We start from the raw sequence: 56,292 nt of genomic DNA on the forward strand, positions 1-56,292 counted from the left end.
ATTAAAACTAGATTATTGAATAACCGTGTTGAGCAGTATAATACTAAGCGCAGCTATTGGGGTGAGGATGAAAGGCAGCCTAGAACAGATGGAATCAACACTGGCCTTGATCTTGTTGATGCACTTCCTCCAGTAATCAATAAGACAATAGCTAATGCCCGTTATGCTGTGAAACTTGACGGTTATACATCAGGTGTTTTGAAAAACAGAATTGATAAAGCTAATGTTAATATTGTATTGGTGGATAAGGAAAATAAATTATCTGCTGAACAGAAACTTACTTTAATTTTATGGGCAAGAAAAATTGACATCTCACAGGTTGCCAAAAATATTCTTCAGGCAGGAATGGTTGATGGTGAAGGGTTAATTAAACCTGTTGAGAGATGGGACAAATCCATAGGAAAGTATATTAAACCTGTCTTTTTAGAAATTGGTGCTCATGGTTATGGATTAAAGAAAGAATTTAATGATGATAATGAAGTGCAGCTATTCCTTCATGAGATGCCAAAAGATATTGTTAACGGATCTCCTGAGGAGTTTGATAATTATGTTAGTGTTGAAGAGGGAACATTAACGGTTAAGTATGAACCTGAAGAGGTCATTAACTTCATGTATAATGAGATTTACTGTGAAGCTCAAAGCATTATCCTTAATTGTCTTGATGATATACAAGTGCAACTTGGAGAGAAATCAAGTGGAAAGGATTAATAAGGACAATATCATTGAAGTAAAGCCATCACTTGACAGTAACGGCCAACCTATTGTCACTGAACTTTGTTTTAAATAATTCATAAGATAATATTCGTTTTAAACATATAAAGATACTGAAAATAGTTAGTTTTCAGTAAAATAAAAAAAGTAATTAGGATTAAAAAATCCTAATTAAAAAGTGTTTAATTGTTTTCTAATGCTCAATATATATTTAATCTTAATAATAAACAATTACACCAATTCTTTCCAGTACAATACCCAATTAACTAATCATTAGTAACTATCTAATTTTTTCCAGTACAATACCCAAATTAAGCTAATCTACCATTAGTAAATTATTTAGCTTTTTCTTCTAGGTATAAATACACAAGAGAGTAATGTAATGATTAAGACAAGTACAGGAATACCAGTAACAGGACTATTTTCAACAAAAATAGCTGCATTATTGTTATTTAAGCCATTTTCATTATAACTATCACCAATATTACTGTTATTGTTTGCCTTATTATTATCTGCTTTATTGTTGTTATTAGTATTATTGGTACTATTGGTATTGTTTGTTCTATTGGTGTCATTTGATATGACTTGGACTTCTGTACTATTAATTGTAATATTGTCAATTTCATGGGTATTAACAACTATTGCATTAGTAAAATTACCTTCTTTTACTGCTTTAAAGTATAATGTAATGTTGGCGGTTTGATTAGGTTCTAAAGTATTAAGATAATAAAATGCATTATTTTTATCGTTCACAGTCCAGTTATCACCACTAAATTTAATATATCTTAAATTTTCTGGAATATTCTCATTAAAGTAGACTTTAGTAAGATTATAATCACCGATATTTTTAACCACAACAATATATGAAAGTTCATCACCTAATTTAACAGCAGTAAGGTTTGGGGTTTTATTTATAAAAATTTTTGCTTCAAATATAGGTAGCTCTAAAGTCTGATAATCAATAGTAGCATATAATGTGTTATTTGTAGTGCTTTTAGAATATAATGTATTTAATTTATTATTTACCAAAGCCCCGGTTTCAGGATCATACACACCGGTTTTTGCAGTGAAACTTACATTACGTATTGGTAAATACTGGTTAAAACCATTAATATTTTTACCATCAGTATATTGGGTTAAACCGGCAGTCAAATTATATGTATTACCAACAAACATAACTGTTTCATTACTTACAAAGGTCATTAAAACCCAATTATGATTAACAATACCATTTTCACTATTATTGGTATATCTGTCAATTGGATTTTTATTAGAACCCCACCAGTTATAGGTCAAATTAACACTATTTTCCCAATAACCATTGCTAACAACATCATGGTTATTATTATCAGGATTATCTATAATAACACAGTTACTAATATTACCACCACATATACTTATAGCACCTGCTTCAGGAGCGGTGTTGTTAATGAATATATTGCCTTCTATGATATCAATACCATAGTTATATTCTCCTTGTTTATTACAAGAGATTGCACCAGCTTCTGAACGTGCAGAGTTATTAACAAATGTGGAATTATATATTCTACCAAGATCCTCATCAGAGATATATATTGCTCCAGCTTCTTCTGCGGTGTTATTATAAAATGTAGAATTAATTACAGTAAAATAATGATAACCATATGGTCTGTGGGAAATAGCACCACCTTGTTTAGATGCAGTACAATTAATGAATCTTGAAGATCTGACTGTAACATTAACATTAATACCATCATTAAGTATTGCACCACCATCATATATTAATGCAGTACAATTAATAAAGGTACAGTTATTAACATTAGATGCAGTACCATCATCATACCATATTGCACCACCTCCAGAAGCGCTAGCGTTAATAAAACTGCAGTTATTAAAGTCTAGGATATTAGTTTCAGAATTTATGTATAATGCTCCACCATCATCACCACTACTTGTATTAATAAAGCTGCAATTATTAAATATTATACTTCCATCTTCAGAACCACTATATGAGTATATTGAACCACCATCAGATTCGGAATGTGAATTAATAAATTTAGAATTTGATATTGTAGTATTGTAAACATCGCTTTCTAAATAGATATCTGATCCTTCATTAGCATAATTATTATTAAACAAACAATTATTAATAATTAGGTTCTCACTTGCATCGTCGATTGTCCCATAGGAACAGTTATTATTAGTAAAGTTTGAATCAACTATTGTTGTATTGATATTATCATCAGTACAGATAGCAGATCCTGAAAACACTACGTGAGTATAATTACTGATTAAATGATTATCATTAAAGAGACAATTTGATATGTTAAGATTAGAATCTTTAGAAAAAATTCCACCACCATTAACTGTAGCCTTTTCTTTATAATTATCATCAGCACTGAAGTTAACATTAGAATTAGTGAAATTAGAATTATTAATATTTGCTGTAGAATCTAGAAGATGAATAGTTCCTCCATTAACAGATAAGAATTTAGTATAGTTAACTAAATTTATATTAACTGTATTGTTATTAAAACTACACCCATTAATATTTAATTTACTATTGTTAGCAAATATCGCTGTTCCAGATTCATTGTTCATACCATTTATTAGTTTTAAATCATTTAATTCCAAATTTGAATCACTTATATTAAATATCCTAGCAAGATTTGATCCATCCAATGTATGTCCATTACCATTAATAACTAAAGTTTTACCATTAATTGTAATGCCATTAGGTAGATTGTCATTTTCAGCATATTTATAATCCCTATCTAAATCGATTGTTCCATTTGTATTAGAATCAATTAATTTTTGTAAGTCACTGAAACTACCGCCATTGCCATTATCATTTAATATAATTTGAGAGCCATCTCCAGAATTGAGTTTAGTATTATAATCACCTGCAATGTTTGAATTATTATTTAAATCCAAATTAGAACTTTGAATACTATCACTATATGAATCGGTACCATTGATTAAACTACTGTCTGTAGCGGATACACCAACCAAACAAAGAGAGAATAATAGAATAATACTTACTATGAGGATTAATTTCTTTTTTAACATATTTTCACCTCCTTGTAAACTGTATAGACAATTAAAACAATATTATATTTTTACAATTGAAATAAATTTTAAATTATTAAATAAAATACTATTTTTATTAAATAATATTGAATAAACATTCATCATTAAGCAAAAAACTTAATGAGTATACTATGTATTATTTAATATTTAAAAGTTTTTACTATTTAAAATCAAATAAACCATAAGTTTAATAAAATAAAATTTAAAAAATCAACTAAATTATGATTGAATACCTAAATAAATTGTTTAATAACATTTAAAAACTTTTTTAATCAATTAAGTAAAGATAAAATTAGAAATTAATAAAATGATAAAAATTAGATTCTAGCTAAATAAAAAATCATTAAATAAAAATACATAATTAAACTTAAAATATAAAAATATTAAACAAAAAAATCAATTTGAAAGGAAAAATAGATTAAATAAAGAAAAAATAAAGAATAAATAGAAAAATAAAGAAAAATAAAACCTAAAAACAAAGACAAAAACAAAAAACCATTAAATAGGAATAAGCAATTAAATTAAGAATAAATTTTAATTAAAACTATAAAAACAGCAAAAATCCATAAAATAATAAAAAAATAAAAAAAGTAAAATTGAATTAAAATAGTTTAAATCAATATATTAACTTAATATTAAATAATAATGAAAATCCACATCCAATTATAATTCCACAAAAGATTACTGGGAAGAAATGACCTCCTTTCCATCCAGTTTTAATACAAATATTAGTAAGGAGCAACTTTGCAAGTCCAATAGTAATTAAAATAATTGGACTGTATACTGCATAAGTTTCAAGAATTAATTCCATATTTGTTTCACCAGAAAACAGAGTCAATGGTGATATTATACCGAAAATGCCTAATATTAATCCCCCAATTAAACATGTAATTAGAATATTATCTTTGAATTTCATTTTTCCAAGTATTTTTTCAGTATACTTATCAAAGAGTAAATATATTATTCCAAATAATGAACCGATAATTGCTAATGGTACTCCAAGTATTCTCTCAAAGTTACTTATATCATATCCGCCAACATGAGGAAAACCTAGGGGTGCACCGAAAAATTCTCCAATAATATAAAAGACAAGTAGAGCTCCTAAAATACAGAAAATATTACTATATGTCTTTTTTTCACTGTTTTCCTGATTTTCTATTAGAGCCACCAGACCGTATAATGGTGCTACAAATATCAAAGAGAATACTGAGTTGATACATACATCACAGATATCATAAATATTTTTCTTAAAAAAAGTCATGAATTTTGATAGCCACATGCAGAGAGCTATTATGATGTCGCATAATCCGGCTTCAGGTCAGATACTCCCTCCAAATATTATGGGAATCAGTGCACTGACAAATATTAAAAGTATATTTTCATTTCGCAATTTTTTTCCTTTTTTCTGTCTGAGAGCATTACATTCATTTCGTAAACGGATTCACAGTATTTACTCTTAATCAGACCTAAAATTAATCCTCCTACCAGATATATTATAATTGGATAAACTTTTAAGTCAAATTGTCCTGGAAGATAATCCCATAAAAATGCAGTTCCAATTTTCATTAATTTCAAAAATAACCAAACAATAACTGCAAAAATCATCCCCATTAAAAAGCATCCGGCATAATAGGTTAAATTTTTTCTTGATATTATCATAGTCATACTATTTAGTTTATAGTTATTAAATAGGTGGAATATTCTTTTTTGTGATTGTAAAATAAAAATGATGCATGGAGTAAAATTAGGATTTGTTTTCAATTTCGCTTTGATAATATTTATTAATAATATTTGATAGAATAACAGTTATCTCTACAAATAGTAAAAAACACCATGAAGCTAAACCTTTTCTTAAATGGGTTGGGGGAAAAACAATTAATTTCTACAATTGAAGAGCGATTGCCTCAAGAGATTAAAGAATCTAAAAATATTGATTAATATGTAGAACCATTTATTGGTGGAGGAGCTTTATTTTTCTATTTAATGAATAATTATAAAATTAAAGAATCTTATATTTTTGATATTAATAAAGAACTTATTTTGACATATAATGTTATTAAAAATAATCATAGAGAATTAATTGAAAAATTATCAATTTTACAAGAAGAATATGTGCCTAGAAATCAAGATGATAGAAAAGAATATTATCTTATTAGGAGTACTTTTAATAATGATATCGTTGATTTTGAAAATTATTCAGAAGAACATATCACCAGGGCATCTTATACTATTTTCATGAATAAAACTTGTTTTAATGGTTTATTTAGTTAATCAAAAAGGAAAATTTAATGTTCCTCATGGAAGATATAAAAATCCTTTGATTTGTGATAAAGAAAATTTACTTGCTGTATCTAAATTATTAAAAAATACAAACATTATTAATGCTAGTTTTCTAAAATCTGAAAAAAAATCATTGATGATAGTTCTTTAGTGTATTTAGATTCTCCATATAGGCCATTGAATAAAAAATCTAATTTTAATAATTATGCAGGATTTCAATTCACTGATGAAGATCAAATAAAAGTAGGGGATTATTATTATAGAAATTCAAATTTTAAACAGTTTAAACAAAATCGGTGGAGAAGATATTGAAACTAAATTTGGAGAGATTTTGGAAAGATATCCTGAAGTTGTGGTTATTTTACCAAATATTCTAGCTGTTCGTGATAAAAAATTAGATGTTTTAGATCTAGACAGTGGTGAATTTAAAAATATTGAATTTAAAAGTAAAAAATTTAATAAAGATGAGATAATTAATTTTTGTAAGGAATTTGGATTATTAGATATGTTTTCTCATATAGATGATTTGTATTCTTATCTTGTTGGTACTCAAGTAGGATTGGATACTCATGCGAGGAAAAATCGTAGTGGTAAGGTTTTTGAAGATATTGTAGGAAAATTACTTGCTGAAAAAATTAAAGATAAATCTGAATTAAGGTTAGGTAAAGAAGATACCATTCCTTTTGAGAGAACTAAACGATGGGATCATGTTATTTATAAACATGATGATCCGGTAATATTTTTTGAATGTAATTTTTATAATGCTAGTGGAAGTAAACCTATTGAAGTAGCACATACTTATGCAGATTTATAAAAACAATTAAATGATTCTCAATATACATTTATTTGGGTCACTGATGGTAAAGGATGGAATAAGATGTCTAAATCATTGAAAGAAGTTGCTCCAGATATAAATTATATTTTAAATTATAGAATGCTTACAAAATGTATTAATAATTTTATTTAAATTAATGGTAGTTTTGTGATGAATAAATCCCTAACTGTATCCATTGAATCTAATTTTATATATTTGATAGCTAGTTATTACTAATTAATGGTGAATTGATGGAGAAAATTAAATGTTCTAATTAAAAATGAAAACTTAAATGAATTAAAAGTGATATGTAAGTCACGTTTAAAAGGGATATTATTTTATATAATATTCAAAACAATTTAATACGTTAATTTCTAAATTATTAACTTAAAGAAATGAATTGAGAAGAAGCATGGGGTGTTTCATGAAATAAAAAAAGATTATTCTTTTATGGGATATTAGTTGTTTATCTTATATAAACTTGTATTCATTATATGCGCTTAAACAAAAGCTTGAATATAATCATTTTTTATTTTATTTTTTTAGAAACATTTTTATTATACTAATTAATTAAGTTATTCCATAGGTTTTATTCTATATCTCAATATAGCTGTCTACAAGTTTTAATGTATTCGTACTATTTTTATATTTTCATAAAAATGTAAATAAACCTTTTTTTAATTTATTCGGAGGTTTTAATTATGAATTTTATATTGAGGGATTGTTATTAGTGCAACTGATTTAATTAACAATCCTCGTAAAAGTATCATAGGATTAAGTATTCCTATGATTGTATCTTTACTTTTAACAATGATTAATAATGTTGCAGATGCAATGTGGGTTAGTGGTTTAGGTTCAGATGCACTTGCGGCAATAGGTATTGTAACACCAATTTTTATTATAATAATTGGTTTGGGAATTGGAATTTCAGCAGGAGTAAACTCATCTGTGGCTCGTTTTATAGGAAAAGGAGATTTAAAACAAGCTGGAAATAGTGGAGTTCATGGATTAATTATTAGTATTATTATAAGTATTATTATCCCGGTCATTCTTTTGGTCTTTTTAAAACAGATTTTAATAGCTATTGGTGGTGCAAGTGTTTTAGATCTTGCATATGATTATGGTTTTTGGATTATTATAGGAGCATTTTCGGTTATTGTTCAGTATGTTTTCAGTGGTGTTTACAGATCTGAAAATAAAGGAATTAAATCAAATTTTCCATTAGCTCTTGCAGCTATTTTAAACATCTGTCTAGATCCAATTTTTATTTATACCTTTAATATGGGAGTTGCTGGAGCTGCAATAGCTACAGTTTTATCAAATATTATATCTTTAATGCTTTTCATTTATTGGAGATATATAAAAGGAGGAGAATTATTAGATTTAAATACTTATAATAAAAACATGTCCATTTATAAAGATATTATCTCAGTGGGTGTTCCTGCAAGTATGGAACAGATTTTAATGTCTTTGTTTTCAATGATTATTAATGTAATTCTGGTTATGGTTGCAACTACAGAAGCAGTAGCTGTTTATACAACTGTGTGGAGATTAATTAGTATTGGTGTTATGATTCCTGTTGGATTTGGAACAGGTTCAATTAGTATTTTTGGAGCATTATTTGGTGCCCGTAAAAGTGAAACAATTCTAGAATCATTTAAATTCACTCAAATTATTGGATTTGTAGGTTCTGTATTAATGGCTATTATTTTAGCTATTTTCTCTCCACTATTGGCATTGCTCTTTGGTGGTGCTGGACTAAATGACCAAATTATATCTATAACAGTTTTACTTTCATTATATGTTGTATTTTCAAGTTGGAGTATTGTTTCAGGCTGTATCTTGCAGAGTTTTGGTCGTGGAGATTACAGTCTCTATTTTACATTCTTTAAACAGATTATTCTAACATTAATTTTTATATTTTTATTTATAGGTTTAAAAGAAACTGGTGTTTATTATGGAATTATTGCAGCTAATTTTGTTGGTGGTGTAATTGAAATAATCTTCACTTATATCTATGTAAAAAGGATTCAAAAGTATTATAAATGATGCTATTTAATTCTTTTTTATATTATTTTTTGCATTTTTTTATAACTCAGAATAGTATAAATATAATTCCATTAGAATCTATATAATTTCTAGAACTTTTTTTACCTTTTCTAAAATTTCAGTTCATAATATCCGATTATGTAATGTTTTTATAGGGCATTATTTTTCAGATTGCTATTTTTATCCATTAAATTTATTAAATCTAAAAATTTTATATATTTATATATTATTAAAGGTGGAATTGATGGAAAGAAAATTAAATGTTCCAATTAAAGATGAAAATTTAAATGAATTGAAAGCTGGAGATGTAGTTTACCTGACAGGTAATATTTTAACTGCAAGAGATCAGGCTCACAAAAGAATTCTTGAAAATGGCGCACCATTGGATATTTCAGGTGCTGCTTTGTTTCATGCAGGTCCTATAGTTACAGAGGAAGATGGAAATTATAAGATGGTTGCTGTTGGCCCCACAACTTCAATGAGAATGAATCCTTATCAAAGTGATGTTTTAGATTTAGGTGCTAAAATTGTCATTGGTAAAGGTGGAATGGATGATACTGTAAGGGAAGCATTAGTTAGAAATAATGCGATTTATGTGGTGGCAACAGGAGGCTGTGCTGCATTATATGTGGATGCAGTTGAGGAAATTGAAAGTGTTGACTGGTTGGATTTAGGAATGCCTGAAGCTATCTGGAATTTGAAAGTTAAAGATTTTGGACCTCTTATAGTGGCTATGGATAGTGAAGGTAATAGCTTGTATGATTAAAAATAAATATTTATATATAGTTTAATTTCATATTATATTTTAATAAAATTAGTGATTGTAAATTATGGTTGTGTTATTATGGCTGATATTAATGAATTAGCAGAAAAGAAATTAAAATCCAGAATGACAAAAATTAGAAAGTGTAACAGAGAAAGTGAAGAAAAAGTAAAATTCTCAGAAAAATTAGGTGTTTCCTTTGATGTGGAATTCCATAATAAGAACCCTGATAAGCTTGCTGATGGTATAACTTTCATTACTACTCCTGAAGGTAGGGTTTTATTAGCTGAATATTACTATGAAATTCCTGAAACTCAAGAGTATACTTCTATACCTATTGATGAGAAAAAATTAAAATCAATATTAGAATTCTTTGATGATTATAAATTAGAATTGGATGACTCTGATTAGATGATAGTTAATAATTCTTTAGAGGAAGTTAAGAAAAGAGAAAATGCTCTTTGCATAATCAAAAATTTTGTTGAAACAAAAGGACGTTCTTTTTTATTTGATTTAACTGGCTTAGCAGGTGGATTTATCGCATCATCTTCTGATTTAAGTCTTTTAGAAACTTATGTTGGTCCTGCAATATTTGAAGATGCTATTCAAGAGGTTGGAAAAGAACATATGGGTGGGGAAAAAATCCTTGCTGTAAATAGGACTTCTTCAGGTATACTTGCCACAATATTATCTTTAGTTAGTAAAGATTCAAATGTAGTGCATTATCTTGCTGAGCTTCCAGCACATCCATCTATTCCAAGAAGTTGTAATTTAGTCGGTGCTAATTATTTTGAAACTGATGTTTTTGAAGAGTTTTCAATACCTGATAATACTTCATTAGTTGTGGTTACTGGTTCTACTATGGATCATAAAGTAATTGATGAAGATGAATTTAAAAAGGTAATTGAAATGGCACATGCAAAGAGTATTCCTGTTATGGTGGATGATGCTTCGGGTGCAAGACTTAGGACAGTTGTATTTGACCAGGAAAAAGCATGTGATTTAGGTGCTGATATTGCAATTACAAGTACAGATAAATTAATGCCAGGTCCAAGAGGAGGATTAATGGCAGGTCGTGAAGATTTAATTGATGAAATTAAGATTAAAGTTAATCAATTTGGTCTAGAAGCTCAACCACCAGCAGTTCTTGCAATGGTAAATGGTATTAAAAATTTTAAAGAAGAAAATTTAATTAAAAGTTTCACAAAAAAAGATGAATTATATGATTTATTATCTGAAAGGTTTAGTAATTTTAATAAATCACCTACTGGAGTTATGATTTATCCGGAAGGTCTAAGAGATGAAATCACTGTTTCACATAATTTATCAGATGATGATTTAGCATATGTATTTTCATTTATTTTATTAAAAGATTATGGGATAATAACAATTCCACCAGTTTCAATGCCTGGTGCATCTGCTACAATAAGATTTGAATTATCATCAAGTGATGCAATTAATTTAGATTTAAATGATTTAAATAAAAAAATAGTATCTTCATTTGAAAAATTACAAGAAGTAATTACAAATGAAGAAAAATGTAGGGAGATTGTATTTAATTTTTGATTATACATTCTCCAGAAATTACTTTTTCTAAGGTTCCATCAATTTTTTCAACAATTAGAGCTCCTTCTCTATTAATGCCTATTACGTATCCATCGTAATATTTATTGAATGGTTCTCTAACTTCTACAATTTTTCCAATAGAGTAAGAACGTTTTCTCCATTCTTTTAGGATTGCTTCAAAGCCCTCATTATCGAATAAATCACTAATGTTTTCAAATTCTTCTAAAAAGGTTTTAATTAAATAACTTTCACTTATTCGCTCACCAAGTTCTTTTTCAATTGTGGTACTTCCTTCTTTTAAAGTTTCTGGGAAATTATCAATATCAACATTTACATCAATACCAACACCGACAATAACATTTTCAATGGTGTTGAATTTTGCAATAGCTTCAGTTAAGATACCACAAGTTTTTTTACCATTAATGAATATGTCATTTGGCCATTTGATTTCTGGATTTTCAATTCCGATTTTTTCAAGAGTTTTTGCAACTGCAACTCCGGTAGCTAATGTTATTAATGGAAGTTTTGAATGGTCAACATGAGGATTTAGAACTATTGATAACCATACACCACCTAGTGGGGATTCCCATGATTTTCCAGATCTTCCTTTTGCTGCTGTTTGTCTTTCAGAAATTATAACACTACCATCCGGAGCACCGTTTGCTGATAAGAATTTAGCTATAGTATTGGTTGATTGGACTTCTTTGAATACATATAGGTTTTTCCCGATGTATTTAGTATTCAAATCTTTTGAAATTTCATCAGCTTTAATGTATTCTGTTTTTTCTTTTCCAATTTCTTCAACTATATTTATGAAATCATTGACATCTACTTGTTTTATTTCGTCAATGGTCTCATTAGAAAGTTTACCTTCCTTTTTTAATAAGTTTATTATTTCTTCTTTCATAAAAAATCCCTAGTTTATTTTTGCATATTATTTTTTGCCATGTTTTGATATGACCCTACTGCTGCAGATATTGCAGCTATTTTTTTAGCTGGCATAAATGTTGATTTTAATTTATTAACATACTCAAGGTCTTCTGCAATAACATTTTCCATTTCGGCTTCAATACCTTTTTTATAAGTATCAATAAAGTGAGTGTTCAAATCACCTGAAATAAAGTTAGGGTTTCTTAAGATAGCTTTATGGAATGGTATTGTTGTTTTAATACCTAAGATAATATATTCGCTTAATGCCCTTTTCATTCTGTTAATTGCATCGTTTCTGTCACGACCGTAAGTAATTAATTTAGAAATCATTGAATCATAAAATGTTGGAATTGTATAATTCATGTATACTCCACTATCTAAACGTACACCTGGACCTCCGGGGGATCTGTAACCTGTAATTTTACCAGGATTTGGTGCAAAATCATTAAGTGGATCTTCAGCATTAATACGGCATTCGATAGCATGTCCTGTTACTTTAATGTCTTTTTGATTATAACTTAATTCATCACCGTTAGCTATTAAAATTTGTTGTTTTATTAAGTCAGTATTAGTAACAAGCTCGGTAATTGGGTGTTCTACCTGAATACGTGTATTCATTTCAAGGAAGTAGTATTGTCCATTATCGTATAAGAATTCAACAGTACCTGCACTTGTATATCCGATATATTCAGCAGCTTTAACTGCACTTCTTCCCATTTCTTCCCTTAACTCTTCAGTCATAATTGGGGATGGTGCTTCTTCTAAAAGTTTTTGATGTCTTCTCTGGATTGAACATTCACGATCGCCAACGTGGATTACATTTCCATGTTCATCTGCTAGAAGTTGGAATTCAATGTGACGTGGTTTTTCAAGGTATTTTTCGATAAATACTGTTGAATCTCCAAAGTTTGTTGATGCAACGGATTGGGTAGATTCAATTGCACGTACAAGTTCATCTTCTTCATAAACTGCACGCATACCAATACCTCCACCACCTGCGGAAGCTTTAACAATTACGGGGTATCCAATTTGACGAGCAATGTCTTTTGCTTCTTCAATATCACTAATACCTTCAGGTGTACCTTCAATTACAGGAACGCCTGCTTTTTTCATAAGTGCTTTGGAAGTAATTTTATCTCCCATTTTATTAATAACATCTCCGCTTGGTCCGATTAGCTTAATTCCATTCTTTGCACATTCTTCACCAAATTTAGAATTTTCAGCTAAAAATCCATATCCTGGGTGAATAGCATCAGCACCAGATTCAAGTGCGATATTTATAATTTTTTCAATATTTAAGTAAGATTTTGCAGGGGAAGGGTTTCCTAGAGGATAACTTTCATCTGCATAATTTGTATAAAGAGAAGTTTTATCAGCATCAGAGTATATGGATACAGTGTTAATATCAAGTTCGCGACATGCACGCATAACTCTTATTGCAATTTCTCCTCTATTTGCAATTAATACTTTTTCAAACATTTGAAACCTCAAAGTAATTTTTCATTAATAATATAATTATATATTAAATTATATATTAAATATTTGATTTTATAACATTTCTAGAAAAACTAATTTTGAATTTATTCATGTTTTTTAGATTAATTTAAAGGATTTATGTTAAGTTTTAAATTATATGGTTGTTATAGTATTATTGGTATAATAAAAAAGGAAGTTTATTCATGGCGAGAAAAGACGGGAAGAAAATTTATCCAAAAGATCCAGAACATATATTAATGCCATATTTGATGCGTACAAAACATGAATCCGAAGTTTATTTAAATCAAGAAATAGACATTACCGGTATTATCAATTGGGTTGATGAAAAAAATAAAACTTCAGAATATAGATTAACTTTTTTTAATGTATTAATAGGTGTTGTTGCTAAAACTATTTACTCAAGACCTAAATTAAATCATTTTATTAAAAATGGTAGTTTCTATGAAAGACATGATGTAAGTATGGCGTTTGTTGCCAAAGATAAACTTTCAGATGATGCGGCAGAAAAATTAATTGTGTATAAGGCAAAAGAAAATGATACTCCTTTGGAAATTGCTGAAAATATAGTTAAAGATGTTCATAGAGCAAGAAGTAGTGGAAATGAGTCTGAGGAGTTATATTCTAAAATAGCTTCATTACCTAAGCCTATTTTAAAACTTGTTGGTTGGGGAGCACATCTTCTTGACAAAAGGGGATTTTTGCCTAATGAAATGATGGAAAATGATTTTAACTTTGCTACTGTTCTACTTTCTAATTTGGGAAGTATTAAATGTAGATCAGCATACCATCATTTAAATGAATATGGAACTAATTCCATTGTGATTACTATTGGAACAATCTATGAGGAAGATGGTCGTTACAAAGTAGATATTGGTGCTACTTTAGATGAAAGAATCGCTGATGGATTTTACTTTGCTAAATCATTAAAACTTGTTGAATATATCTCTTCCCATCCAGAATTGCTTGATGAAGAAGTAGGTAAAAAAGTGGAAATAGTTCATTAGAGGAAAAAACATGGCATTTTTAGAATTAGATACATCAAAAGTGAAGACACCATGGTATGGTTCATATGAGGATATACCTGAACATTTAGATTATCCTGATTACTCAATTTATGAAACAATACGTAGAACTTGTGAAAAATATCCTAATGAGATTGCTTATGATTATTTTAACAGAAAAGTAACATACGGTGATTTTTTAAAAGAGATAGATATGATTGCAAAATCATTTGTTGCAATTGGAGTTAAAAAAGGGGATAAAGTTACTCTTGTCATGCCAAACACTCCTGAGGCAATCATTAGTTTCTATGCTTTAAATAAAATTGGTGCAATTTCAAATATGGTTCATCCATTATCATCACAAAATGAGATTAGACATTACATTGAATTATCTAAAAGTGTTGCTGTCTTGACAATTGATGCAACATTTGCTACTGTTTACAATATTGTTCCTGGAACCACTGTTCAAAATATCATTGTAGCAAGTCCTAGTAACTCAATGATTTACATGAAACCTATTTATAAAACTACACAACTTACTTCAAACAGGATTCCTAGGGAAAAAGGAATTATTAAATGGTGGAGATTTAGAAGACTTGGTAGAAAGGTTGATTATGGTGTTGATGAATACACTGATGGATCATACCCTGCAACTATTCTATATAGTGGAGGAACAACTGGAAAACCTAAAGGGATTGTTTTATCAAATTTAAATTTCAATGCATTGGCATTATCCAGTCTTACATTTGTTAAAATAGGTGTGGGGGATAAGATACTTGCAATTATGCCTATTTTCCATGGTTTTGGTCTCGGAGTCTGTGTACATACCTGTATGTCAGTAGGTGCTCAAAGTATTTTAATTCCAAGATTTGATAATAAAAAGTTCCATAAACTTCTCAAGAAACATAAACCTACAGTTTTAGCTGGAGTTCCTACATTATGGGAAGCAATGATTAATAATCCTAAAATGAAAAATATGGATTTATCATTTTTGAAAATAATGATTTCTGGAGGAGATTCATTATCTGTTTCACTTAAACATAAAATGGATGCATTTCTAAAAGAACACAATGCAGACATTCAAGTAATGGAAGGTTATGGTCTTACAGAATGTGTGACTGGAAGTTGTCTAAACCCACAATATAGATGTAAGGATGGCAGTGTTGGAATTCCATATCCTGATATATTCTATAAAATTGTAAAACCTAATACTTGTAAAGAAATTCCATATGGTGAAGAAGGTGAAATATGTCTTTCAGGACCTACTGTCATGTTGGAATATCTAGATGAACCTGAAGAGACTGCAAATACATTGAAAGTCCATGAAGATGGATTAACTTGGTTGCATACAGGTGATTTGGGCCATATGGATGAAGAAGGATGGGTTTACTTCAAGTTAAGAATTAAAAGAATGATTGTTTCTAATGGATATAATATTTATCCGAGTCAATTGGAAAATATTATTGATGCACATCCTAATGTTAGTGTTTCAACTGTTATTGGAATACCTCATCCATATAAAAGGGAAGTTGCAAAGGCATTCATTGTATTGAAAGATGGTATTGAACCTACCGATGAAGTGAAACAAAACATTTACAATTATTGTAAGCAGAACATTGCTAAATATGCACTTCCAAAAGAGTTTGAATATCGTGATGAATTACCTAAAACTCTTGTCAATAAAGTTGACGTGATTCGTTTAATGGAAGAAAGTATAAATGGAGCTAATTGATCTTCATTTATCTTATTATCTTCGTAAAAAAATTAATATTTTGAATTCATTGGTTTTTGTTCTTAAACAAACAATATTTTGGCTAATAATTTTATTTTAAGGCCATTTTTTTCTATTTTTACTGTAAAAAACAATACATTTATATAGTGGGTATTACATACTTTATATTAATATATTCTCTGAGTATAAAAAAGTTGGTAGCATAAGAAGCTACGGATATTATAACTGATATAATATCTATGTAAATGTGTAAATTTAATTAGTGATATATAAATGTAGGGAAATCTTTATATACTTTATATTACATATTTTAATATAATGTATAAAGATGAGCTATCTATATTTATTCCAAATTCATTTCTTTCTGAGTCTAAAGATCTCAAAATTCGTACTTATAAAGTAGGCATTTTAGGCAGAGCTTTAGCTATTTTTCAAGCAGACAATGTTGTTATTTATAATGATGACAATGTTAAAAATGAAGAAGGAGAAATGGATGGAGAGTTTATTGCAGAAATTTTGAGTTATATGAATACTCCTCAATACTTGAGGAAACAAGCATTTCCTATAAGATCAGAATTAAAGCATGTTGGAATTCTTCCACCTCTTAGGACTCCTTATCATCCTGTTAATAGTCAACCAGACGTGGGCGATTATAGACAAGGGTTTACTGTTAAGAGAAATAAGAAGGGAACTTACGTGGATATAGGTATGGACAAACTTGCATTCTGTAAAGAGCAACTTTCTGTTAAAAGAATTTTTGACTTTAAGATTACTAAAATTGCTAAGAAAGAAGTAATAGTCACACCTGATAAACCAGATGACGTTTACTGGGGATATAATGTTATATCTTCTACTAAGAGTCTTAAAAATAGCTTAAAATTAATTAAACCTGATCTTGTTGTAGAAACTACAAGATATGGAGATTATATTAATTCTATTTTTGATGAATTAAAACCAAAATTGGATGAATCTAAAAGTATTGCTATTTTATTTGGTGGCCCATATTCTTCAATTCAAGAAGATGTTTCTAATCCAAACTGGGATTTAATTAAATTAAATACCATTCCTGGACAAGGAACTGAAACTGTTAGAAGCGAAGAGGCTGTTGTCGCTACACTTTCTTTATTCAATTGTATGAGATTTTAATTCTCGTGATTTATTAGTTTTACACTCTAATAGATAACTTGCTCAACTTTTTATACATGGATATTTTTAGGACTTTCTAAAAATAATCTTAGCACAGAATTATTTATACATTGAATATATTTTTTATTGTGCTCCAATTGGATTTAACTCAATAGAGTATATTAAAATTTAATATTTATCTAGTTGTAGGCTTGCTTACAGCTATTTATTAACTCGATGGGATTATAACTATTATGATCTTGTTAAAACTTATTAATAGTCATTAAATTGATTATTAAGCTATAAAAAATTAAAATAATTTAAAAATAAGGAAAAATATTAATAAGGAGGTTAAATTAAATGGTAAGACATCACCAGCCAAGAAAAGGGTCTGTTGCTTTTAGTCCAAGGAAAAGAGCAGCTAAAGAAACCCCTAGAGTAAAATCTTGGCCTCAAATTGATGAACCAAAATTACTCGGCCTCGCAGGTTATAAAGTCGGTATGACTCATGTTATCATGACTGATTCCGATAAAAACTCCCCTACCCAAGGTATGGAAGTTTTCACTCCAGTAACTGTATTGGAAGTACCTCCAGTCGTAGTAATGGGAATTAGAGCTTATGAAAAAACTTCTCGTGGATTGAAAGTAATCACCGAAGTTCTTGCAGACAATTTAGATGAAGAACTTTCAAGGAAAATTTCTCTTCCTAAAGAATACAATAAATCTGAAGCTATTGCAAAAATACAAGGTGCATTAGAAAACACAGAAGAAATTAGGGTATTAGTACACACAAATCCAAAAGTAACTAGCGTACCTAAGAAAAAACCAGATATATTCGAATGTGGTATTGGTGGATCCAATGTCGAAGAAAAATTAAATACTGCATTAGAATTATTAGGTAATGAAGTTAAAGCTAGTGAAATCTTCAACGAAGGTGAATTTGTTGATGCTATCGCAACTACCAAAGGAAAAGGATTCCAAGGTGTAGTTAAAAGATGGGGAATTAGAATTCAATATGGTAAAGCTGTAAGAGCAGGTAAAGGTAGACACGTAGGTTCTATCGGACCTTGGACTCCTAGAAGAACCATGTGGACTGTAGCTCAAGCAGGTCAAATGGGATACCATAAAAGAACTGAATTCAATAAAAGAATTTTAAAAATCGCATCAGCAGATGAAGTTGACCAAATCAACCCTGATGGTGGATTTGTAAAATACGGACTTGTCAAAAACGATTATGTTTTAGTTAAAGGATCCCTCGCTGGACCTTCTAAAAGGTTAGTAATCTTAAGACAACCTATCAGACCTAATAATAAAGCTGAGGATATCCCTCAAATTAATTACATAAGTACAAAATCTAAACAAGGGGTATAATCATGAAAGTTAACGTTTATTCTATTAATGGGGAAGTTAAAGAAGAAATCGAACTTCCAGCTATTTTTGATGAAGTATACAGACCAGATTTGATCAAAAGAGCTGTACTCTCCGCACAATCCGCTAGAGTACAACCTTGGGGTAACGATCCTATGGCGGGTAAAAGAACATCTGCTAAAGGATGGGGTTCCGGTAGAGGAACTGCTAGAGTACCTAGGATTAAAAACGGTTCTAAAGCAGCATTCGTACCAATGGCAATTGGTGGTAGACAAGCACATCCTACTAGAGCTGAGAAAAATCATCATGAAAAAATCAACATAAAAGAAAGAAGACTTGCAATCAGATCTGCTGTTGCAGCAACTACTAATAAAGATATTGTTGAAAACAGAGGTCACAAAGTTGCAGATTTAGAACAAGTTCCTATTATTGTTGAAGATGAAATCGAAGCTGTAAAAACTGCTAAACAAACTCGTGAAATTTTCCAAAACTTAGGTGTTTACGATGATGTCGTACGTGCTAAAGAAGGAAAAAGAATCAGAGCTGGTAGAGGTAAAACTAGAGGAAGAAAATACAAAAAAGTAAAAGGACCTCTTGTAGTTGTTGGTGAAGATAAAGGTATCCATTTAGGTGCAAGAAACCACGCTGGTGTAGACGTAGTGGTTGTTGAAAACTTAAATGCTGAATTATTAGCACCAGGTACCCATGCAGGAAGACTTACCATTTACACTAAATCAGCAGTTGAAAAATTAGGAGGTTTATTCCAATAATTTGGAAAAATAGGTGATTATTATGAATGCATACTCAATTATTATTAAACCTCATGTTACTGAAAAAACCATGAACTTAATTGATCAAAATAACGAAATTACTTTTGTCGTAAATCGTGAAGCTAACAAAGGTCAAATCAAAAGAGCTTTCGAAGCTTTATACGAAGAAAAAGTAGCTAAAGTTAATACTCACATTACTACTAAAGGTGTAAAAGTAGCATACATCAAACTTGTTGAAGAAGAAATGGCAGAAGAACTTGCTGTCAGAATAGGTGTATTCTAAGGAGGAATTTGAATGGGAAAACGATTAATACATCAAAGAAGAGGAAGAGGAACTCCTGCACACCGTGTTGCTTCTCATCGTTTCAAAGATAAAATTAGATACAGATCTTACGATGCATTAGAAAAAGAAGGTAGCCTCAAAGGTAAAGTCATTGACATTTTACATGACCCAGCAAGAACCGCTCCTATTGCAGAAGTAAAATTCGAAAATGGTGAAAAGAAATATATCTTAGCACCTGAAAGCATTCAAATTGATGATGAAATTGAATGTGGTATTTCTGCTCCTATCAAATTTGGTAACACTTTACCACTTGCTGAAATTCCTGAAGGTACTCCAATCTATGATATTGAAAACACTCCTGGTGACGGAGGACGTTTTGTAAGATCTTCTGGAACTTACGCTTCTGTAGTTACTCATGACGCAAACCAAGCTGTTGTTGAATTACCATCTGGTGAATTAAAATACTTAAACCCTAAATGCCGTGCAAGTATCGGTGTTGTTGCTGGTGGAGGTAGAAAAGATAAACCATTCCTTAAAGCTGGTAAAAGATGGCATGCTTATAAAGCTAAAGGTAAGAAATTCATGACTGTTAGAGGAGTAGCAATGAATGCTGTAGACCACCCTCACGGGGGAGGTAACAGACAACATCCTGGTCGTCCAACTACTGTTTCAAGACATGCACCACCAGGAAGAAAAGTTGGTTCAATTGCAGCTAAGAGAACAGGTTTAAAAAGATAGATAGAGGGTGTTTCATTGGCAAGAAAAATATTTAAATATAAAGGTTATACTCTTGAAGAGCTTCAAAAATTGTCTTTAGAAGAAGTAATGGAATTATTCCCTGCAAGACAAAGAAGATCTTTAAAAAGAGGATTCTTACCAAGACAACAAATTGTTTTGGATAAAATGAGAAAATTAAATAAAGAAGGAACTAAAGATGGTCGTCCTGTTGTTATTAGGACCCATTGCAGAGACATGATTGTTATACCTGAAATGGTTGGAACCACTTTCGGTATTTATGATGGTCAAAATTTTGTTGAAGTCACAATTGCACCAGAAATGATTGGTCATTACTTTGGTGAATACGCACCAACAAGAAAAAGAGTTCAACACGGAGACCCAGGTATGGGTGCTACCAGATCATCCATGTTTGTACCACTTAAATAAGGAGATTAAAACATGGCTAACAAATATGCTTATAATAAAGAAGTTGATGAAGCAAAAACTGCACGTGCTATGGCAAGATCTCTTAAGATTTCTCCAAAACACTGTGTTGAAATTTGCAGCGCAATCAGAGGAATGGAAGTAGGTAAAGCAAAAGCTTACTTAGCAGATGTTATTGAAATGAAAAAAGCAGTTCCTTTCAAAAGACACAACAAAAAAGTTGGTCACAGAAAAGGACTCAAAGGTTGGGCATCCGGTAGATACCCTGTAAAAGCTGCTGAACAAGTTTTAAAAGTTTTAGAAAATGCAGAAGCTAACGCAGAGTACAAAGGTATGGACACTGAAAAATTAGTCATTGAACATATCTCCAGCCACAAAGGTGTTGTAATTCCTGGATATATCCCAAGAGCATTCGGTAGAATGACTCCATTCAACACACCTACTACTCATATTCAAATTGTATTGCAGGAGGCTAACTAATGATAGAAAAAGATTTTGTCACAGAGGGCCTTAGAAGAACCAGAATTGACGAATACTTAGAAAAAGAACTTGAAAGAGCTGGATACGGGGGTATGGAAGTTCAAATTACTCCTTTAGGAACCATGGTTGTTGTTTACGCAGAAAGACCTGGTATGGTTATTGGTAGAGGAGGAAAAAATGTTAGAGCTATTACCAACACTCTTAAAACTGAATTCGGATTAGACAATCCTCAAATTGAAGTTAAAGAAGTTGAAGTTCCTGAACTTAACCCTAAAATCATGGCTTACAAAATATCCAATATGTTACAAAGAGGTATGCACTTCAGAAGAGTTGCTTACTCAACCATTCGTAGAATTATGGGTGCAGGAGCTCAAGGTGTAGAAGTAACTATTTCTGGTAAAATTAGAGGTTCTAGATCTGCTGTAGCTAAATTCGTTGAAGGATACATCAAAAAATGTGGTGAACCTTCAATCAGATTAGTTGAAGAAGGTTTTGCTACCGCTCAATTAAAACCTGGTGTTTTAGGTATTTATGTAAGAATCATGCCTCCAGAAACTGTATTACCTGATTCCGTTGAAATTCTTCCTCCTAAAATGATTATCGAAGAAGATGGTGAAGTTGTCGAAGAAGAAATCGATGTTGAAACTGAAGAAGTCATTGAAGAAGAAATCATTGAAGAAGTTGAAGATCTCGACGAATTAGAAGAAGTTGTCGAAGAAGAATCTACTGAAGAAGTAGAGGATGAATCTTAAACGAGTTGGAACAATGGCGATTTTAAGAAGTAAAGAAATTTGGGACATGGAAGTTGATGAGATTCAAGAAAAATTAGTTGAACTCAGAGCTGAATTATCCAAAAACATTTCTAAAAGTGCAGCTGCTGGGGTAAATGAAAACCCTGGAAAAATCAGAGAATTAAAAAGAACTATTGCTCGTGTTCTTACAATAATGAACGAAAAACAAAGGGAGAATTAAATGTCAAAAATTTGTGATGTATGTGGGCTTCCTGAAGAACTTTGTGTTTGTGAAGAAATTGCACGTGAAGTTCAATCTTTAAAAGTTTTTACTGTTAGAAGAAGATTTGGAAAACTCATGACTATTATCGAAGGTATAGATGAACATGACATCGATATCAGAGAACTCACAAAAACCCTTAAAGCAAAATGTGCTTGTGGTGGAACCGCTAAAAACGGTCAAATAGAACTCCAAGGTGATCATAAAGTTAAGGTCAAAAAAGTTTTATCTGACTTGGGTTTTTCATCTGATACTATTGAGATTCGTGAATCTAAAAAGAATAATAAGAAAAGAAGATAATTCATCTATTCGATATGTTTTTCAATTAAATTATTGTGATTCTGCATAATTTATTGTAAATGTTATATTAAGAGATGACTGAATATGATTACTTCAAATAATTTAGTGCATCATGAATTTATTGGATTAAAAGTTCATGCTGTTAATCCGAAGAATCCTTCTCTTAATTTAAAAGGAACAGTTATTGATGAGACAAAAAATACCATTAATATTGAAGAAGAGGATAACAGCGAAAAAATGATTCCTAAAAATGGAACATTTTTCGTGTTTGAACTTCCTAACGGGGAAAAAGTTGAAATTGATGGTAATATTTTGTCTATTCGTCCTGAAGATAGAATAAAAAAAAGATTTAAAAAAATATAAATGGTGATAATATGGTTGGGCTTAACGTTCAAGAACCAGAAACTACATGTAATGATCCTAACTGCCCTTTTCACGGAACTTTAGCTGTAAGAGGTCAAGTTCTCGAAGGAATCGTAGTAAGTAACAAAGCAGAAAGGACTATTACTGTTGAACGTAGTTACTATAAATTCATTAAAAAATATGAAAGATACGAAAAAAGGAAATCTAAAATCAATGTTCACAAACCTGATTGCTTACATGTGAATGTTGGTGATTCTGTAAAAGTTGCAGAATGTAGACCATTAAGTAAAACTAAACATTTTGTTTTAGTTGAAGTTAAAGGAGAGTAAATATTATGAAACCATTAACCTCAAGCGTAACTAAAGCATTACCAATTGGAGCAACTCTCCAATGTGTTGACAATACTGGTGCTCGTGAAATCGAAATCATTTCCGTAAAAGGATTCAAAGGTGTAAGAAGAAGACTCGACGTTGCTGGTGTTGGAGACTTAGTTGTTGCTTCTGTTAAAAAAGGAACTGCTGACATGAGAAGAGAAGTTGTCAACGCAGTTGTAGTTAGACAAAAAAAGGAATATAGACGTGCTGATGGTCTTCGTGTTAAATTTGAAGATAATGCTGCTGTTATTATTACTCCAGAAGGAATTTTAAAAGGATCTGAAATTAGAGGTCCTGTTGCTAAAGAAGCAGCTGACAGATGGCCTAGTGTAGGTAGTGCGGCTAATATTTTAGTATAGGTGAAAAAATGTCAATTCAACCAAGAAAACAAAGAAAAGCTCGTTATACTGCTCCTGCTCACTCACGTGGTAAATACTTAAGTGCTTCTGTAAGTAAAGATTTAAGGGAAAAAGTCGGTAAAAAATCTTTACCTGTTAAAACAGGAGACAAAGTTAGAGTTGTCCGTGGAGACTTTAAAGGACATGAAGGAGAAGTTCTCACTGTAGATTACACTTCTTACAAAGTTACTATTGAAGAAGTTACTTTATCCAAACCTGATGGAACTGCTACTTTCCTTCCAGTTGATCCATCTAACTTAGTAATTATTGATGCAGATTTAGACGACGATAGAAGAATTAAAAATAAAGGAGATAATTAATATGGCTAAAATGGGATCTAGAAAACATCTTAAAAGATACAAAGCACCTAAATCTTGGCCTATTCATCCTAAAGAAGATACTTGGACTGTAAAACCTTCCGCAGGTTCTCACTCCATTAGCAAATCTATTCCATTAACTTTAGTTATTAGAGATGTTTTAAAATTAGCTGACAATGCTAGAGAAGCAAAAAGAATCATCAACTCTGGTAACGTTTCTGTAAATGGAATTGTTGTTAAAGATTATAAATTCCCAGTAGGATTTATGGATGTTCTTGACATTCCTAAAACTGAGGAATCTTATAGAGTTCTTTTAGATAGAAAAGGAAGATTACAATTAAAATTAATCGAAGACGCAAGTGCTAAATTATCCAAAATTGTTAATAAAACCACTATTAAAGGTGGAAAAACTCAATTAAACCTTCATGATGGTAAAAACGTTATCATTGAAGAAGATGCTTACTCTGTTGGAGATGTAATTTGTTTAAAAGTACCTGAACAAGAAATTGTTGAAGTATATCCTTTACAAGAAGGAGCTACTATCCTTGTTACTGGTGGTAAACACACTGGTGAATTAGGTACTGTATCTGAAATCATCGAAAACAAATCTACTAACCCTAACACTATTATTATTAAAAATAGTGCTAATGATGAATTCTTAACTTTAAAAGAATATGCATTTGTAGTTGGTACTGATGCACCTGTAATCGATTTATTGGAGGTTAATCAATGAACCCAATGAACGAAGTACGTATCGAAAAAGCTACTGTAAGTATTGGTGTAGGAGAAGCAGGTGAAAAATTATCCCGTGCTATTTCTCTCTTAGAAAGTATGTTCGATCAAACTCCTGTTAAAACTTTTTCCAAAGTTACTAACCCAGAATGGGGAATTAGGAAAAAACAACCTATCGCATGTAAATTAACTTTACGTGGAGATAAAGCAGATAAAGCTATTGATATGGTATTAGAAGGAATTAGTAGAAATATTAAACCTACTCAATTTGATGCACAAGGAAACCTTTCTTTTGGTATTAAAGAACATATTGATATTCCTGGTATGAGATATAACCCAGATATTGGTATTTTCGGTATGAACGTTTCTGTTACTTTTGAAAAACCTGGTTACAGAATTTCTAAAAGAAAAATCCAACAAAAGAAAGTTCCTCAAAAACATAGAATTTCTAAAGAAGAAACTATGAAATTTATGGAAGAAAATTTCAAAGTAAATTACGTAACTGAATAAGGTGATAATTTTGCCAAGAAAATACGGAAAAGCTGCTAAAAAATGTAGTCGTTGTGGAGATCACTCCGCTATGATTAGTAGATACGGATTAAATTTATGCAGACAATGTTTTAGGGAAATTGCTCCTAAAATTGGATTTAAAAAATATAATTAGAGGTAATTACTATGAGTCTTATGGATCCTCTCGCTGATGCTTTAACTAACATTAGAAATAACGAATTACAAGTAAATGGTTCTTGTGTTATTTCTCCTGCTTCCAAATTAATTGGACAAGTTTTAAGCACAATGCAAAAAGAGAATTATATTGGTAATTTTGAATATGTTGATGACAATAGGGCAGGTAAATTCACTGTTGAATTAATCGGTAACATTAACAAATGTGGTGTTATCAAACCTCGTCATGCTGTTAAGAAAGATGAATTTGAAAAATTTGAAAAAAGATATTTGCCAGCAAAAAACTTTGGTATTTTAATCGTAACCACTCCTCAAGGAATTATGACTCACAATGAGGCTAAAGAAAGAGGAATCGGTGGACGTTTGTTGGCTTACATGTATTAGGTGATAATATGGTAGTAGCTGCAGCTATAAGGGAAGAAATTGCAATCCCTGAAGGCGTTGAAGTTATAATTAATAATAACGAGGTCTCTGTAAAAGGACCTAATGGAGAAGATTCCAGAAAATTTACATATCCTAATGTAAGTATTAAAGAAGAAGAAGATGTTGTTGTTTTAGAAACAACATTTCCTAAAAAGAAAGATAAAGCAATGATTGGAACTACAAGAGCACACATTAACAATATGATTATTGGTGTTACTGATGGTTTTACTTACCATATGAAAATCGTATTTGCTCACTTTCCAATGACTGTAAAAGTTCAAAAAGATACTGTAGTAATTGACAACTTCCTCGGGGAAAGACACCCAAGAACTGCTAAAATCGTAGGTTCTTCTAAAGTAGCAGTTAAAGGTGATGCGGTAACAGTTACAGGTATTAATAAGGAACATGTTGGTCAAACTATGGCTAACTTAGAACAAGCAACTAAAATTAAAGGAAGAGATCCTAGAGTATTCCAAGATGGAATATACTTAATTAGCAAAGAATAAATTTGGTGATTTAAATGGCTAATAAAAGATTTAAAAGACAAGAATATGCTCGTTATAAAAAACTTGGAATCAAATGGAGACGCCCTAGAGGTAAAACCAGTAAAATGAGAAGATATGAAGCTGGTAAACCTGATATGCCAGCAATTGGTTACAGAACCCCTAGAGCTATTAGGGATTTACACCCTTCAGGATTCAAAGATGTTCTTGTTCACAATATGCAAGAATTAGAAGACTTAGACCCAGCTACTGAAGCTGCAAGAATAAGTGCTTCTATCGGGAAAAGGAAAAAAGATTTAATGCTCGCAAAAGCATTAGAACTTGGTATTAAAGTTTTAAATAAATAAATCATAATTATAAGTCAATCAATTCCGGGGTTTTATGAATTGATATGACTATTAAATTATTAAATTAAAAAAAGGGAATTTAGATAAAATATCTAAATCAGCTATGCTGTATGGAGGATTATATATATGAATCTTACAACTCAAAAAAGATTAGCTGCTAGCATCCTCAAAGTAGGACTTAATCGTGTATGGATTGACCCAGAAAGATTAGAAGAAGTTTCTATGGCGATCACTAGGGAAGGTGTAAAGCAGTTAATTAATGATGGAGCTATTAAAGCTAAACCTCAAAAAGGTATTAGTAGCTACAGATCTAAAAAAATTAAAGAACAAAAAGCAAAAGGAAAAAGAAAAGGTAGAGGTAGTATTAAAGGAGCTAAAAAAGCACGTACTCCTAAGAAAAAAGCTTGGATGACTACCATCAGAGCTTTAAGGAAAGATCTTAAAGAAATGCGTGAAGAAGAAGTAATTGATGTTACTACCTACCGTAAATTATACAAAATGGCTAAGGGTGGCGCATTCAGAAGTAAATCTTACATGAGAAACTATGCCCGTGACCATGATTTAATTAAAGGAGATGAGTAAACATGGCACATGGAACTAACTATAAAGTAGCTTTCAGAAGAAGAAGAGAAGGTAAAACTGATTACGCAGCAAGAATGAAATTAGTTAACTACGACAAAGCTCGTTTAGTTGTTAGAGTTTCTAACTCTCATGCTACTGTTCAAGTTATCAATTACGCTCCTGAAGGAGATTTAACTGTTGCTTCAGCTGTAAGTAAACAATTAGCAAAATACGGTTACTTAGGACACACTGGAAACATTACTGCATTCTATTTAACCGCTTATCTCTGTGCTAAAAGAGCTTTAGCTCAAGGTGTTGAAAATGCAATTTTAGACATTGGTTTAAAATCCCCAATTAAAGGATCCAAAATCTTCGCAGCTCTCCAAGGTGCTGTTGATGCAGGTTTAGAAGTCCCTCATGGTGATTTCATCTTCCCAGATGAAGACCGTATTAATGGAGGACACATTGCTGCATATGCAGAATCCTTAGATGCAGAAGAAGTTGCTAAAAAATTCTCAAAGTATTTCGAAAGAGGTCTCGATCCTAAAGATTTACCTGCAAACTTTGAAGAAACTATTAAAAATATTGATGAGGCAGAGGAATAAGTATGAGTTTTAATATTGATGAATGGGAACCTAAAACTAAATTAGGTACCTTAGTTAAAGATGGAACCATTACTGATATCGATGAAATCTTCGAAAAAGGTCTCCCTATTATGGAATTAGAAATTGTCGATGCATTAATTCCTGATTTAGAAGAAGAAGTAATGGATGTTAACTTAGTTCAAAGGATGCACAAATCTGGTAGAAAAGTTAATTTCAGAGTAATTGTTGCTGTAGGTAACAAAAATGGTTACGTAGGATTAGGCCAAGGTAAAGCTAAAGAGGTTGGTCCTGCTATTAGAAAAGCTGTAGACAACGCTAAATACAATCTTATTAAAGTAAGAAGAGGTTGTGGAGATTGGGGTTGTGTATGTGGAAGAGAACACACAGTACCATTCAAAGTACAAGGTAAAACCAGTAGTGTAAGTGTAAACTTAATCCCTGCACCTGCAGGAGTAGGTTTAGTAATTGGTGATGTTGGTAAAACTATCTTAAAACTTGCTGGTATTCATGATGTATGGTCTCAATCTTTCGGACAAACTCAAACTACTGTAAACTTCGCTAATGCAGTATTTGCTGCTTTAAAAGAATTAAGTAATGTAAAAGCAAGTCAAGAAGACCTCAAAAAAATGGGCGTTAACTACTAAATGGTGATTATATGTTTTTAGTTATTAGAGTTAGAGGAACTACTGGTGTTATCCAAAATATTGCTGACACCTTAGATATGTTAAGACTTAACAGAATCAGCCACGCAGTACTCGTTGATGAAAACCCTAGTTACGAAGGTATGCTTCAAAAAGCTAAGGATTACATCACCTGGGGTGAAGTTGATGCAGATTGTTTAGCTGCTATCATCGCTAAAAGAGGTAGACTCCCAGGTAATGTAAAAGTTACTGACGAATACGTTGCTGAAAATACTGATTACAAAGACATCGCAGATTTAGCTAAAGCAGTTGTTGAAGCTAAAGTTAAATTAGCTGATGTAGGAATCAAACCTGTATTCCGTTTACACCCTCCTAGAAAAGGATACGAAGACATTCGTTTATCCGTACAAGAAGGCGGATCCTTAGGTTACAGGGGAGAAAATATTAAAGATCTCGCAAAGAAAATGCTTTAAATCAGGTGTATATTTATGATTAGAACAAAACGTAAAATTAACAAACAAAGAGGTTCTAGATCCAACGGTGGAGGCTGTACCAAAAAACGTAGAGGTGCAGGTAACAAAGGTGGTAAAGGTAAAGCAGGTATGGGTAAACAACACTGGACCTGGACTGTAATCCACGATCGTGACCACTTTGGTAAACACGGTTTCAAAAGACCTCAAAAAATGATTAATAAAGTCAATGCTGTTAATTTAAACTACTTAGAAGAACAAGCTGATAAATTACTCGCAAGCGGTAAAGCATCTCAAGATGGTGGTGCTATTGTAATTGATGTAACTGAATTAGGTTACGACAAAGTTTTAGGTAAAGGTAAAATTACCAAAACTTTCAAAATTTCAGCTCCTCAATTTTCAGCATCTGCTGTTGAAAAAATTGAAGAATTAGGAGGAGAAGCTATAGAATTATAGCTTTTTTCTCTTTTTATTATTAGAGGAAAAAAATGTCCGCACTAGAATTTTTAGAGCCTGTCTTTAAAGTTATCCCTGAAGTTAAATCTCCTGTTCACAGAGAAGACTTCAATGAAAAACTCAAATGGACTGCTCTTGTTTTAGTTTTATATTTTATATTAACTCAAATTCCGTTATATGGGTTAGCTCCTGGAGCTATTGATTCATTTGCTCAGTTAAGAGCAGTTATGGCAGGAAGTTTCGGTTCTATTCTTACTTTAGGTATTGGTCCGATTGTTACTGCATCTATTGTTTTACAATTATTAGTTGGTTCAAATCTTTTGGATTTAGATTTGTCTTCTCATAAGGATAAATCACATTTCCAAGCTACTCAAAAGATTCTTTCCATTGTTTTTACAGTATTCGAAGCAAGTGTTTTGGTATTAACTGGTAACTTAGTTCCTATGGATGGTTCTTATACCTTGATATTAATTGCTCAACTTGTTGTTGGTGCATTAGTAATTATTTACCTTGATGAAGTTGTTTCAAAATGGGGATTCGGTAGTGGTATTGGTTTATTCATTGCAGCTGGTGTATGTCAAGCTATTATTGTAGGTACATTCAGTATCTTAAATGGTTCTGACGGATTGTTAGCAGGTATTATTCCTAAATTTATCCAACTAGCTTCTGCTGGTACTTTTGACTTTTCAATATTGATTCCATTAATTGCAACCATTATTGTATTCTTAGTTGTATTGTATGGTGAATCAATGAAAGTGGAAATCCCTATTTCTCATGGTCAAGTTAAAGGTCACGGTAGAATTAGAGGATCTGTTGGTAAATATCCATTAAAATTTGTTTACTCAAGTAATATGCCTGTAATTTTAACAAGTGCATTACTTGTAAATGTTACTTTATTTGCAAATGTTTTCCAAAAAATTGGTGTTCCAATTTTAGGACATCTTCAAAATGGTAAAGCTGTTGATGGTATTGCTTGGTTATTGTCCACACCTAACTTAACCATGTTTATTACAGAACCTATTCACGTTCTTGTATATGCAGTATTCTTCATTGCATGTTGTATGTTATTCTCATACTTATGGGTAGAAATCAGCGGATTAAATGCTAAAAAGATTTCTGAGCAACTTCATAAATCTGGTATTCAAATACCTGGATTCAGAAGTAGTAAACGTCAATTATATAAAATTTTGAAAAAATATATTCCTGCACTTACCATTATCAGTGGTATTTATGTAGGTCTTATTGCTTTCCTTGCAGATTTAACTGGTGCTTTAGGTGGAGGTACTGGTGTATTGCTTACTGTAGGTATTCTCCATAAACTTTATGAAGAAATGGCTCAAGAGCAACTTATGTCCGCAAATCCTGTTTTAAGGAAAGTTTTAGGAGGAGATTAATTTCTCCTTTTTTTCTTTTAACAATATGGGGGATTAAAATGAAATTAGTAGTATTAACCGGTATTCCTGGTTCTGGAAGTACAACTTTACTTAATAAAGCTTTAGAAAAAGTTGAATATGTTCACTTAAATTATGGGGACATAATGACTGAAATTGCTATTAAGGAAAATATTGTTGAAGATAGAGATTCTTTAAGAAAATTACCAGCTGAAACACAAAAAGAAATTCAAGCTAAAGCAGCTAAAGAAATTAAACAAAGATCTGAAAATGATAATGTTATTGTAGATACTCATTGTACTATTAACACACCTGCAGGATTTTTACCAGGTCTCCCAATTTGGGTTTTAGAACAATTACAACCAGATCTTTTTATTTTAATTGAAGCTAACGCTGATGAAATCATTTACAGAAGATTAAATGATGAAACTCGTCAAAGAGATGTTCAAAAAGCTAAAGAAATTCAATTACATCAAGAAATGAACAGAGCAACTTCTATGGCTTATGCAACTTTAACAGGTGCTACTGTTAAAATCGTAGAAAACCATGATAATCATTTAGATTCATCTGTTTCAAAATTAGTTGATGTTTTAAATTTATAAATTATTAATAGAGGTATATTATGTTTGATATTATGGGAATGGTTTACGGTGTTTTAAACGCTATTTTCAATCCGATTCTTGCTATGGATCCAAATCCAAGCAATCCAGCTTTAACTGTATTGATTATTGCATTCATTGTATCTTTAATTACAACTGTTGCTAATAAGTATTTGGTTGATCAAGATGCATTAAATGAAAAACAATTAAAAATGAAAGAGTTCAATAAAGAACTTAGAGATGCTCAAAAAAGAGGAGACGGTAAAAAACTTGCTGAACTCCAAGCTAGACAAACTGAAATCATGAAAGAAAATACTGCAATGATGTCAGAACAATTCAAACCAATGATTGTTACTTTTGTCCCAATTATTTTAATATTCTTTTGGATGAGAGCATCTGCAATTAATGATTTAGTAGTAATATTACCAACTACTGTTTATTGGGTTACTTTAACTCCACTTTGGCATGTTGTAGGTAGTATTTTCTATGGTGGTGAAGCTACCATTCCATATGGAATTGGTTGGTTGTTATGGTATATGATTTGTACTTTTGGCATGAGTCAAATATTAAGAAAATTCCTAGGATTCAAACAAGGGTTCTAAATAACCCTAAAAACTATACCTTTATAAATAATGAGTAATAGATATATAAATATTCTATTTTGAATACGCTATTACACAATTATTCAAATTATTAAAAATTATTATAGGTGATTAAATGCCTGCTAATAGGTTCAGATCAAGATCATATAAAAGAGTTCATAAAAACACTCCTGGTGGAGAAAATGTTTTAAGATACAAAAAGAAAAAACCATCTAAGCATGTTTGTGCTGAATGTGGTGCAGTATTACATGGTGTTCCTCGTGGACGTCCATATGAAATTGGAAAATTATCAAAAACCGCTAAAAGACCTAGCCGTCCATACGGTGGGTACTTATGTTCAGCTTGTGCTCGTAAACTTTTCAAAAACGAGGCTAGAAAATAATGATAATTACAATCGGCGGGTTAGCTGGAACTGGAACAACAACACTTGCCCAAGTGTTAAGTGAAAAATTGAATGTTCCTTATATTTCTGCAGGTTTTATCTTTAGAGAAATGGCTGCTGAGAGGGGAATGAGTGTTCTTGAATTCAGTGAATTTGCTGAAGGTAATGATGAAATAGATAAGGAAATTGATAAGCGTCAAGCTGAAAAAGCTAAGTCTACAGATAATTTGATTCTTGAAGGAAGATTGTCTGCATTTTTTGTTGATAATGCTGATTTGAGAATTTGTTTAATGACTCCATTTGATGTTAGATCCAAAAGGATTGCTGAAAGAGAGAACAAATCTGTTGATGTAGCTAAAAGCGAAATTATTATTCGTGAAGAAAGCGAAGTTTTAAGATACAAAGAAATCCATAATATTGATATCAGTAATATGGAAATCTATGATTTAATTATAAATACTGATAGCTTTGATCCAGAAAGCATATCAGAAATCATTACAACAACATTAAAGGTGATATAAATGGCATCAATCGAAGTAGGTAGAGTATGTGTTAAAACTGCTGGTAGAGAAGCAGGCGAAAAATGCGCAATCGTTGAAATTATCGATGAAAACTTTGTAGAAGTAATTGGTGAAGCTGTAAAAAACAGAAGATGTAACATCGCTCACTTAGAACCAACTGCAGATTCTATCGATGTTTCTGGTGATGCAGAATCTATCAAAGCAGCTTTAGCTGGCTTATAAATTTAAATGAATAATTTAATTTATTCATATCTTTTTTTATTTAACTATTTTTTTATTTAATATTCAAGGGTTTATTTTATGAAGTTCAATATGGTAGTCAAGTCTAAAAGTTTTACTTCTCCTGAGTTTGGATGTAAACCGGAGGAAAGAGAAATTTCTGAATATATTTCTAAAGGAGTTATTAATTTAGATAAGCCATCTGGTCCAACTTCTCATGAAATTGATTCTTGGGTTAAAAGAATTTTACCGTTGGAAAAATCAGGACATGGTGGAACATTAGATCCTAAAGTAACTGGAATTTTACCTGTTGGTTTGGATGATGCAACCAGAGCGATTCAATTATTATTGACTGCTCCTAAGGAATATGTATGTTTATTAACATTCCATCAAGATGTGCCTGAAGATAGAATTCGTGAAGTGTTTGCTGAATTCACTGGTAAAATTTATCAACTTCCACCTGTAAAATCTGCTGTAAAACGTGAATTAAGAACACGTAATGTGTATTATGCTACCATTTATGAAATTGATGGTCGTGATGTTTTATTCAGAATAGGTTGTGAAGCTGGAACTTATGTTAGAACTTACTGCCATAATATTGGTGAAGCTTTGGGTGTTGGAGCACATATGGCTGAACTTAGAAGGACACAGGTAGGTTCATTCAATGAAAAAAATAATTTGGTTACATTACAGGATGTAACTGATGCATATCATTTCTATATTGAAGATGGGGATGATTCATTCTTGCGTCAAGCAATTATGCCAATGGAAAGGGCTGCGGACTATCTACCAAAAATCATTGTTAAGGATTCTGCAGTTGATGCAATTTGTCATGGTGCTGATTTGGCATGTGGTGGAATTGCAGAACTTGCTGATAATATTCAAAAGAATGATATTGTGGCAATATTTACACTTAAAGGTGAATTAGTTGGTGCAGGTCGTTCTTTATTAACTTCAAATGAAATTTTAGAATCTGACTCAGGTTTTGCAGTTAATGTTTCTAAAGTATTGATGAAGCCAGATACTTATCCAAGATTCTGGAAATAATTTTCTTGTATTTTTGACCCAAGTGGTTAAAATACTAATGTTTAAATTAAATAAAGAGGTAATATTTCTTTTGTGAATATTATTTTATGTTGATTGTTATATTTTATATATGAGGTTTGTTATTTTGATTAGAAAAATAGGTTTATTTTGTGTTTGATTTTAATATTTGTTTCAGTTAATTCAATTCAAGCAGCTGATATTAATGCGACTGATTCATCTATAAGTCCTATTGATAATAATTCTATTCAAAGTGATGTTAATTCTCATTTAAATACATCACTTGATGATTCTTTAAATGAAACTATCAAAAATAAAACACAGTTAACATCACCAACAACTAGTACTTATTATAAAGGGTCTTATCATATAACTCTAAAAGATTCAAATAATACTGTTTTAGGAAATAAAACTGTTACTTTGAGGATAAATAATATTAATTATACTGCTATAACTGACAGTAACGGTGTTGCTAATTTCAATTTAAAACTCAATCCTGGAAATTATAAATCAACTATTGTTTTTACTGGTGATGATACATATGAATCTTGTAATTTAACTTCTAATTTTAAAGTATTGTCTACAATAAAGGCTAGCAATATATCAAAATATTATAAAGGAAGTAAAAAGTATAGTGCAACCTTCTTTAAGAGTGATGGGAACTATTTGGCAAATAGATATGTTAAAATTACTGTTAATGGAAAATCATATTCTGTTAAAACTAGCAGTAAAGGTTTTGTAAGTATATCTGTAAATCTAAAGCCAGGTACCTACAAAATTGTTTCTTCAGATCCAATCACAGGTATAAGTTAACAACAACATTTAAAATTTTATCAACAATAAGTTCAAGTAATCTCAATAAGGTTGCAGGAGATAACAAGAAATTTACAGCAAAATTCTTTAAAAGCAATGGGAAAGTTTTAGCTAAAAAATATGTTAAAATTAAAATTAACAGTAAGACTTATAAAATTAAAACAAATTCCTATGGTAATGTGATTTATATTTAAAAAAACTTAAAGCAGGTACATATAAGATTGTTTCCTATAATAATGACGGTTTGTCAAAAAAGTCATAGTTAAAATTTTTAAAAGGAAAGCATCTACAAAATTAACTTCTAGCTTTTACACATTCCGTTCAAATGATACTAAAGAAGTTAAGATTAAATTATCCACTAGTTTAAACGATGATTCTAATTCAGGAAAAATAATTAAAATCAAAATTAATGGAATAACCTATTCTAAAAAGACTAATAGCGAAGGTATTGTGAATTTCAAGTTACCTTCGCTGGAAAAAGGCATTTACAAAGTGGAATATAGTTATGGTGGAAATTATTATTTTGTTTATATTTTAATTATTTTTATATCTTTGTTTTAATATATTTGTAAGAATAATATTACAAGTATAACTTATATGTAATTGATTGTATATTTATTCATATGAGTTATAATTGTTGAGGGGTATCGGAAGATTGTGCTTTTGCCTAAATTAATATTTTATACTCCCATTATAATTGATTATTATAATGTTATTGACTGTAAAGGGAGGTGAAAATGATTAAACACAAGTTAATTGGACGCAAAATGTTGTTATTCACACTTTTCATAATGGTTTTACTTGGAACAATATCTATTGTTAGCGCTAGTGATTCAATTGCAGATAATTCTTCTGATGATAGTGTTGAGCCTTTAATTTCAGATTCTATTGATGAGGATAATGTTGTTGGGGATGAATCTGATGATTCTAATGCAATATCAAATGATGATGCTTTGGAGGCATCTTCTGATAGTAGTCCTTTCATTCCAGATAGTCCTGGACATTATAATCATACATATGATTTAGAACCTTTCATGAAGATGTATCAAATATTCTCTCACATTTTGAATCCGTAAGTGGGGGTGTTACTACTGAAGGTGGTGGTTCTGATGAATTCCATGTATATTGGGCTCCTGAATATGTAACTGAAGGCCAAACATTCCATATTGTTGTTGATGTTAAAGATAGATTATTTTCTAGTGTAAAAATTTCAATTCCATCTATTGGGATAAAAAATCTAAATTTAGATAAATATTCTGATGGACATTATTTTACTTACACTGTTGATGGTAGTAAAGTTACTCCTGTTGTTAAAGATGATACTATTGATATTAATCCTCAAGGAGCAAGTCATGTTTACGTAGAGGGGTTTTATATTTATAAAGAAAATAATATTACTTTAAGTATTAACTCTTCTTTAATTAAAATTGGAAACTCTGTTAAATTAACTCTTACTGTTAAGGATCTTACAGACAATATTCCTATAACTTCAGGAACAGTAGAATATTATCTTTCTAACGGTACAAAAATTGGAAGCAGTGCTCCTGACGGATCATTTGTATATACTCCTAGCAAAACTGGAAATTACACTTTCTATGCGAAATATATTCCTGATGAAAATTCAAATATTTATCTTGAATGCACTTCAAACAATGTTGATTTGGAAGTAGTTCCTTTGAATACTGTTGTCAGTGCTGATAAAGTGGTAAATAAGACTAATTCAATTATGGATATTCCGGTTTCTGTTGTGGGTGAGTTTGGTGTTTCTGTTGCTAATGGTACTGTGAAATCTACTATTGATGGTACTGGTATTCTGCTACTGTTAATGATGGTAAAGTCATATTTAAGGATGTTAGGTTACTGGGGAAGTAGGTACTTTCAATTATGATGTTGATTATGTTGGAAATGATTATTATCTGGATTCTGTAGGTACTTTAATCATTGAAACTATTGAAATCCTTCTTGCAATAGTGGTTTTGAATACTACAACTACAAGTAAGAATGTCTCTGGTCATGAGGGTGATAAAGTAAATATTACAGCAGATATTGTGGATGAGGAGAGTAACCCGGTTCAGAATGGTACTGCTACATTAACTCTCAACGGTAACAATTATACTGTTGAAGTTAAAAATGGTAAAGCAGTATTTACTGATGTCGTTTTACCTTCTGAAAATACAACAGCTGTAATTAAATATGCTGGAAATGATAATTATAATCCATCTTCAACTACAATTAATGTTACTATTATCGCTGATCCTGAACCAAGTCCAGAACCTATTCCTGATCCTGAACCAATTCCTGTTGATCCAACTCCAGGACCAAGTCCTAATCCTAATCCTAATCCTGGACCAGATAACAATGAATCTAATTCAGTAAATGGTGGTTCTGATGAAAATGGCTCTGTAGAGAATAACATGCATAATACAGGTAATCCAATCTTTGCTATATTATTGGTATTGCTTGTTTTAGTTTCAAATGTCTCTTTAAGATGTAGAAAATAAACACTTGGAAGATTTTATCTTCCATTTTCTTTTTTTAGCATATATTTATTAATTTAAAATAAGACTATTTTTCCTAATTTATATTATATTAATAGTGATTGGTAATTTTTTAAGGGTATTTTAAAAAAGAGAAAAGAAATGGAAAAGCTAGAAAGCTCCTCCACCTCCACCACCGGATCCTCCTCCACCACTACCGAATCCGCCTGAGTCAGATGGATTTGCTGAACTTGCACCGGTTGCAAATGCAGTGTTCATCATTCCATATCCTCCATAATAATGATACATGAATATGTCATCATCATAGTCGGATATGTTTGGTACTTGCAGTTTCATGGATTCGTAAACCTTGTCTGCTACTCCAAGAGCCGCACCATAAATTAAGTACTTCTTCCAAACAACTATTGATTCTGGAGGGTGTTCTTTAATTAAACTGTTGTCCTTCAAGAACTTCTTCAAGTTTTCCCATTTGAGATAGTAGACTCTACCCTCTTCTGTCCATCTTCCAAAAATATCTGCTGGTGTCATCATCAATGCCACGGAAAATATTGCTAGAATTACACCTGCAATCATACAATAAAATCCATTTCTCAGTTCTGTTATGAATCCTAGTACTGTTATTGCAATTCCAAAGATGATTCCAAGGGCTCCAATAATGTTAATCATTGTAGTACCTTTGTCCTCAAAGTATCTTGAAACATCCATCTGATTTTCAACGCTGTCTTCCCAGTCACCAACTTTTTCCATAAACCATTTTCCGTTGATTTCAGAGGATAATTGACCATTTAATGTTGAAAGATTTAAAATGTTGTTTGTAGCAAAGTGTTGCAATGTATCAAAAATGATTTTTTCACTTTCACTTAATCCTTCATTGCTGTTAAATGTTAATATCAAATCTTTTGTTTCAGTATCGATGTCTTCCTGCACATTCAACTTAAGGGCTTTTTTCTCTATGAGATTCATAATCGAAGCTTCAAAACCTTTCATATTAGGTTTTCCAATGCTCATTTTATTTTCAATAAATGCATTAACCACTTCTGGTGGATCATTTGTCGGTAAGTCTCTTTCATATATTCCCTCATAATTTACCTTAGGTTCCCTACCATATCTAAGATATGTGTAGATTGCACCTATCGGGCTTAAAATGGATAATAATCCTAAGACTAAATAAGTGTTGTTCCAAAAGTTACGTCCATTGATGCTGTCTTCCAAGTTTTTCATTATCATGTCACGACCATCTTGGTTGACATGCTTTGCGTTTGGAGCATTTGTGAAATCATCAACTGGCATTAGGACAAGAACTTCATAATATTCTCCTTTCGGGATATATGAACTTTCAGTTGTGATTGTATCTCCTTTTAATGATGAAGTGTCGTTATAGTCTTGTGGATTTAAATAGTATTCATTTCCACTATCTCCTGGTAAATGGATTGTTGATTGCAAATTATTGACTGGAACATCCCATTCTTCACCCCATAGTTTGTATTGAAGTCCACCAACATCATTAAAGAGGGTCACTACTCCTTTCATATCATACATGATTGTAACAGTTACATCACAATCTTTTATGCCTTTTGTATGTGCTTCATCGGAATATAAATAAATTTTCAAGTGTTTATATCCATCATCATCGCTTACTTCATACTCGGCATATGCACCGTCTGTATAAATTTCAATATTATCAATACTTTCTCCGGATTTCAGAGGTATATCTCTGTATACTCCATTAAAAGCACCATCAAATGAATAATCGTACTGTTCTTCTACATGTAGTAGGCCATTATTTTCAACCGTCAAGTCTATAATTGCTTGATCTATTAAATAACTTCTATCGTCATCTGCTGACACGAATGTTACTGTTGAAAATAATAATAAAAAAAGTAAGATTATGACAAATGTTTTTTTAACATTCATAATAATCCCTCACATCTAAAATTCTACTTTAGGAACTGCCCTTTCCGCTTCAGGAGCTTGGAAATATTCTTCTGCTTTAAAACCAAATGCTTTTGCAAGCCAGCTGCTTGGGAATTGTTGACATGCATTATTGTATTTTAATACAACATCATTATAGAATTGTCTTGAATAAGCAATTTTATCTTCGGTTTCACTTAATTCACTTTGTAATTGTTGGAAATTACTGTTAGCTTTTAAATCAGGGTAATTTTCAGCAACAGCGAAAAGTGATTTTAATGCGCCGGTTAATTGGTTATCTGCAGCACTTGTCTCTTCGACGGATGAAGCATTCATAACTCCTGCTCTTGCTTTTGTTACTTCTTCAAGAACGCCTTTTTCATGAGCAGCATAACCTTTAACTGTTTCAACAAGATTTGGTATTAAGTCGTTTCTTCTCTTAAGTTGGACATCAATCTGTGCATAACTGTTTTTAACACGGTTTCTAAGTCCAACAAGGTTATTGTACATGTGTATTAAAGTAACTATAATAAATATAACTACTATTATAATTACTATTGTTTGTAGTAAATCCATGATATCACTAATCTTTAATATTATTTATAGAGAATATAAACCTTGTTTTTTTTTTTAAGTTTATTAATGAGAACAATCTAATTATTAGTATAAGTAATATATTTTTGGAAAACACTACTTTTAATCAATACCTTTATATAGTTGAATGTAGATATATTATTTTATCATATTATTCTAGACAATATGATTTGCAAGTATTTGCTAACTATTTTATGCCGAGATAGTCTAGCCTGGTAAGGCGCGAGACTGGAAATCTCGTGGGCGTTCAGCCCTCCTGGGTTCAAATCCCAGTCTCGGCGTTTATTAGTTTTTAACTATATTTTTTTAACTTTATAAAATACTTGTTAGACTGATATTTTTGCACTCTTAGTTATTTTAGTAACTAAGTTTATAACTGTTGAAAGAACTGTGTTTTGTTAATCAAAACATTCGAATCTATTACTTACGTCTCGTAGATTCGCTCTATAAATGGAGGTTATAAGATGGAAGACGATTTTAAGCATTTAGTGCGTATTTCAAGAAAGGACGTAAATGGTAACAAAACCATTGAACAAGCTTTAACTGAAATTAAAGGTGTAGGAATCTCTTTATCTAAAACTATGTGCCGTATTTTGGACTTAGATTTAGATGCTAAAATTGGATACATCGCTGACGAAGATGTTTTAAGAATTGAAGAAATTTTAGAAAACCCTCAAAAATTTGACATTCCTAGATGGATGTTAAACCGTAGGGAAGACTATGAAACTGGTGATGACATTCACTTAATTGAATCTGATCTTGATATGACTTTAAGAGATGATTTAAACAGAATGAAAAAGACCAGAAGTTACAAAGGTAGAAGACACGAAGTTGGTTTACCTGTTAGAGGTCAAAGAACCAAATCTACTTTCAGAAAAAGTTCTTCAGTTGGTGTAAAACGTTCACGCGGATAGACATAGAACTTTTTTTTAAGAAATTTAATATTTTAAATTCAATTTTATAAAGGAGATGTTTTAATGGGACAACCTAGAAAATCAAGGAAAAAGTATAATACACCACCACATCCTTGGAATGCGGAAAGAATTAAAAATGAAAATAAATTAATGACTAAATACGGTTTAAAAAATAAAAAAGAAATTTGGAAAGCTGATACTTTAGTCAGAAGATACAGTAGAGAAGCAAGATACTTACTCGGTTTTGCTACTGATCAAATGCAAGAAGAAAAATTAGAATTATTAGGACACTTAGCTAGAACTGGTGTTTTGCCTGAAGGCGCTGCTCTTGAAGAAATCTTAGACTTAAATGTAGAAGATATTTTAAGAAGAAGATTACAAACTATTGTTTACAATAAAGGTTTAGCTCGTACTCCTAAAGAAGCAAGAATGTTTGTTGTACACGGACACATAGCTTTAAATGGTAAAAAAATCAACTCACCAAGTTATGTAGTTTTAAAAGGTCAAGAAGATGATATCGGATTCTACCGTTCTTCACCTGTAGCTAAACAAATTGAAGAGTACAACAATGGTAAAACTGATAAAGTTAATACTGAGGAATAGAGGGTGTAATTATGGCAAAAGATGAAAAATGGGGTATAGCTAATATTTACTCATCATTCAATAACACTATTATTACTGTAACAGACATTACTGGTGCTGAAACTATTTCCCAATGGTCTGGTGGAAAAGTTGTACGTGCAGACAGACAACAAGCTTCACCTTTCGCAGCTATGGCTGCTGCAACTAGAATTGCTGATGATGCAAAAGAAAAAGGATTCGTTGGTTTACATATCAAAGTAAGAGCTCCTGGTGGAAACGGACCTAGAAGTCCGGGTCCTGGTGCACAAGCTACTATCCGTGCTTTAGCAAGAGCTGGAATTAAAATAGGAAAAATAGAAGATATTACTCCAATTCCTCACGATGGTACTGGAAGACCTGGTGGTAAAAGAGGAAGAAGAGTTTAGATGGATGGGTTTAATATGGAGATAGAAGTTAAAAGTCAAAAGGATGATGAAATTGTATTCATCATTCGTGATGCAGAAGTACCTTTTGTTAATGCAATTAGAAGATGTGCTATGGTAAATGTACCAAAAATAGCTATCGAAGATGTAAATATTATTAGAAATGATTCCGCTATGTTTAATGAGGTGCTTGCTCATAGACTTGGTTTAACTCCTTTAGTTTCTGATCTTGATGCTCTTGAAGGATTATCATTACCTGAAGATGATGATTGGGAAGAGTTCACTAATGGAATCATGTTCACTTTAAAGGAAGAAGGACCTAAAGTAGTTTATTCAAAGGATTTAATATCTTCAGACTCAAAAATTAAACCAGTATACGATACCATTCCTTTAGTAAAACTTAAAGAAAACGAAGAACTCAATATTGAAGCTGTTGCAAAAGTAGGATACGGAAAAGAACATGCAAAATGGATGCCAACCACTGTTTGTGCTTACAAACAATATCCTGAAATCACTTTCAATGATGATTTGGAAATTGATTATGACTGTGCATCTGCATGTCCTAGAGGTGTTTTAAAATCTGACAAAAGGTCTAAAAAGATTAAGATTTTGGACATTGAAAACTGTGCTATGTGTAAAAGCTGTGTTAGAGCTTCAACTAACGGATACATTAACGTAGGGTATCGTGAAAATGATTTCATATTTAGAATAGAAACTGATGGATCAATGCCTCCTAAAGAAGTTTTATTAAAAGCTTGTGAAGTATTAGGTGAAAAAGCAGATAAGTTTATCAGATTTAGTGAAGAAGGAGGAAGTAAATAATGGCTAAAAAGATTATAAAAACTAATCCTAACCTTATTGAACTTATTAATAAACTTTATGAACAATCAAGAAGTGAAGATGTAGCTATCTGGAAAGATGTTGCACAAAGGCTTGAAAGGTCTAATAGAAGAACCGCTGAAGTAAATTTGTCTGATATTGCAAGACATGCTGAAGCTGGTGAAACTATTTTAGTACCAGGTAAAGTTTTATCAAATGGTAATTTAACAGAAAAAGTAGATGTTGTAGCATTAAAATTCTCAGCAAAAGCACAAGAAAAAATCGAAAGTGCTGGTGGAGAATGCATCGCTATTGACGAAATAATCGAATCTAATCCTAAAGGATCAAACATTAGGATTATGGAATAGGTGTTATTATGATTATTGATGGAGAAGGCTGCATTTTAGGAAGATTAGCTAGTGTAACTAGTAAAAATCTTTTAGAAGGCGAAGAAGTAATTATTATTAATGCTGAAAAAATTATGTTAACTGGTAATAGGGATTGGGCTTATGCTAAATACAAACAAAGAGTTGACAGGGCAAGTATTTCTAACCCTCGTGACTTAGGTCCTAAATATCCTAGAAGACCAGATGATATATTTAGAAGAACTGTAAGAGGAATGTTACCTTTCAAAAAATCTAAAGGTAAAACTGCATTCAAAGGTTTAAAAGCATTTGTTGGCGTACCTGCTGAATATGCTGATGCAGAACTCACTTCAGTTCCTGAAGCAGAATACAAAAACATTAAAAAAGGTATCGAGTTAGGAGAAATCTCCAAACTTTTAGGAGCTACCTTTTAGATAGATGGATGTGTAATTATGGTTAAAGTTATTCATACTAGTGGAAAACGTAAAACAGCTATCGCAAGAGGTACTGTTCGTGAAGGAACTGGTAAAGTTAGAATTAACAGAGTTCCTTTAGAACTTTATTCTCCTGAGCTTGCTAACTTAAAATTACAAGAACCATTAACCTTAGCTGGCGACTTAGCTAATGAAGTGGATATCAATATCCATGTTATTGGTGGAGGAGTAATGGGTCAAGCTGAAGCTGCACGTATGGTTATTGCAAAAGGACTTGTTCAATGGTCACAAGATATGGATTTAAAAGAAAAATTCACTCAATACGACAGAACTATGTTAGTTGGTGACCCAAGACGTTCCGAACCTAAAAAATACGGTGGTCCTGGTGCAAGAGCTCGTAAACAAAAAAGTTACAGATAATTCCTTCTGTACTTTTATATTTTATTTAAATTAAAAAAGATGATGTAAATGATTCCTATTAGATGTTTAAGTTGTGGAAAACCTGTATCAGCATACTTTGATGAATATAACAAAAGAGTAGCTGCTGGTGAAAAGTCTAAAGATGTTTTAGATGATTTAGGTTTAACTAGATATTGTTGTAGAAGAATGTTAATTTCCCACGTGGAAACTTGGGAATAATTTTACATACGTAGGGATATTTTTTAATAAAAATATAATCTTGGTAAAATATATGCCTAAATGGAAGTAATATTCATGGATGTTGAAAAAAAATTAACAAGGTTTGAAAGGGCTAGACTTCTCGGAGCAAGAGCAATTCAAATATCAATGGGTGCTAAACCTTTAGTAGAAATTAAAGATTCTTTAGATCCTATAGATATTGCTTACGAAGAACTCAAAGCTGGAGTTTTACCATTAGATGTTATTAGATATGAATAAATAGTTTTTCTATTTATTCCTAATATTTATTTAAAAAAAATAAAAAATACCAATATAACTCTATAAATAGACTTACTGATTTTTTCGGAGTATAGGTTAGTTGGTAATAAATTAATTGGCACTGAGGTGTTTTTTTTGGTTAGTATAATAGAGGACGTCCAAGTTCGAAAGATTTTGGACAGCAGAGGAAACCCTACTATCGAAGTAGATGTAATTACTTGGAACAGTAAGGGTAGAGCTGCAGCACCTAGCGGAGCAAGTACTGGTTCACGTGAAGTAGTACCTTATCCTAAAGGTGGAATTGATGAAGTTGTTAGTGAAATGGAAGATTTGATTGCTTCTGAACTCATTGGAATGGATGCTGAAGATTTAGCAACTATTGATGAAGTATTGAAAGAAGTTGATGGAACCGATAATTTATCTGCTATTGGTGGTAATACTACTGTTGCTATCTCAATGGCAGTAGCTAAAGCAGCAGCTGCATCTTATAGTATGCCATTATATAAATACATTGGTGGAAATTTAGTAAATGAATTACCTTTCCCTTTAGGAAATATGATGAATTGTGGAGCACATGCAGGTATTAATGCGCCTGATATTCAAGAATTTCTAGTTGTTCCTGTTGGAGCTACTAATGTTGGTGATGCAATTTTTGCAAATGCTTCTGTTCATAAAAGATTAAAGGAATTAATTCAAACTAAAGATTCAAACTTTACCGGAGGTAAAGGTGATGAAGGTGGATGGGTGCCTAATATTTCAAATGAATCTGCTTTAGAAATTCAAGCCCAGGCTTGTGAAGAAGTAGGGGATGAATTAGGTATTGAAATTAGACCTTCACTTGATATTGCTGCATCCGAATTATGGAATGCAGAAGAGCAAAAATATATTTATGCTCAAGATGGTATCAAAAGAGATACCGGAGATCAAATTGATTTCGTAAAAGATATTATTGATACTTACAATATGTTTTATGTGGAAGATCCATTTGATGAATCTGACTTTGGAGGATTTTCTCAATTGACTGCAAAAGTTGGGGATAAATGCCTTATTTGCGGTGATGATTTATTTGTAACAAATAAAGATTTATTGGCTAAAGGTATTGAAATGAAAGCAGCTAATGCTATCATAATTAAACCAAATCAAATTGGTTCATTATCTGAAACTTATGCCACTGTCAAATTGGCTAAAGAAAATAATATTGTCCCTGTGGTATCACATAGATCCGGTGAAACTACTGATGAAACTATTGCTCATTTAGCAGTTGGTTTTTCATCTCCGTTGATAAAAACTGGAGCTATTGGTGGGGAAAGAATAGCTAAATTAAATGAACTAATTCGTATTGAAGAAGAACTTCCAAATCCAACTATGAGTAAATTTTAATAGATTTGGGGAGATAATTATGTCAAAAATAACAATTGATTATGATAAATGTGATGGTGCAGACTGTGCAGAATGTTCTGATGTTTGTCCTATGGAAGTATTAGTTCTTAAAGGAGACAAAATTGAAATTGTCGATCCTTCAGAATGTAGTTATTGTGAAGTATGTATGGACGTATGTCCAAATGATTGTATTATAATTGAAGATGATTTTTAAATAGGTGATAAAATGGCAAATGATGAATTATTAATAGATTTAGATAATTACTTAGCAGCTGGTTTACACATTGGTACTCAACAAAAAACCAGCGACATGGAAAAATACATATTCAGAGTAAGATCTGATGGTTTATACGTATTAGATATTCAAAAAACTGATGAAAGAATCAGACAAATCGCAAAACTCTTAGCAAAATATGACCCAGAAGATATTTTAGTAGTAGCAACCAGACAATATGGTCAAGCTCCTGTTAAAAAATTCGGAGAAATCACCGGTGCAAAAACTATTCCTGGTAGATTCATCCCTGGTACTTTAACCAACCCAAATTATGCTAAGTTCATTGAACCTAAAGTTATTGTTGTAACTGACCCAAGATCTGATGCACAAGCAGTTTTAGAATCCAAACAAAACGGTATTCTCGTTGTTGCATTATGTGATACTGAAAACTTACTCAGTTTTGTTGATATTGCAGTACCTGTTAACAACAAAGGTAGAAAAGCTATTGCTTTAGTATACTGGTTACTTGCAAGACAAATCTTAAGAGAAAGAGGAGACATTCCTGAAGACGGTGACTTAGATATTGATTCCACTGACTTTGAACTTAAATTTTAAGTGAGTTAAATGTTAAGACAACCTGCCGTAGCTGGATCATTTTATCCAGATGATGTTGAAAATCTAAAAAGACTCATTGAGAGTTGTTTTTTAGAGGAATCAGGTGTTGGTTTTATACCTGAATTGAATAAATTTGAAGGTAAAGATTACCCTATCAACGTTATGGTTCCACATGCAGGTTATCAATATTCTGGTGCAATAGCTTCTCATAGCTATTGCAATATCGTTAAAAATGGTTTTCCTGAAGTTTTTATTATTATAAGTCCAAATCATACTGGTTTTGGTAGTGAAATTTCTGTTTTTAATGAAGGTGTTTGGATGACACCTTTAGGAAATGTTGAAGTTGATAATGAATTTGCTGATGAGATAATTTCAATTTCAGATATTGCAAGTTCAGATTTCCATGCTCATGTTCATGAACATAGTATAGAAGTTCAACTACCTTTCCTTCAATATTTTTCTTCCGATTTTAAAATAGTTCCGATTACTATGGGAACACAAACTTTTGTAACTTCAAATGATTTAGCAAATGCTATTTTTGAAGCTGGAAATAAGTTAGGTAAATCCTATTGTGTTATTGCAAGTACAGATTTATCTCATTTTAACAATCAGGAAAAAGCAAATAAAGTTGATGGCTTTGTTTTAGAAGATATTGAAGAAATGAATGAATTCAAATTGTTTGAAGAAGTCGTTCAGTATAATATTACCATGTGTGGTTATGGTCCTGTAATGACCAATATTTCACTTTCTAAGAGAAATGGGAAGAATTCTTGTGAAATATTAGCATATCAAACTAGTGGTGATGTCACTGGTGATTATAGCTCTGTTGTTGGATATGCTTCAGGAGTTTTTAAATAAAGGTGTTTTTTTATGATCGCAAAGGCTTCCGCTCCGGCAAAAACTATATTATTTGGTGAACATTCAGTTGTTTATGGTGAACCTGCAATTGCAGGAGCAGTTAATAAAAGGGTTTATGTTACAATTAAAGAGTCAAAATCTGATAAATCTATTTTTAGAGCTCCAGATATAGGATTTGAAGCAGAATTAATTTCTAGGCAAAAAAAATACATTTTAACAAAAGGAAAACCAGGTATTATTAGATATATTTTAGAATCTCTTTACAGAGCACATGACCACTCTCCAATCGACATAACATTATCATCAAATGTCCCTATTGGTTCAGGGCTTGGTTCATCAGCAGCAGTTACTGTAGCTACACTTGCTGCATTATATAGATATCACAATATTCGTTTTAATAAAAAATCTTTAGCTCATGATGCTCATATGGTAGAACAAGCAGTTCAGGGGACTGCTAGTCCACTTGATACTTTAGTTTCTACATATGGTGGTCTTATTTACTTATCCAGAAATAAAAAGGTTGAACACTTTAAAGTAAACTTCAATGCTCCATTAGTTGTAGGTTTTACAACTAAACATGGAAATACTGGAAAGATTGTTAAGGATGTTAAAAATTTAAAGAATAAAAATCCAAAAATTATTAATCCTGTCATTACTGCAATGGGTAATTTAACCAATTATGCTAAACAGGCTATTTTGAAAAAGGATTATAATAAAGTTGGAGAATTAATGAATATTAATCATGGTTTTTTAGATGTTATTGGCGTTAATACATTAGAATTATCTCGTATGGTATATAATGCAAGGGATGCAGGAGCTATTGGTTCTAAAACTACTGGTGCTGGTGGTGGAGGAAGTATTATTGCACTTTGTCCGGGGAAAGTTGATGAAGTTGCAAATGCTATTGCTCGTGATGATAATATTTTAAAAGTCAGATTTACTAGAAGAGGAGTCTCTTCAAGGGTTTATAAGTGATTTCATGATTATTTTAAAAATTGGTGGCAGTAGTTTAACAAATAAGGATTCATCTACAAGTGAAGTTAATTTTGAAAGTCTTAAAAGAATAGCTTTTGAAATCAAATCATCTTTAGATAATTCTGCTAAAGAGTTAATCATTGTACATGGTGCTGGATCATTTGGACATCCTCCTGCTAAAAAATATAAAATTGGCGAAGTATTCGATAAATCCGAGTACCCTCAAAAAAGAATTGGATTTTGTGAAACTCAGAATGCTGTTAAAAAATTAAACATGCATGTATGTGAAGCATTCATTGAACAAGGTTTACCTGTTGTTGCAATACCTGCTTCAAGTTTCATGACAGCCACTAATAAAAGAATAACTAATGGTAATTTAGATTCATTTAAAAATTATTTGGAAAAAGGTTTTATTCCAGTAATTTATGGTGATGTGGTATTGGATGATGAATTGGAAATTTGTGTTATTTCCGGTGATCAATTGATACAATACCTGGCAATGAATTTAAACCCTGATCAAGTAATTCTTGGAACCGATGTCGATGGTGTGTATAACAAAAACCCAAAAACACATGATGATGCTGTATTTTTCGATAAGTTCTCTTCACTTGAAGACTTGGATACTTTGGAAGGAACTACAAATATAGATGTCACCGGTGGAATGGTTGGGAAAATCAAGGAATTATTATATTTGGCAGATTTAGGAATTGAATCCAAAATAATAAATGCTGAAGTTGAGAATAACATTTTTAAAGTATTGGAAAATGAAGATGTAAAAGGAACTGTAATTTCAAGGGGAAATTAACATGATTTCAGATAGAAAATTAGAGCATTTATTAATTTGCGAAAATTATGATGTTTCATTTAAGAATAAAACTACTGGTTTTGAGGATATTGAATTAATCCATAATGTTTTGCCGGAAATTGATAAACAAGAAATTGATTTGTCAACATCTGCTTTTGGTAAGAAATTAGATTCACCATTATTCATTACTGCTATTACTGGCGGACATCCTGCTGCAAAAGAAATTAATAAACAATTGGCTATTGCAGCTGAAACTAATAATATTGCATTAGGTGTTGGATCTCAAAGAGCAGCATGTGAACATCCTGAGCTTGAGGATACTTATACTGTTGTTCGTGAAAATGCTCCTAATTGTTTACTTGTTGGTAATATTGGAGCACCTCAATTAAATTTAGCTGAAAAAGCTGTTGATATATTGGATGCAGATATTTTAGCTATTCATTTAAATCCTCTTCAGGAATCTATACAACCTGAAGGTGATTTGGATGCAAGAGGATATCTTGATTTAATTAATCAGATCACAAGTGCTGTTGATATTCCTATCGTTGCAAAAGAAACTGGTTGTGGTATTTCAGCAGAATCAGCAGAAGCATTGGTTGGTGCTGGTGTTGACTTTATTGATGTTGAAGGTGCTGGTGGAACTAGTTGGGCTGCTGTTGAAACATACAGGGCTGAAGATAGATATTTAGGTGAAACATTTTGGGATTGGGGAATTCCAACTGCAATTAGTACTGCTGAAGTTACTAATGCTGTTAATGTTCCTGTAATTTCATCTGGAGGAATTCGCAGTGGTCTTGAAGCTGCAAAAGCAATTGCTCTTGGGGCAGATGCTGTTGGTATGGCTTTACCATTCTTAAAAAATTCCGTTTCACAAGAACAATTAAACAAATTCATTTCAAGATTCAATGATTCCTTAAGAATTGCAATGTTTTTAGTAGGTGCTAGTAACATTGAAGAATTAAAAGAAGCTAATTTAGTTATTCGTGGAAAAACAAGAGAGTGGCTTAATGAAAGAGGTATTAACACAAAAAATTATTCAAGGAGATAAAACATGAGCGTAGAAATAATCGCTATTGGAGGATACCAAGAAGTTGGGAAGAACATGACTGCGGTCAAAATTGGTGAAGATGTCATCATTTTTGATATGGGTATCCATTTGGACAGAATTAGTATGCATGAAGATACAGATATCGACAGAATGCATAGTCTAGATTTAATTGAAAGGGGAGTTATTCCTGACGATACCTTAATGAAAGATGTTGACGGAAAAGTTAAAGGAATAATCTTTTCACACGGTCACTTAGACCACATTGGTGCAGTTGCTAAATTAGCACACAGATATGATGCACCTTTAATTGGAACTCCGTATACTGCTGCTTTAATTGAAAAACAAATTAAAGGGGAACGTAAATTCAAAGTAAACAATCCAATCAGACCTTTAAATGCAGGTAGTAAATTAAAACTTTCAAAAGATATTACTTTGGAATTTGTTCAATCAACTCACAGTATTCCGCAGGCAGTATTTCCGGTTTTACACACTCCGGAAGGAATCATTGTTTATGCTTTAGATTTTAAATTTGACAATCATCAAAAAGTATCTCCACCACCTGATTACAAAAGGTTAAGAGAATTAGGTAGGGAAGGAGTACTTGCTTTAATTGTAGAATCAACTAACGCTGCAAATTATAAAGAGGTTAAAACTCATTCCGAACGTATTGCTCGTAATATATTGGAAGATGTAATGAGAGGACCTCTTCAAGAAAAAACTGGTATGATTGTTACTACATTTGCATCTCATGTAGAACGTATACAAGCTATTGCAGACATTGCTAAAAAAAGCCACAGGGAAATATATTTCCTTGGTAGATCCATGGAAAGATTCTGTGGTATTGCACAAAAATTAGGTATTTTAAAATTACCTAAAAACGCTAGTATCTACGGATCCCCTAAAGCAATCAATAAGGCTTTAATGAGAGCTGATGAAGATAGGGCTAACTATTTACTCGTAACTACAGGACACCAAGGGGAACCTGATGCATTACTTCCAAGAATTGCTAATGGAAGAACTCCATATAATATCAAAAAAGGCGATAATGTAGTTATTTCAGCGAATGTTATTCCAAATCCTACTAATGCTGCAAATAGACATATCATGGAAAGAAGATTAAAATTAAAAGGTGCAAGAATTTATCCTAATGCTCACGTTTCTGGACACGCTGGAAGAGAAGACCACAGAGAATTCTTACGTATGTTAAAACCACAACATATTATCCCAGCACACGGAGACTTAACCATGCTTGCAGCTTATGCAGAACTTGCAGAAGAAGAAGGATATAGAATCGGATATGATATTCATATATTAAGAAATGCGCAAGCACAAGTTTTTAAAAGTTAAATGAGGGATGTATATGAGTGATATAAAAGAAGTACTTGGAAATTATTCCAATGATATTACAAAAACAATCGAAGAAGAATTAGCAATAATTACTCCTAATAACCTTGCTGAAGCATCAGTTTATCTTACAAGAGCTGGTGGTAAAATGCTCAGACCAGCTTTAACCTTAATCACTGCTGAAGCAGTTGGTGGAGCTCGTGAATCTGCATTAAAATCTGCAGCAGCAATTGAATTAATCCATACATTTTCACTTATTCATGATGATATCATGGACCAAGATGACATGAGAAGAGGAATGCCTTCTGTACATAAAGTTTGGGGTGATGATGTGGCTATTCTTGCAGGAGATACATTATTTTCAAAAGCTTTTGAAATGATTATTGGAACTGAAGGAACCAGTTCAGATCAAAACAATAAAGCTTTAGCTACTGTTGCTGATGCTTGTGTAAAAATCTGTGAAGGTCAAGCATTGGATATGGGCTTTGAAGAAAGATTTGATGTAACTGAAGATGAATACATGGAAATGATCTTCAAAAAAACTGGTGCATTGATTGCAGCTGCTACAAAAGCAGGAGCTATTATGGGTGGAGCATCAGAAGAAGTCATTAATGCAATGTATGAATATGGACGTTTAATTGGTCTCGCATTCCAAATTCAGGATGATTATCTTGACCTTGCAGCTGATGAAGAAACATTAGGTAAACCTATTGGCTCTGACATAGGCAAAGGTAAAATGACTATCATAGCAATTAAAGGTTTAGCTAGTGATGAATCTGGTAGATTACTTGAAATCTTAAAAGATGATGAAAACTCAGATGATGATATAGCTGAAGCAATTGAAATTTTAACTGATTGTGATGCTATTGAATATGCTCGTAATTTGGCATTAGGATCTGTTAATAAAGCTAAAGAAGTACTCGAAATATTAGATGATTCTTCATTTAAACAAGTACTTGTTGACATTGCAGATTTTGTACTTGAGAGAAGTGCATAACTTCTCTCACTTTTTTTATATTTTTTTCTTTGTTTGTTGATTGTATATTTGTCATATGTTAATCATGATTAATTATGATATTTCATGATTAATCGTGATAATTTTTTTTTTAGATATTTGAGCTTAAATTTTAAATTGAACAATTAAAAATAAATATTTTTTTTATAATAGTTTTAAATATATTAATTTTTAAAATAAGTTTATTTTATTTTTGTATTTGTTACTTAAACTCTTTAAAAGCCGTAGGTTCAAGAGGCAAGATTTATATATGTAATATCATATATACAGTATTAATTATTTAATTAAACCTCTTAATTAAGTAATTGACATGTAATAGTTTGGGAGTATTTTGGAGATATAACATAAGATAATGGATTGATTAGGACAAATTTAACCGTGTGGTTGGGTTTGATTGTATTATCAAATATGTTTTAGAAGTGAAATAAGTTTTGACATTATTTTAAGATAATGTGAAAATTTAGATTTTAACTTTAAGATTGATGGAAATTTTATAGGTAAGTCTAAGATTAAACTTTTTTTTATAACTATGGTGTTCTCAAGTGGGAACACTTGTTTACTCCCTTAACTACTTTTTTGGAGATATATTATGTTGGAGATTAAGCATACATTATGCCCTACCTGTAGTGTTGGTTGTTGAGTTAATATAGTTTTAAAAGAAGGTGAAGTTGTAGGGACTTTCCCATATAAAAGACATCCGGTTAATGCTGGTAAAAATTGTTTAGGTGGGAGAACTTCAATTGATTGCTATTTAAACAAATTTACAGACATTAATGTTGACAATGCAATTGCAGATGCTTTAAAAGAGTTAAAATCTGCTGATGCATCCAATGTTACTGTAATTTGTTCCGGTAACAATGATGTTGATGAAGTCAAAGCTATTAAAGAGTTTGCTGATGCTAAAAATTTCAATTTAGCATTCTATGCAGATAATTTGAAAGAGTTTGCTGATGTTGCAACTTATGATGAAGTTGAAGAAGCAAGCAATGTTATCGTCATTGGTGACCTCTTATTTGAAAATCCTTTAATTGGTAGAAGAATTGTTCATGCAAAACAAAATGGAGCAAAAATTTCTGCATTAGGCAAAACAGAAGAATCTGTTACATTTAATATTGCTGATGAAACTTTAACACTTCTGTTGCTGAATTCTTAGATGCTGTTGATGTCGATGAATCATCTGTAATTGTATTTAATTATGTTGATTCTGCTGATGATTTAGCTAAAATTGAAGCACTCAACTGCAAAAAATTACCTGTATTTAGTAAAGCTAACTCAAAAGGTACATTTGATATTGTTGAAGCTAAATCATTGGATGAACTTGTTGAAGTATTGGACAGTACTAAAGTATTGTTAGTATTCAATGATGATATTGTGGATGAAATTGATTTTGATTTTACAAAAATATCTAAAATTATTGTTGTTGCTCCATGTGAAAACAACACAACAAAAGCTGCAGATATTGTTATTCCTATCAAAACATGGCTTGAAAAAGATGGATCATTTGTAAATGCAATGGGTACTTGTCAAGAGTTTGTTTCTATTGTGGAATCTGATACATTAAGTGAAATCGAAGTGATTGGAAAATTAAATAGTTAAACAGGTGATTGATATGAGTTATGTTTTAGCAAAATCTCAAAATGATGATATTCTTAGTGTAGGTGAATGTGGTGGAGCTGTAACCAGTGTCCTTAAATATTTACTTGATGAACAACTTGTTGGTGGTGTTATTGCATTACGTCCTTGTGATGATGTTTACGATGCTACTCCTGTTTTTGTAACTGATTCAGAAGAGTTAGTAAGTACTGCTGGATTTTACCACTGTGCTCCTACAATGATTGGAGATTTAATTGAACAATATGTTGATGATGACACTAAACTTGCTGTCATAGTTAAACCTTGTGACATGAGAGCAATGCATGAACTTATCATTAGACATAAAATTAACGGAGATAATATTTATTTCATTGGTTTGAACTGTGGTGGAACTGTTTCACCAGTCAGCGGTAGAAAAATGATTGATTTATTCTATGAAGCTGACCCTGATGATGTTGTAAGTGAAGAAATTGATAAAGGTAAATTTATTATTGAACTTGCAGACGGAACTGAAGAAGCAGTTAAAATCCACGATCTTGAAGCTGATGGATATGGATGTCGTAAAAACTGTCAAAGATATGATGTAAAAATCCCTAGAGGAGCAGATATTGCTTGTGGAAACTGGGGGGGGCTGAAGATGGATGGACTTTTGTTGAAATTAACAATGATAAAGGTCAAGAATTAATTGATGGTGCTAAAAAAGCGGGAATTCTTGAAACTAAAACTCCTGCTGATGCAGCAGTTGAAGCAAGAAGTAAAGTTGAAAACATCATGATTAAAATGGCTAAAAAGAACCAAGAAGCAACATATCCAACTGTAAGTGCAATGACTGAATGGAGTCGTTGTATCAGCTGTTATGCTTGCCGTGACATCTGTCATGTCTGCTGGTGTTTCCATAACTGTGAATTAAACAAATCTTACTTCAAAGATGAAGCAAATGTACCTCCAAGTCCTATTGCTTTCCAAGGTGTAAGGTTATCTCACATGAGTTTCAGTTGCTGTGACTGTGGTCAATGTGAAGATGTATGTCCAATGGACATTCCTGTATCATTAATATTTGACAAATTGCAGAAAAAATACTGTGAAAGAACTGGTTACTATGCTGGAGTTTCTGAAGATATCAAACCTCCTTTATACAGTCCAGAAAAAACAGAATTCTAGAGGTGTTTTGTATGTCTGAAGAATTAAAAATTGTAGGTTTATTATGTAATTGGTGTTGTTATGGTGGAGCAGATACTGCAGGAACTGCACGTATGCAATACCCACCAAACATTAGAATTATTCGTGTAATGTGTTCTGGAAGAATTAGCCCTTCAATGATTTTCAAAGCATTCCAAGAAGGTGCAGACGGAGTATTTGTAGGTGGATGTCATATCGGGGACTGCCACTATGATGCAGGTAACTACAATTGGTCCAGAAGATCCAAAATTGTTGAAGACATTCTCGAAGAATTCGGAATCGAAAAAGAAAGATTCCTCTATGAATGGATTTCAGCATCCGAAGGTGAAAAATTCCAAACAACTATGGATGAATTCTATAAAATATTGACTAAATTGGGGCCATTAGAATTAGAATAATCAATTTTAATGACTGTAAATGTAAATAGCTATTTTTATAGTTATTTACTTCTCCTCTTTCATTGTCTTTCTAAGAT

General features: G+C 31.5%; 72 protein-coding genes, 1 tRNA gene and 3 pseudogenes. 68 read left to right on the forward strand and 8 right to left on the reverse strand.

Annotated elements, in window-relative coordinates:
- Positions 1 to 708 (forward strand): hypothetical protein (locus MR875_07070; GenBank protein MCI6994597.1); only part of this gene is annotated, 708 nt, incomplete at its 5' end.
- Between the two features lie 342 nt (positions 709 to 1,050).
- Here the strand turns inward: MR875_07070 and MR875_07075 are convergent.
- The 3 genes from MR875_07075 to MR875_07085 form a co-directional block, all read right to left on the reverse strand.
- Positions 1,051 to 3,759 carry a hypothetical protein gene (locus MR875_07075; protein MCI6994598.1) on the reverse strand — a complete coding sequence of 903 codons (2,709 nt, stop codon included), beginning with the start codon at positions 3,757 to 3,759 and terminating at the stop codon, positions 1,051 to 1,053.
- 637 nt (positions 3,760 to 4,396) lie between these two features.
- The gene (locus MR875_07080) at positions 4,397 to 4,978 is read right to left on the reverse strand and encodes a chloride channel protein (protein MCI6994599.1); all 582 of its coding nucleotides are present in this window, start codon (positions 4,976 to 4,978) and stop codon (positions 4,397 to 4,399) included.
- Positions 4,979 to 5,145: 167 nt separating this feature from the next.
- The gene (locus tag MR875_07085; protein MCI6994600.1) at positions 5,146 to 5,439 is read right to left on the reverse strand and encodes a hypothetical protein; all 294 of its coding nucleotides are present in this window, start codon (positions 5,437 to 5,439) and stop codon (positions 5,146 to 5,148) included.
- Positions 5,440 to 5,763: 324 nt separating this feature from the next.
- On the opposite strand from MR875_07085, the pseudogene MR875_07090 reads away from it, so the two are divergent.
- The 6 genes and pseudogenes from MR875_07090 to MR875_07115 all read left to right on the forward strand — a co-directional run bounded on the left by MR875_07090 (position 5,764) and on the right by MR875_07115 (position 11,252).
- Positions 5,764 to 6,372: pseudogene (locus tag MR875_07090) on the forward strand (Dam family site-specific DNA-(adenine-N6)-methyltransferase).
- Positions 6,368 to 7,027, forward strand: a pseudogene (locus tag MR875_07095) (type II restriction endonuclease). The pseudogenes MR875_07090 and MR875_07095 overlap by 5 nt, the downstream one beginning before the upstream one ends.
- 633 nt (positions 7,028 to 7,660) lie before the next feature.
- Positions 7,661 to 8,923: an MATE family efflux transporter gene (locus MR875_07100; GenBank protein MCI6994601.1), complete on the forward strand. Its 1,263-nt coding sequence runs from the start codon at positions 7,661 to 7,663 to the stop codon at positions 8,921 to 8,923.
- Between the two features lie 244 nt (positions 8,924 to 9,167).
- A complete protein-coding gene (locus MR875_07105) occupies positions 9,168 to 9,689 on the forward strand; it encodes a FumA C-terminus/TtdB family hydratase beta subunit (GenBank protein ID MCI6994602.1) in 522 nt (173 codons plus the stop codon).
- Between the two features lie 78 nt (positions 9,690 to 9,767).
- On the forward strand, positions 9,768 to 10,097 hold the full coding sequence (locus MR875_07110) for a hypothetical protein (protein ID MCI6994603.1): 330 nt from the start codon (positions 9,768 to 9,770) through the stop codon (positions 10,095 to 10,097).
- Positions 10,098 to 11,252: a TIGR03576 family pyridoxal phosphate-dependent enzyme gene (locus tag MR875_07115; protein MCI6994604.1), complete on the forward strand. Its 1,155-nt coding sequence runs from the start codon at positions 10,098 to 10,100 to the stop codon at positions 11,250 to 11,252.
- Here the strand turns inward: MR875_07115 and MR875_07120 are convergent.
- Positions 11,242 to 12,159 (reverse strand): biotin--[acetyl-CoA-carboxylase] ligase, encoded by a 918-nt coding sequence (locus MR875_07120; protein MCI6994605.1) that lies wholly within the window; start codon positions 12,157 to 12,159, stop codon positions 11,242 to 11,244. The genes MR875_07115 and MR875_07120 overlap by 11 nt on opposite strands.
- 14 nt (positions 12,160 to 12,173) lie before the next feature.
- Complete coding sequence (locus MR875_07125; GenBank protein MCI6994606.1) at positions 12,174 to 13,661, reverse strand: acetyl-CoA carboxylase biotin carboxylase subunit; 1,488 nt, start codon at positions 13,659 to 13,661, stop codon at positions 12,174 to 12,176.
- 200 nt (positions 13,662 to 13,861) lie between these two features.
- On the opposite strand from MR875_07125, the gene MR875_07130 reads away from it, so the two are divergent.
- The 38 genes from MR875_07130 to MR875_07315 all read left to right on the forward strand — a co-directional run bounded on the left by MR875_07130 (position 13,862) and on the right by MR875_07315 (position 37,856).
- Positions 13,862 to 14,683 (forward strand): hypothetical protein, encoded by an 822-nt coding sequence (locus MR875_07130; protein MCI6994607.1) that lies wholly within the window; start codon positions 13,862 to 13,864, stop codon positions 14,681 to 14,683.
- A gap of 10 nt (positions 14,684 to 14,693) precedes the next feature.
- Positions 14,694 to 16,412 (forward strand): AMP-binding protein, encoded by a 1,719-nt coding sequence (locus MR875_07135; protein MCI6994608.1) that lies wholly within the window; start codon positions 14,694 to 14,696, stop codon positions 16,410 to 16,412.
- 318 nt (positions 16,413 to 16,730) lie between these two features.
- Positions 16,731 to 17,558, forward strand: coding sequence for an RNA-binding protein (locus tag MR875_07140; protein MCI6994609.1), 828 nt, complete (start codon positions 16,731 to 16,733; stop codon positions 17,556 to 17,558).
- A 339-nt stretch (positions 17,559 to 17,897) separates the two neighbouring features.
- Complete coding sequence (rpl3p, locus tag MR875_07145) at positions 17,898 to 18,908, forward strand: 50S ribosomal protein L3 (protein MCI6994610.1); 1,011 nt, start codon at positions 17,898 to 17,900, stop codon at positions 18,906 to 18,908.
- A 2-nt stretch (positions 18,909 to 18,910) separates the two neighbouring features.
- Positions 18,911 to 19,675, forward strand: coding sequence for a 50S ribosomal protein L4 (rpl4p, locus tag MR875_07150; GenBank protein MCI6994611.1), 765 nt, complete (start codon positions 18,911 to 18,913; stop codon positions 19,673 to 19,675).
- Positions 19,676 to 19,697: 22 nt separating this feature from the next.
- Positions 19,698 to 19,958: a 50S ribosomal protein L23 gene (locus MR875_07155; GenBank protein MCI6994612.1), complete on the forward strand. Its 261-nt coding sequence runs from the start codon at positions 19,698 to 19,700 to the stop codon at positions 19,956 to 19,958.
- A 12-nt stretch (positions 19,959 to 19,970) separates the two neighbouring features.
- Positions 19,971 to 20,696, forward strand: a complete 726-nt coding sequence (locus tag MR875_07160) for a 50S ribosomal protein L2 (GenBank protein ID MCI6994613.1) — start codon at positions 19,971 to 19,973, stop codon at positions 20,694 to 20,696.
- Between the two features lie 15 nt (positions 20,697 to 20,711).
- On the forward strand, positions 20,712 to 21,122 hold the full coding sequence (gene rpsS / locus MR875_07165; protein ID MCI6994614.1) for a 30S ribosomal protein S19: 411 nt from the start codon (positions 20,712 to 20,714) through the stop codon (positions 21,120 to 21,122).
- A gap of 12 nt (positions 21,123 to 21,134) precedes the next feature.
- Positions 21,135 to 21,599: a 50S ribosomal protein L22 gene (locus MR875_07170; GenBank protein ID MCI6994615.1), complete on the forward strand. Its 465-nt coding sequence runs from the start codon at positions 21,135 to 21,137 to the stop codon at positions 21,597 to 21,599.
- The gene (locus MR875_07175) at positions 21,599 to 22,351 is read left to right on the forward strand and encodes a 30S ribosomal protein S3 (protein ID MCI6994616.1); all 753 of its coding nucleotides are present in this window, start codon (positions 21,599 to 21,601) and stop codon (positions 22,349 to 22,351) included. Before MR875_07170 ends, MR875_07175 begins: the two co-directional genes overlap by 1 nt.
- 13 nt (positions 22,352 to 22,364) lie before the next feature.
- Positions 22,365 to 22,571 (forward strand): 50S ribosomal protein L29, encoded by a 207-nt coding sequence (rpmC, locus tag MR875_07180; GenBank protein MCI6994617.1) that lies wholly within the window; start codon positions 22,365 to 22,367, stop codon positions 22,569 to 22,571.
- Positions 22,572 to 22,910 (forward strand): stress response translation initiation inhibitor YciH, encoded by a 339-nt coding sequence (gene yciH / locus MR875_07185; GenBank protein ID MCI6994618.1) that lies wholly within the window; start codon positions 22,572 to 22,574, stop codon positions 22,908 to 22,910.
- An 84-nt stretch (positions 22,911 to 22,994) separates the two neighbouring features.
- Positions 22,995 to 23,273, forward strand: coding sequence for a ribonuclease P protein component 1 (locus MR875_07190; GenBank protein ID MCI6994619.1), 279 nt, complete (start codon positions 22,995 to 22,997; stop codon positions 23,271 to 23,273).
- A gap of 11 nt (positions 23,274 to 23,284) precedes the next feature.
- Complete coding sequence (locus MR875_07195; GenBank protein MCI6994620.1) at positions 23,285 to 23,602, forward strand: 30S ribosomal protein S17; 318 nt, start codon at positions 23,285 to 23,287, stop codon at positions 23,600 to 23,602.
- A gap of 5 nt (positions 23,603 to 23,607) precedes the next feature.
- Positions 23,608 to 24,006 (forward strand): 50S ribosomal protein L14, encoded by a 399-nt coding sequence (locus tag MR875_07200; protein ID MCI6994621.1) that lies wholly within the window; start codon positions 23,608 to 23,610, stop codon positions 24,004 to 24,006.
- An 8-nt stretch (positions 24,007 to 24,014) separates the two neighbouring features.
- Positions 24,015 to 24,365 carry a 50S ribosomal protein L24 gene (rplX, locus tag MR875_07205; GenBank protein MCI6994622.1) on the forward strand — a complete coding sequence of 117 codons (351 nt, stop codon included), beginning with the start codon at positions 24,015 to 24,017 and terminating at the stop codon, positions 24,363 to 24,365.
- Between the two features lies 1 nt (position 24,366).
- Positions 24,367 to 25,095, forward strand: coding sequence for a 30S ribosomal protein S4e (locus MR875_07210; protein ID MCI6994623.1), 729 nt, complete (start codon positions 24,367 to 24,369; stop codon positions 25,093 to 25,095).
- Positions 25,092 to 25,604: a 50S ribosomal protein L5 gene (locus MR875_07215; protein MCI6994624.1), complete on the forward strand. Its 513-nt coding sequence runs from the start codon at positions 25,092 to 25,094 to the stop codon at positions 25,602 to 25,604. Before MR875_07210 ends, MR875_07215 begins: the two co-directional genes overlap by 4 nt.
- Before the next feature lies 1 nt (position 25,605).
- A complete protein-coding gene (locus MR875_07220; protein MCI6994625.1) occupies positions 25,606 to 25,758 on the forward strand; it encodes a 30S ribosomal protein S14 in 153 nt (50 codons plus the stop codon).
- An 11-nt stretch (positions 25,759 to 25,769) separates the two neighbouring features.
- Positions 25,770 to 26,162: a 30S ribosomal protein S8 gene (locus MR875_07225; protein ID MCI6994626.1), complete on the forward strand. Its 393-nt coding sequence runs from the start codon at positions 25,770 to 25,772 to the stop codon at positions 26,160 to 26,162.
- An 8-nt stretch (positions 26,163 to 26,170) separates the two neighbouring features.
- Positions 26,171 to 26,707 carry a 50S ribosomal protein L6 gene (locus MR875_07230; GenBank protein ID MCI6994627.1) on the forward strand — a complete coding sequence of 179 codons (537 nt, stop codon included), beginning with the start codon at positions 26,171 to 26,173 and terminating at the stop codon, positions 26,705 to 26,707.
- A 14-nt stretch (positions 26,708 to 26,721) separates the two neighbouring features.
- Complete coding sequence (locus MR875_07235; GenBank protein ID MCI6994628.1) at positions 26,722 to 27,051, forward strand: 50S ribosomal protein L32e; 330 nt, start codon at positions 26,722 to 26,724, stop codon at positions 27,049 to 27,051.
- A gap of 126 nt (positions 27,052 to 27,177) precedes the next feature.
- On the forward strand, positions 27,178 to 27,633 hold the full coding sequence (locus tag MR875_07240) for a 50S ribosomal protein L19e (protein ID MCI6994629.1): 456 nt from the start codon (positions 27,178 to 27,180) through the stop codon (positions 27,631 to 27,633).
- A 2-nt stretch (positions 27,634 to 27,635) separates the two neighbouring features.
- Positions 27,636 to 28,217 (forward strand): 50S ribosomal protein L18, encoded by a 582-nt coding sequence (locus tag MR875_07245; protein MCI6994630.1) that lies wholly within the window; start codon positions 27,636 to 27,638, stop codon positions 28,215 to 28,217.
- A gap of 2 nt (positions 28,218 to 28,219) precedes the next feature.
- On the forward strand, positions 28,220 to 28,861 hold the full coding sequence (gene rpsE / locus MR875_07250; protein MCI6994631.1) for a 30S ribosomal protein S5: 642 nt from the start codon (positions 28,220 to 28,222) through the stop codon (positions 28,859 to 28,861).
- An 11-nt stretch (positions 28,862 to 28,872) separates the two neighbouring features.
- On the forward strand, positions 28,873 to 29,331 hold the full coding sequence (locus MR875_07255) for a 50S ribosomal protein L30 (GenBank protein MCI6994632.1): 459 nt from the start codon (positions 28,873 to 28,875) through the stop codon (positions 29,329 to 29,331).
- Positions 29,332 to 29,346: 15 nt separating this feature from the next.
- Complete coding sequence (locus MR875_07260) at positions 29,347 to 29,784, forward strand: 50S ribosomal protein L15 (GenBank protein ID MCI6994633.1); 438 nt, start codon at positions 29,347 to 29,349, stop codon at positions 29,782 to 29,784.
- 32 nt (positions 29,785 to 29,816) lie between these two features.
- Entirely contained in the window at positions 29,817 to 31,178 is a 1,362-nt protein-coding gene (gene secY / locus MR875_07265; protein ID MCI6994634.1) for a preprotein translocase subunit SecY, read from the forward strand.
- A gap of 38 nt (positions 31,179 to 31,216) precedes the next feature.
- The gene (locus MR875_07270; GenBank protein ID MCI6994635.1) at positions 31,217 to 31,777 is read left to right on the forward strand and encodes an adenylate kinase; all 561 of its coding nucleotides are present in this window, start codon (positions 31,217 to 31,219) and stop codon (positions 31,775 to 31,777) included.
- A gap of 20 nt (positions 31,778 to 31,797) precedes the next feature.
- Positions 31,798 to 32,376, forward strand: a complete 579-nt coding sequence (locus MR875_07275) for an EMC3/TMCO1 family protein (GenBank protein ID MCI6994636.1) — start codon at positions 31,798 to 31,800, stop codon at positions 32,374 to 32,376.
- Between the two features lie 115 nt (positions 32,377 to 32,491).
- A complete protein-coding gene (locus MR875_07280; protein MCI6994637.1) occupies positions 32,492 to 32,758 on the forward strand; it encodes a 50S ribosomal protein L34e in 267 nt (88 codons plus the stop codon).
- A complete protein-coding gene (locus MR875_07285) occupies positions 32,758 to 33,279 on the forward strand; it encodes an AAA family ATPase (protein MCI6994638.1) in 522 nt (173 codons plus the stop codon). Before MR875_07280 ends, MR875_07285 begins: the two co-directional genes overlap by 1 nt.
- Positions 33,280 to 33,501 (forward strand): 50S ribosomal protein L14e, encoded by a 222-nt coding sequence (locus MR875_07290; protein ID MCI6994639.1) that lies wholly within the window; start codon positions 33,280 to 33,282, stop codon positions 33,499 to 33,501. It begins immediately after the preceding gene.
- Positions 33,502 to 33,579: 78 nt separating this feature from the next.
- Complete coding sequence (locus tag MR875_07295) at positions 33,580 to 34,545, forward strand: RNA-guided pseudouridylation complex pseudouridine synthase subunit Cbf5 (protein MCI6994640.1); 966 nt, start codon at positions 33,580 to 33,582, stop codon at positions 34,543 to 34,545.
- Positions 34,546 to 34,698: 153 nt separating this feature from the next.
- Positions 34,699 to 35,355 carry a hypothetical protein gene (locus MR875_07300; GenBank protein ID MCI6994641.1) on the forward strand — a complete coding sequence of 219 codons (657 nt, stop codon included), beginning with the start codon at positions 34,699 to 34,701 and terminating at the stop codon, positions 35,353 to 35,355.
- Between the two features lie 737 nt (positions 35,356 to 36,092).
- The gene (locus MR875_07305) at positions 36,093 to 36,431 is read left to right on the forward strand and encodes a hypothetical protein (GenBank protein ID MCI6994642.1); all 339 of its coding nucleotides are present in this window, start codon (positions 36,093 to 36,095) and stop codon (positions 36,429 to 36,431) included.
- A gap of 584 nt (positions 36,432 to 37,015) precedes the next feature.
- Complete coding sequence (locus tag MR875_07310; protein MCI6994643.1) at positions 37,016 to 37,243, forward strand: hypothetical protein; 228 nt, start codon at positions 37,016 to 37,018, stop codon at positions 37,241 to 37,243.
- A gap of 88 nt (positions 37,244 to 37,331) precedes the next feature.
- The gene (locus MR875_07315) at positions 37,332 to 37,856 is read left to right on the forward strand and encodes a hypothetical protein (GenBank protein ID MCI6994644.1); all 525 of its coding nucleotides are present in this window, start codon (positions 37,332 to 37,334) and stop codon (positions 37,854 to 37,856) included.
- 147 nt (positions 37,857 to 38,003) lie between these two features.
- Here the strand turns inward: MR875_07315 and MR875_07320 are convergent, their stop codons facing one another.
- Together MR875_07320 and MR875_07325 are read right to left on the reverse strand one after the other, a co-directional pair.
- Entirely contained in the window at positions 38,004 to 39,767 is a 1,764-nt protein-coding gene (locus tag MR875_07320; GenBank protein MCI6994645.1) for a DUF2207 domain-containing protein, read from the reverse strand.
- 15 nt (positions 39,768 to 39,782) lie between these two features.
- A complete protein-coding gene (locus MR875_07325) occupies positions 39,783 to 40,340 on the reverse strand; it encodes a LemA family protein (GenBank protein MCI6994646.1) in 558 nt (185 codons plus the stop codon).
- A 214-nt stretch (positions 40,341 to 40,554) separates the two neighbouring features.
- Between MR875_07325 and MR875_07330 the strand changes: the two genes are divergently transcribed.
- From MR875_07330 to idsA, 19 genes are all read left to right on the forward strand, one after another.
- Positions 40,555 to 40,639: transfer RNA gene (locus tag MR875_07330), tRNA-Ser, on the forward strand.
- A 183-nt stretch (positions 40,640 to 40,822) separates the two neighbouring features.
- Positions 40,823 to 41,272 carry a 30S ribosomal protein S13 gene (locus tag MR875_07335; GenBank protein MCI6994647.1) on the forward strand — a complete coding sequence of 150 codons (450 nt, stop codon included), beginning with the start codon at positions 40,823 to 40,825 and terminating at the stop codon, positions 41,270 to 41,272.
- A gap of 63 nt (positions 41,273 to 41,335) precedes the next feature.
- Entirely contained in the window at positions 41,336 to 41,875 is a 540-nt protein-coding gene (locus MR875_07340) for a 30S ribosomal protein S4 (protein ID MCI6994648.1), read from the forward strand.
- An 11-nt stretch (positions 41,876 to 41,886) separates the two neighbouring features.
- On the forward strand, positions 41,887 to 42,279 hold the full coding sequence (locus MR875_07345) for a 30S ribosomal protein S11 (protein ID MCI6994649.1): 393 nt from the start codon (positions 41,887 to 41,889) through the stop codon (positions 42,277 to 42,279).
- Between the two features lie 15 nt (positions 42,280 to 42,294).
- A complete protein-coding gene (locus MR875_07350; GenBank protein MCI6994650.1) occupies positions 42,295 to 43,098 on the forward strand; it encodes a DNA-directed RNA polymerase subunit D in 804 nt (267 codons plus the stop codon).
- Positions 43,098 to 43,463, forward strand: a complete 366-nt coding sequence (locus tag MR875_07355) for a 50S ribosomal protein L18e (protein ID MCI6994651.1) — start codon at positions 43,098 to 43,100, stop codon at positions 43,461 to 43,463. The genes MR875_07350 and MR875_07355 overlap by 1 nt, the downstream gene beginning before the upstream one ends.
- 8 nt (positions 43,464 to 43,471) lie before the next feature.
- Positions 43,472 to 43,894: a 50S ribosomal protein L13 gene (locus MR875_07360; protein ID MCI6994652.1), complete on the forward strand. Its 423-nt coding sequence runs from the start codon at positions 43,472 to 43,474 to the stop codon at positions 43,892 to 43,894.
- 18 nt (positions 43,895 to 43,912) lie between these two features.
- Positions 43,913 to 44,314, forward strand: coding sequence for a 30S ribosomal protein S9 (locus tag MR875_07365; GenBank protein ID MCI6994653.1), 402 nt, complete (start codon positions 43,913 to 43,915; stop codon positions 44,312 to 44,314).
- 48 nt (positions 44,315 to 44,362) lie between these two features.
- Positions 44,363 to 44,533, forward strand: a complete 171-nt coding sequence (locus tag MR875_07370) for a DNA-directed RNA polymerase subunit N (GenBank protein ID MCI6994654.1) — start codon at positions 44,363 to 44,365, stop codon at positions 44,531 to 44,533.
- Positions 44,534 to 44,593: 60 nt separating this feature from the next.
- Positions 44,594 to 44,791, forward strand: coding sequence for a DNA-directed RNA polymerase subunit K (locus tag MR875_07375; protein ID MCI6994655.1), 198 nt, complete (start codon positions 44,594 to 44,596; stop codon positions 44,789 to 44,791).
- A 135-nt stretch (positions 44,792 to 44,926) separates the two neighbouring features.
- Positions 44,927 to 46,171, forward strand: a complete 1,245-nt coding sequence (gene eno, locus MR875_07380) for a phosphopyruvate hydratase (GenBank protein MCI6994656.1) — start codon at positions 44,927 to 44,929, stop codon at positions 46,169 to 46,171.
- Between the two features lie 19 nt (positions 46,172 to 46,190).
- Positions 46,191 to 46,385 carry a 4Fe-4S binding protein gene (locus tag MR875_07385; GenBank protein ID MCI6994657.1) on the forward strand — a complete coding sequence of 65 codons (195 nt, stop codon included), beginning with the start codon at positions 46,191 to 46,193 and terminating at the stop codon, positions 46,383 to 46,385.
- A gap of 12 nt (positions 46,386 to 46,397) precedes the next feature.
- The gene (gene rpsB / locus MR875_07390) at positions 46,398 to 47,000 is read left to right on the forward strand and encodes a 30S ribosomal protein S2 (GenBank protein MCI6994658.1); all 603 of its coding nucleotides are present in this window, start codon (positions 46,398 to 46,400) and stop codon (positions 46,998 to 47,000) included.
- Positions 47,001 to 47,009: 9 nt separating this feature from the next.
- Entirely contained in the window at positions 47,010 to 47,858 is an 849-nt protein-coding gene (locus tag MR875_07395; GenBank protein MCI6994659.1) for an MEMO1 family protein, read from the forward strand.
- A gap of 12 nt (positions 47,859 to 47,870) precedes the next feature.
- Positions 47,871 to 48,833 (forward strand): mevalonate kinase, encoded by a 963-nt coding sequence (gene mvk, locus MR875_07400; GenBank protein MCI6994660.1) that lies wholly within the window; start codon positions 47,871 to 47,873, stop codon positions 48,831 to 48,833.
- 4 nt (positions 48,834 to 48,837) lie between these two features.
- Entirely contained in the window at positions 48,838 to 49,638 is an 801-nt protein-coding gene (locus MR875_07405) for an isopentenyl phosphate kinase (protein ID MCI6994661.1), read from the forward strand.
- Position 49,639: 1 nt separating this feature from the next.
- Entirely contained in the window at positions 49,640 to 50,686 is a 1,047-nt protein-coding gene (gene fni / locus MR875_07410) for a type 2 isopentenyl-diphosphate Delta-isomerase (GenBank protein MCI6994662.1), read from the forward strand.
- Positions 50,687 to 50,689: 3 nt separating this feature from the next.
- Positions 50,690 to 52,033 (forward strand): RNase J family beta-CASP ribonuclease, encoded by a 1,344-nt coding sequence (locus MR875_07415; protein ID MCI6994663.1) that lies wholly within the window; start codon positions 50,690 to 50,692, stop codon positions 52,031 to 52,033.
- 13 nt (positions 52,034 to 52,046) lie between these two features.
- On the forward strand, positions 52,047 to 53,027 hold the full coding sequence (gene idsA, locus MR875_07420; protein MCI6994664.1) for a short chain isoprenyl diphosphate synthase IdsA: 981 nt from the start codon (positions 52,047 to 52,049) through the stop codon (positions 53,025 to 53,027).
- Positions 53,028 to 53,792: 765 nt separating this feature from the next.
- Here the strand turns inward: idsA and MR875_07425 are convergent.
- Positions 53,793 to 53,957: a hypothetical protein gene (locus tag MR875_07425; GenBank protein MCI6994665.1), complete on the reverse strand. Its 165-nt coding sequence runs from the start codon at positions 53,955 to 53,957 to the stop codon at positions 53,793 to 53,795.
- A 22-nt stretch (positions 53,958 to 53,979) separates the two neighbouring features.
- Here MR875_07425 and MR875_07430 point away from each other — a divergent pair, with 22 nt between their 5' ends.
- The 4 genes and pseudogenes from MR875_07430 (at position 53,980) to MR875_07445 (ending at position 56,215) form a co-directional block, all read left to right on the forward strand.
- Positions 53,980 to 54,198 carry a hypothetical protein gene (locus MR875_07430; GenBank protein ID MCI6994666.1) on the forward strand — a complete coding sequence of 73 codons (219 nt, stop codon included), beginning with the start codon at positions 53,980 to 53,982 and terminating at the stop codon, positions 54,196 to 54,198.
- 155 nt (positions 54,199 to 54,353) lie between these two features.
- Complete coding sequence (locus tag MR875_07435; protein MCI6994667.1) at positions 54,354 to 54,641, forward strand: molybdopterin-dependent oxidoreductase; 288 nt, start codon at positions 54,354 to 54,356, stop codon at positions 54,639 to 54,641.
- A gap of 7 nt (positions 54,642 to 54,648) precedes the next feature.
- Positions 54,649 to 55,799: pseudogene (locus MR875_07440) on the forward strand (Coenzyme F420 hydrogenase/dehydrogenase, beta subunit C-terminal domain).
- Positions 55,800 to 55,810: 11 nt separating this feature from the next.
- A complete protein-coding gene (locus tag MR875_07445; GenBank protein ID MCI6994668.1) occupies positions 55,811 to 56,215 on the forward strand; it encodes a hydrogenase iron-sulfur subunit in 405 nt (134 codons plus the stop codon).
- The last annotated feature ends 77 nt before the right edge of the window (positions 56,216 to 56,292 follow it).

Origin of the sequence: Methanobrevibacter sp. (assembly GCA_022775905.1) — an archaeon.
Taxonomy (GTDB): Archaea; Methanobacteriota; Methanobacteria; order Methanobacteriales; family Methanobacteriaceae; genus Methanocatella.

What these genes read in the sequence shown, in the direction of transcription:
- MR875_07325 (MCI6994646.1), bottom strand. Translation starts at nt 40,340, where the DNA reads ATGGATTTACTACAAACAATAGTAATTATAATAGTAGTTATATTTATT.
- yciH (MCI6994618.1), top strand. Translation starts at nt 22,572, where the DNA reads ATGTCAAAAATTTGTGATGTATGTGGGCTTCCTGAAGAACTTTGTGTT.
- MR875_07170 (MCI6994615.1), top strand. Translation starts at nt 21,135, where the DNA reads ATGGCTAACAAATATGCTTATAATAAAGAAGTTGATGAAGCAAAAACT.
- MR875_07115 (MCI6994604.1), top strand. Translation starts at nt 10,098, where the DNA reads ATGATAGTTAATAATTCTTTAGAGGAAGTTAAGAAAAGAGAAAATGCT.
- MR875_07215 (MCI6994624.1), top strand. Translation starts at nt 25,092, where the DNA reads ATGAACCCAATGAACGAAGTACGTATCGAAAAAGCTACTGTAAGTATT.
- idsA (MCI6994664.1), top strand. Translation starts at nt 52,047, where the DNA reads ATGAGTGATATAAAAGAAGTACTTGGAAATTATTCCAATGATATTACA.
- fni (MCI6994662.1), top strand. Translation starts at nt 49,640, where the DNA reads ATGATTTCAGATAGAAAATTAGAGCATTTATTAATTTGCGAAAATTAT.
- MR875_07230 (MCI6994627.1), top strand. Translation starts at nt 26,171, where the DNA reads ATGGTAGTAGCTGCAGCTATAAGGGAAGAAATTGCAATCCCTGAAGGC.
- MR875_07190 (MCI6994619.1), top strand. Translation starts at nt 22,995, where the DNA reads ATGATTACTTCAAATAATTTAGTGCATCATGAATTTATTGGATTAAAA.
- MR875_07225 (MCI6994626.1), top strand. Translation starts at nt 25,770, where the DNA reads ATGAGTCTTATGGATCCTCTCGCTGATGCTTTAACTAACATTAGAAAT.
- MR875_07350 (MCI6994650.1), top strand. Translation starts at nt 42,295, where the DNA reads ATGGAGATAGAAGTTAAAAGTCAAAAGGATGATGAAATTGTATTCATC.
- MR875_07135 (MCI6994608.1), top strand. Translation starts at nt 14,694, where the DNA reads ATGGCATTTTTAGAATTAGATACATCAAAAGTGAAGACACCATGGTAT.
- MR875_07105 (MCI6994602.1), top strand. Translation starts at nt 9,168, where the DNA reads ATGGAAAGAAAATTAAATGTTCCAATTAAAGATGAAAATTTAAATGAA.
- MR875_07245 (MCI6994630.1), top strand. Translation starts at nt 27,636, where the DNA reads ATGGCACATGGAACTAACTATAAAGTAGCTTTCAGAAGAAGAAGAGAA.
- MR875_07385 (MCI6994657.1), top strand. Translation starts at nt 46,191, where the DNA reads ATGTCAAAAATAACAATTGATTATGATAAATGTGATGGTGCAGACTGT.
- MR875_07275 (MCI6994636.1), top strand. Translation starts at nt 31,798, where the DNA reads ATGTTTGATATTATGGGAATGGTTTACGGTGTTTTAAACGCTATTTTC.
- MR875_07075 (MCI6994598.1), bottom strand. Translation starts at nt 3,759, where the DNA reads ATGTTAAAAAAGAAATTAATCCTCATAGTAAGTATTATTCTATTATTC.
- MR875_07120 (MCI6994605.1), bottom strand. Translation starts at nt 12,159, where the DNA reads ATGAAAGAAGAAATAATAAACTTATTAAAAAAGGAAGGTAAACTTTCT.
- MR875_07240 (MCI6994629.1), top strand. Translation starts at nt 27,178, where the DNA reads ATGAATCTTACAACTCAAAAAAGATTAGCTGCTAGCATCCTCAAAGTA.
- MR875_07375 (MCI6994655.1), top strand. Translation starts at nt 44,594, where the DNA reads ATGGAAGTAATATTCATGGATGTTGAAAAAAAATTAACAAGGTTTGAA.
- MR875_07305 (MCI6994642.1), top strand. Translation starts at nt 36,093, where the DNA reads ATGATTAAACACAAGTTAATTGGACGCAAAATGTTGTTATTCACACTT.
- MR875_07260 (MCI6994633.1), top strand. Translation starts at nt 29,347, where the DNA reads ATGATTAGAACAAAACGTAAAATTAACAAACAAAGAGGTTCTAGATCC.
- MR875_07270 (MCI6994635.1), top strand. Translation starts at nt 31,217, where the DNA reads ATGAAATTAGTAGTATTAACCGGTATTCCTGGTTCTGGAAGTACAACT.
- MR875_07415 (MCI6994663.1), top strand. Translation starts at nt 50,690, where the DNA reads ATGAGCGTAGAAATAATCGCTATTGGAGGATACCAAGAAGTTGGGAAG.
- mvk (MCI6994660.1), top strand. Translation starts at nt 47,871, where the DNA reads ATGATCGCAAAGGCTTCCGCTCCGGCAAAAACTATATTATTTGGTGAA.
- MR875_07085 (MCI6994600.1), bottom strand. Translation starts at nt 5,439, where the DNA reads ATGATAATATCAAGAAAAAATTTAACCTATTATGCCGGATGCTTTTTA.
- MR875_07365 (MCI6994653.1), top strand. Translation starts at nt 43,913, where the DNA reads ATGGTTAAAGTTATTCATACTAGTGGAAAACGTAAAACAGCTATCGCA.
- MR875_07370 (MCI6994654.1), top strand. Translation starts at nt 44,363, where the DNA reads ATGATTCCTATTAGATGTTTAAGTTGTGGAAAACCTGTATCAGCATAC.
- MR875_07195 (MCI6994620.1), top strand. Translation starts at nt 23,285, where the DNA reads ATGGTTGGGCTTAACGTTCAAGAACCAGAAACTACATGTAATGATCCT.
- MR875_07335 (MCI6994647.1), top strand. Translation starts at nt 40,823, where the DNA reads ATGGAAGACGATTTTAAGCATTTAGTGCGTATTTCAAGAAAGGACGTA.
- MR875_07395 (MCI6994659.1), top strand. Translation starts at nt 47,010, where the DNA reads ATGTTAAGACAACCTGCCGTAGCTGGATCATTTTATCCAGATGATGTT.
- rpl4p (MCI6994611.1), top strand. Translation starts at nt 18,911, where the DNA reads ATGAAAGTTAACGTTTATTCTATTAATGGGGAAGTTAAAGAAGAAATC.
- MR875_07345 (MCI6994649.1), top strand. Translation starts at nt 41,887, where the DNA reads ATGGCAAAAGATGAAAAATGGGGTATAGCTAATATTTACTCATCATTC.
- MR875_07160 (MCI6994613.1), top strand. Translation starts at nt 19,971, where the DNA reads ATGGGAAAACGATTAATACATCAAAGAAGAGGAAGAGGAACTCCTGCA.
- MR875_07210 (MCI6994623.1), top strand. Translation starts at nt 24,367, where the DNA reads ATGGCTAAAATGGGATCTAGAAAACATCTTAAAAGATACAAAGCACCT.
- rpsB (MCI6994658.1), top strand. Translation starts at nt 46,398, where the DNA reads ATGGCAAATGATGAATTATTAATAGATTTAGATAATTACTTAGCAGCT.
- rpsE (MCI6994631.1), top strand. Translation starts at nt 28,220, where the DNA reads ATGAGTTTTAATATTGATGAATGGGAACCTAAAACTAAATTAGGTACC.
- MR875_07340 (MCI6994648.1), top strand. Translation starts at nt 41,336, where the DNA reads ATGGGACAACCTAGAAAATCAAGGAAAAAGTATAATACACCACCACAT.
- MR875_07320 (MCI6994645.1), bottom strand. Translation starts at nt 39,767, where the DNA reads ATGAATGTTAAAAAAACATTTGTCATAATCTTACTTTTTTTATTATTA.
- MR875_07100 (MCI6994601.1), top strand. Translation starts at nt 7,661, where the DNA reads ATGATTGTATCTTTACTTTTAACAATGATTAATAATGTTGCAGATGCA.
- MR875_07285 (MCI6994638.1), top strand. Translation starts at nt 32,758, where the DNA reads ATGATAATTACAATCGGCGGGTTAGCTGGAACTGGAACAACAACACTT.
- MR875_07235 (MCI6994628.1), top strand. Translation starts at nt 26,722, where the DNA reads ATGGCTAATAAAAGATTTAAAAGACAAGAATATGCTCGTTATAAAAAA.
- secY (MCI6994634.1), top strand. Translation starts at nt 29,817, where the DNA reads ATGTCCGCACTAGAATTTTTAGAGCCTGTCTTTAAAGTTATCCCTGAA.
- MR875_07295 (MCI6994640.1), top strand. Translation starts at nt 33,580, where the DNA reads ATGAAGTTCAATATGGTAGTCAAGTCTAAAAGTTTTACTTCTCCTGAG.
- MR875_07280 (MCI6994637.1), top strand. Translation starts at nt 32,492, where the DNA reads ATGCCTGCTAATAGGTTCAGATCAAGATCATATAAAAGAGTTCATAAA.
- MR875_07155 (MCI6994612.1), top strand. Translation starts at nt 19,698, where the DNA reads ATGAATGCATACTCAATTATTATTAAACCTCATGTTACTGAAAAAACC.
- MR875_07355 (MCI6994651.1), top strand. Translation starts at nt 43,098, where the DNA reads ATGGCTAAAAAGATTATAAAAACTAATCCTAACCTTATTGAACTTATT.
- rplX (MCI6994622.1), top strand. Translation starts at nt 24,015, where the DNA reads ATGTCAATTCAACCAAGAAAACAAAGAAAAGCTCGTTATACTGCTCCT.
- MR875_07140 (MCI6994609.1), top strand. Translation starts at nt 16,731, where the DNA reads ATGTATAAAGATGAGCTATCTATATTTATTCCAAATTCATTTCTTTCT.
- MR875_07445 (MCI6994668.1), top strand. Translation starts at nt 55,811, where the DNA reads ATGTCTGAAGAATTAAAAATTGTAGGTTTATTATGTAATTGGTGTTGT.
- MR875_07360 (MCI6994652.1), top strand. Translation starts at nt 43,472, where the DNA reads ATGATTATTGATGGAGAAGGCTGCATTTTAGGAAGATTAGCTAGTGTA.
- MR875_07130 (MCI6994607.1), top strand. Translation starts at nt 13,862, where the DNA reads ATGGCGAGAAAAGACGGGAAGAAAATTTATCCAAAAGATCCAGAACAT.
- MR875_07405 (MCI6994661.1), top strand. Translation starts at nt 48,838, where the DNA reads ATGATTATTTTAAAAATTGGTGGCAGTAGTTTAACAAATAAGGATTCA.
- rpmC (MCI6994617.1), top strand. Translation starts at nt 22,365, where the DNA reads ATGGCGATTTTAAGAAGTAAAGAAATTTGGGACATGGAAGTTGATGAG.
- MR875_07110 (MCI6994603.1), top strand. Translation starts at nt 9,768, where the DNA reads ATGGCTGATATTAATGAATTAGCAGAAAAGAAATTAAAATCCAGAATG.
- MR875_07290 (MCI6994639.1), top strand. Translation starts at nt 33,280, where the DNA reads ATGGCATCAATCGAAGTAGGTAGAGTATGTGTTAAAACTGCTGGTAGA.
- rpl3p (MCI6994610.1), top strand. Translation starts at nt 17,898, where the DNA reads ATGGTAAGACATCACCAGCCAAGAAAAGGGTCTGTTGCTTTTAGTCCA.
- MR875_07125 (MCI6994606.1), bottom strand. Translation starts at nt 13,661, where the DNA reads ATGTTTGAAAAAGTATTAATTGCAAATAGAGGAGAAATTGCAATAAGA.
- MR875_07255 (MCI6994632.1), top strand. Translation starts at nt 28,873, where the DNA reads ATGTTTTTAGTTATTAGAGTTAGAGGAACTACTGGTGTTATCCAAAAT.
- MR875_07200 (MCI6994621.1), top strand. Translation starts at nt 23,608, where the DNA reads ATGAAACCATTAACCTCAAGCGTAACTAAAGCATTACCAATTGGAGCA.
- MR875_07175 (MCI6994616.1), top strand. Translation starts at nt 21,599, where the DNA reads ATGATAGAAAAAGATTTTGTCACAGAGGGCCTTAGAAGAACCAGAATT.